This is a genomic window from Rhodoferax sp. RT5P35 (genome assembly GCF_056521385.1).
Genome location: NZ_JBWMAX010000002.1, coordinates 388702 through 444134 on the forward strand (window position 1 = coordinate 388702; position 55433 = coordinate 444134).

The window sequence follows — 55433 nt, forward strand, 5'->3', positions numbered from 1 at the left end:
CAGGGCGGCTTCGCTGCTGGCCAGGGCACGCTCGGCATCCAGTGAATCCAGGTAGCCGGTTTTGCCATTGCGGTAGAGCTGGCGGGCCTGTTGGGCCACGGCTGCGTTCTCCACGCGGGCGGCTTGCAGGGCGGTGTGGCGGTCGAGTTCGCGGGCGTAGGTGTCCAGCGCGGTTTCGGTCTCGCGCAGGGCGGTGAGCACGGTGCCGTCGAACTGCGCCAGCGCGCCCCGGGTGCTGGCTTCGGCCTGTGCGATGCGGGCGTGTACCGCGCCGTTGATCGGGATGCTCCAGCTGATCAGCGGACCGATACCCCAGCTCAGCGTGTCGCGGTGGCCCCGGTCGGCCCACTCGCCCGCCGATGCGGCGCTCAGGCCCAGGCTGATCTTGGGGTACAGGTCGGCGGTGGCTACGCCGATGCGGGCGGTGGCTTCGGCCAGGCGGCGCTCGGCCTGGCGGATGTCGGGGCGGCGGCGCAACAGCGCGGCACCGTCGCCCACCGGCAGCACACCGGCCACCTGGGGCGGCGTGGTGCAACTAGCCACTTCGCGCGGGAAATCCTGCGGCAGCGCGCCGGTCAGCGTGGCCAGCCGGTACAACGCGCCCTGGCGCTCGGCCTGCAGGGGCGGCAGGGTGGCGTTGAGCTGCTGCAACTGGCCGCGGGCGCGGGCCGCGTCGATCAGGCCCGCCCGCCCCGCCTGCTGCAAGCGCTCAGATACATCCACCGCCTCGCGTTGCAGGTCTTGTGACTTTTGCGCGGCGGCAATGCGCAGGCCGCTGGAGCAGACCTGGGCATAGGCCCGTGCGGTGCTGGCGGCTACGTTGACGCGCACCAGGTCTACCGCGGCCTGGGCGGCCTGGCTGCTGGCATCGGCGGCTTCGATGGCCCTGTGGATCTGGCCGAACAGGTCCAGCTGGTACGACAGCCCGGCACCGGCGCTGTACAGCACGCTGTTGGGCGGCGTGTAGCCTTCTTGCAGCAGCGAGATGCCGGATACATGGCCGTACTGCGGCCCACCTTCGATAGCCAGGGTGGGCTTTTGCGCCCCCGATACTTCGGTTTGCAGGGCCTGCACCCGTTCCAGATTGGCCACGGCCTGGCGCAGGTCGGTGTTGTGCGCCAGCGCCTGCTCGACCAGTGCGTCCAGCCGTGCATCGTGGTACAGCCGCCACCAGTGGTCGGGCAGCGGCTGGGCCGAGAACGGTGCGTGGCCGTCTACCTGGGCAAACGGTTGGCCTGCGGTGGGTTGGCTGGCCAGGGCCTCGGGTGGCTGCTGGTAGTTGGGGCCGACGGGGGCGGTGTTGCAGGCGGCCAGCGCGCTTACCAGGGGCAGCAGATAAAAAAGGGACGTGCGCATGTTCAACCCTTCAGTGCGGCGGCTTCCCGTACCTGCACCGTCACGGTTTGGCCGGCCACCAGGCGGGCGCTGGCGGGCAGGGTATCGAGCTTGACGCGCACCGGGATGCGTTGCGGCAGCCGCACCCAGTTGAAGGTGGGGTTCACATTGGGCAGCAGGCTGGCGCTGGCGCTGGGGCTGCGGTCGTGGTCGGCAATGCCTACGGCCAGGCTTTCCACCACGCCGGGCAGCACCGTACCGTCGCCCATGGGGGTCACGTCCACCCGGTCGCCGATGTGGATGCGGGCCAGCTTGGTTTCTTCGAAGTAGCCCTCGACGTAGAAAGAGCTGGCATCCACCAGCGCCAGCACCGCGTGGCCCGTCGCGGCGTAGTTGCCGGTGTGCAGGTCCAGGTTGGTGATCCAGCCGTCGCTGGGGGCGCGCACCTGGGCGCGGTCGAGGTTGAGTTTGGCAGTGTCCAGCGCCACCTCGCCCTGGGCTACCAGGGCCCGGGCCTGGTCGGCGCGCACCCCGGCCTGTTCACGCAGTTCTTGCGACACCAGTGCACCCAGCCCGGCATCGCGGGCGCTCTCGCGCTGCGCCTGGGCCAAAGCAATGCGCTGGGCCCCCAAAGCCGCCTGGGCCTGGCGCAGGGCCAGGGCGTAGCGGGCGCGGTCTACCTCAAACAACAACTCAACCGCTTTGACCTGCTGGTTGTCGTGCACCGCCACGGTGGTGACCAGGCCGGACACGTCGGCGCTGATTTGCACCACGTTAGCCCGCACCCGGCCGTCGCGCGTCCAGGGGGCGAGTTCGTAGTGGTCCCACAGGCGCAGGGCGGCCCACACGGCGGCAGCCACCACCAACAGGGTGACGAGGATGCGGGCGATGCGCATCGTCCAGGTGTTTGAAGAAGTGGTCATGGGGCGGTCAATGCAAAGAAGGGGTATGGAGGAGGCTGAGCCCGTAGAGCAGCAGCACGTACAGCGCCAGGTCGAATAAGGCCGGGTGCCAGACCCAGCGGTATGCGCCGGTAGCAGCCAGCAGGCGGCGCACAGCCCACAGGGTGATGAGTGCGCCAAAGGCCAGCACCATCAACCAGGGCAGGTACAGGCCGTAGACAGAGATTTGGCCAATCATGTAGTAGCTCCAGCGAGGGGTGTGGCGATGGGGCCGAGGTCGGTGGCCTCGGGGAAGATGTTGCGGCGCAGGCCGACCAGGGCGGTCACGGCGCTGTGCCAGGCCGGGCTGGCATTGGGTGTTGCCAGCACCGTCTGCAGGCTGTGGTCAATGTCGGCCAGCAGGCTGGGGGACCACACGGCGCTGCGCCCGGCCCCGCGTTGGTTGAAGAACTGGGCGACGCTGGACAGCAGACCGCCCATGGCCTGCGGTGGCAGCGCGGCGCGGCCCTGTTGCAAACCCACAATGTCTACGCCCACCCGCAGGTCGCGCAACGCGTCATTCGCCACCAGGCTGGGGTCGGCGGTGCTGGCCATGGCGATCCGCGGGGCCAGCAGGCCGATGCGGTCGAGCATGCGCACGGTGTAGGCGGGGGAGGTGGTGGGCGTGCCGCGCGATCCGGCCATCTCGCCAAGCTCGCGCCAGATGGCGTGCTGGATGCGCCGGGCGCTCCATTCGGCTCCGACCGAGCGCACCAGCCGTGTCATGCGGGCCGCCACCACGATGCCCACCACCTGGCCCAGCAGCCCATTGAAAAAGCTGGCCAGGTCGTCATTGGCCGTGTCGTGCAGGGCCAGGGTACCCGCCACGCCAAACAGCAGCGCCAGCGCTCCTGGCGTGGTGGCCGGCTGGGCCATGAAGCACCCAGCCAGCAAAAACACCGGCGCACACACCAGTACCAGCATGCCGAAGTCGTGCACCAGCGGCATCAGCAACAGCACGTAGATGCACGAGATCGGCACCGACCACAGGGTGAATTTCAGGAAGCCATGGATGGCGGGCACCGGATCGTCCATGGACGCAAAAAAGCTGCAGAACACCGCCGCCATCATGGCCGCCGCCGAGCCGCTGGACCAGCCGGTGGCAATCCAGAATGCGCTGCACACGCAGATCGCCAGGAAGGCCGCCAGGGACGACAGCAGCGCCATGCCGTAGTCGCGGTGCAGCACCTGGTTGCTGGAGGCCGTGTGCCGTGGTATGGCCGCGCCGGTCATGCCTGCGTCGATATCGCGGCGCAGGGCGGCGCAGGCGCGCCAGCCTTCCACCAGCTCTTGCAGTCCGGTGGCCAGGCCGACGCGCAGTCCCTGCTCCCACGGCGTGCTGGCATCGGTAGGGTGGCCCACGGCGCGGATGGCTTCCTGCAACGCGGGCAGGTCGGCGGTTTGCTGGACGGTGGGGGCTTGCAGCCACTGGCCGATGCGGTCCAGCAGAGCGGTCACGTCGGGGGCCAACGTGCTCTGGGCCTGCTCCAGTGCGGCTAGCCGGTCCTCTACCGACGACAGGGTGGGGGTCAGCGCGGCCACGCGGTCTTGCATGGCGCGGATGGCCCCGGCGGTCCAGCGCAGGTGGGTGGTGTCAAACGGCACGTGGGTGGACAGCAGGCGCAGCTGCGTGATGTCGGCGGCCAGCTTGCGGCGGTCGGTTTGCAGGGCGTGCGGGTCGTCTGTGCCTTGGCGTGGGCCGGGCTGCAGCAGCTTGGATAGCCACTGGTTGGCATCGCTCAGCGTGCGGTCCAGCAGGCCCAGCACGGTGGGGGCCAACCCCACGGGCAGCACGATGCTGTGGACCAGGGTGGCGCACAAAATTGCCAGGCCGATTTCTTCCACCCGTGCCACGGCGGTGTCAAAAATCAACACCGGGGCCTGCACCGACGGAAAGCCGATCAGCGCTGCCGTGTACCCGGCCAGCAGAAAAATATAGGCGCGCGGCGTGCGGTCCAGCAGCGAGACAAACAGGCACAGCCCGACCCACAGCGCCAGCGCCAGGGTCAGCAACTCGGGTGCGTTGGACAGCGAGGGCACCAACAGCACCGCGGCGGTGCTGCCCACCAGCGTGCCCAAAAACCGGAACAGCGCCTTGGAGCGCACGGCCCCCGCCAGCGGGTTGGCCACTACGTAAGCCGTCAGCAGTGACCAGAACGGGCGCGGCAGCCCGGCCCGGTTGGCCAGGTACATGGCCAGCATGCCCGCGGCAAAGCTCTTGGCCGAGAACAGCAGGTCGGCCCGGCTGAAGTGCGGGAGTTTCATGGTGCCGACGGAGCTGAACGCAGCTCCACACTGGGTTTGCGGCCCAGGCGCTGCTCCAGCGTGGCGAACACGCGCAGGCAGGCGGCTACATCGGCATCGCTCACGCCCTCGTACAGCGTGGTGCGCAGGTCGGTGAGGGCCGCCTCGATGTGGGCGCGGGCCTCGGCACCCGGGGGGGTGAGGTGCAGGGTTTTGGCACGGCGGTCCAGTGGGTCTTCCATGCAGGCGATCAGTCCGAGCTTTTCCAGCTGGGCGATGGAACGCACCAGCGACGGCCCTTCGATCCCCAGCAGATTGGCCAGCACACCGGGGCGCAGCCCATCGCCGTGGCGGCCAATCATCACCAGCGGCAGGGCCAGCGCCTGCGACAGACCGGCGTGGGCCACGGTGCTGTCCACCGCCGCACGGTAGCCGCGCTGCAGGCTGGCCAGAGAGACCGACAAGGCCATCAGCGAGGCGGCCCGTTCGGCCGGAGTGGGGTGGGAGGGCATATGTACATTTAAATTAGTTAGCTTGCTAACTATTTTAGGGGAGAACGCATTTTCTGTCATGGACAATGGACGCATGACGTTTTTTAAAGACATAAACCTTTCCGCCACCACCGCCGGTTTCGTGGCGGTACTGGTCGGCTTCACCAGCTCGGTGGCCATCGTTTTCCAGGCCGCGCAGGCCCTGCACGCCACGCCGGAGCAGCTCACCTCGTGGATGTGGGCGCTGGGCCTGGGCATGGGGCTGTGCACGCTGCTGCCCTCGCTGTGGCTGCGCCAGCCGGTGATGATTGCCTGGTCCACGCCCGGCGCGGCAGTGGTGGCCACGGCGGCACTGGCGGGTGGCTTTGGCATGTCCGAGGCGATTGGTGCCTTCATGGCCAGCGGCGCGCTGATTGCGCTGTGCGGCATCACCGGCCTGTTCGAGCGGGTGATGGGCCGTATTCCGGTGGCAATTGCCGCTGCCCTGCTGGCCGGGGTGCTGGCGCGTTTCGGGCTGAATGGCTTTGCCGCCGCCCAGTCGGCCTTGCCGCTGGTGCTGCTGATGCTGGCTACCTATTTGCTGGCCCGGCGCTGGTTGCCGCGTTTTGCAGTGGTGCTGACTCTGCTGGTTGCTATTACCTTTGTAGCTGCCCGCGGAGATTTTTTAAGCGCTGGCATCGTATTTTCCTTCGCAAAACCGGTGCTGGTGGTGCCCACTTTTACCTGGAGCGCGATGGTCAGCATGGCGCTGCCGCTGTTCGTGGTGACCATGGCCTCGCAAAACCTGCCCGGCGTGGCGGCCATCCGGGCGGCAGGCTATGCCATGCCGATCTCCAAACTCATCACTATCACCGGCCTGGCCACGCTGGTGCTGGCCCCGTTCGGCGCGTTTGCATTGTGCCTAAGCTCCATCACCGCCGCCATCTGCATGGGCCCCGAGGCGCACACCGACAAGGCCAAGCGCTACACCGCAGCGGCGGCCTGCGGCATCTTTTACGTGCTGATCGGTATCTTTGGCGCGGCCATCACCGGCGTGCTGACCGCCTTTCCGCGCGAGCTGATCGCCGCCATCGCCGGGCTGGCGCTGCTGGGCACCATCGGCGGTGCGCTGTCTACCGCCTTGCACGAACCACAGCACCGCGAGGCCGCTACCATCACTTTCCTGGTCACGCTCAGCGGCGTGGTGATAGCCGGTGTGGGCTCGGCGTTTTGGGGTGTGGTGGCCGGGGCGCTGGCGCTGGGGGTGCAGCGGTTGGGGCGCAACTCACAGGCCTCACAGGTCTGAGGGCAGCATCGCCCACAGTGGCACGGCCTCGATGCGGTCGGCCATTTTGAAGCGGTGCAGGCCGGGGTAGACCACGTAGAGTGCATCCAGTTGCAGGTCGGCCATGGCGATGCGCATGCTGGGGGTGACGCGCGGAGCGTCTGCGCGTTTGAACTCCACGCCGATGCGCTGGCCGCCTTTGAACATCAGCAGGTCGAGTTCGGCACCCTGGTGGGTGGCCCAGAAGTAGGCCTGGTCGGGCTGGGCGATGCGCAGCACCTGCTCCAGCGCAAAGCCCTCCCAGCTGGCGCCGGATTGCGGGTGGCTGCGCAGCTGCTCCAGCGTCTGGATGCCCATCAGCGCGTGCAGCAAGCCGGTGTTGCGGAAGTAAATTTTGGGGGCTTTCACCTGGCGCTTGCCCAGGTTTTCGTGCCAGGGCTGGAGCTGGCGGACCATCAGGGTTTGGGTCAGGGTGTCGAGGTAGCGGCGGATGGTGGGCTCGGACACGCCCATGGACTGCGCGGGCGGGGCCGCCGACCAGATTTGGCCGTGGTAATGCGCCAGCATGGTCCAGAAGCGCAGCATGGCGGGCGCGGCGATATTGATGCCGAACTGCGGCATATCCACCCGCACATGGTCGGCCACGGCATGGGCCCGCCAGGCAAAGCTGTCTTCGTCGGTGGCGGCTAGGTAGGCGCGCGGAAAGCCACCGCGCAGCCACAGGCGCTGGGCTATGGCATCGTTGAAACCCGCTTCGGCCGCGCTGCACTCCTGCAGGTTAAAGCCGCCCACGTCGATGGTTTCCACCCGCCCCAGCAGGGATTCGCCGGCCTGGCGCAGCAGCGCGGGGGAGGCGCTGCCGAGCAGCAGGAACTGCCCCGGCGTGTTGGTGCGGTCCATCAGCACCCGCAGTAGCGGGAACAGGCCGGGGTGGAGCTGCACTTCGTCAATCACCACCAGCCCTTGCAGCGGCTCCAGGGTCCAGGCGGCCTGCTCCAGCCGCTGGGCGTGGGGCGGGTATTCCAGGTCGAAGTAATTGGGTGACTGGCGGCTGAGGAACTGCTGCGCCAGCGTGCTTTTGCCCGACTGGCGCGGCCCGCTCAGCACCACGCCGCGAGAGCGCCCCAGCGCTTTGCGGACGGCCTGCTCCAGGGATGTGCGGGGGATCATGGGGAAATACTAGCATTTATCCATGAAATTGAAAATATTGATGTTCCTTTTTCATGGATAAATTCTGAATAAAACCCTTGGCTGTGAGCTTGCAGGAGCCATAGGTTAAGCTTTCTCGCCATTGACTTGCCCACTGCGTGTCGCGTCAAGCGTGAACTGTCAGTTTGCACTTGCTCTCGACGCGCGTTGCGTCGCTGTGCCCCTTGCCCAGGCTTTAGCCTGCGCTGCGGACCACGCCTAGCACTTCACGCCGATAGCCTTGCGAAAACACGACACATCAGAAAACACGACACATCACACTTAACGCGACACTAGCCCCATGAACATCCTCTTCGTTGCCGACCCCCTTGAGTCTTTCAAAATCCACAAGGACACCACCTTTGTGATGATGCGCGAGGCGCAGCGGCGCGGGCACACCATTTCAGCCTGCGAGCCGCAGGATTTGCAGTGGCAGACCGGCGGAGTGGTGACGGCGCAGGTGCGGGATATTCATCTCACCGGTAAATCCGGTGAGTCCCATGCCACCTGTGACAAGGCCGCCTGGTTCAGCGTGGCACAGCCGCTGTTTGCGGGCAGCCCGCGCGCTTTGAGAGACTTTGGCGCGATCATCATGCGCAAAGACCCGCCGTTCGATTCGGAATTTTTCTACGCCACCCACCTACTGGAGCAGGCCGAGCGCGAGGGCGCCAAGGTGTTCAACAAGCCGCGGGCACTGCGCGACCACCCGGAAAAACTGGCCATCATGGAGTTCCCGCAGTTCAGCGGCCCCACACTGGTGACACGCAGCGCCGAGGCCATCCGCGCCTTCCACGCCACGCACCGCGACATCATCTTGAAGCCGCTGGACGGCATGGGCGGCATGGGCATCTTCCGGGTGAAAGACGACGGCCTGAACCTGGGCGGCATCATCGAGACGCTGAACAAAGACGGTGCCCAAAGTGTGATGGTGCAAAAGTTTCTGCCCGAAATCGCCCTGGGCGACAAGCGCGTGCTGGTGATCGGCGGCAAGCCCGTGCCGTTTTGCCTGGCGCGGATTCCGCAAGGTGGCGAGGTGCGTGGCAACCTGGCGGTGGGCGGCAAGGGCGTGGCCCAGCCGCTGTCAGCGCGCGACCGCGAGATCGGTGAAACCCTGGGTCCCATTCTGGCGGCGCGCGGCCTGCTGCTGGTGGGCGTGGACGTGATCGGCGATTGCGTGACCGAGATCAACGTGACCAGCCCCACCTGCTTCCAGGAAATCTTTGACCAGACCGGCTGCGACGTGTCGGCGCTGTTTATCGACGCGCTGGAAGCTGCGCTGAAAATTTAAAGAAAATAGACCTCTAGCCTAGGTAGTACCTGCGCTAGTAGCTATCTATTTTGTAGTGAGGCTACGCCGTCTCGTCGGCGGTTTCGCTTTTCGGCACAAACACCATCCGCGTTTTGGCGTTGCAGTCCATCAGCCCGGCATAGCGGCCCCAGGCAATCATGGTCTGGAAGATGCGCTCGGGGTTGTCGTAGGGCAGGGCGCTGCCGATGTCCTTGATGACGCGGTCGGCTTCTACTTCCTCGTACTCGTGCAGCAGCGCGATGATGATGTGGAACAGCCGCAGCTTGAACACCTGCTCGGCAAAAATGGCGCGGCGGGTGGTGGGGTCGGCGGCCACAAAGCGGCGGCCCAGTTCGGTGAACACCACTTTGTCTTTGGGCGTGTCGATCAGCTCCAGGATTTCTGCGGCCTTCACCAGCGCAATCGTCTCGCCAAACTCCTTGCCGATCTCGTCCGAGATGTCGTAGATGTTGGACAGCTCAGGCGAGTCGTTCAAGATGCTCAACAGGCCCAGAATCTGCCCCACTGGCACCAGCGGAATCGACTCCATGCGGGTGCGGGCGCGCGAGATGGGCTGGCCCGCAACGTGCACCTCGGCGGGCGTATCCGGCAAGGTGGTGGTGGTGATGCATTCGTGGATCAGGCTGACCAGCCGCTGGAATTCCGGGCTTTTGGTGTCGCGCGGATACGGCAAGGGGTTCTCCAGCACCAGGCCCAGGCGGCCGGGGCGCGGGAACAGCACCACGATGCGGGTCGCCATCTCTACCGCTTCCTCGATGTTGTGCGTCACCATGAAGATCGAGCTCAGCCCCGTGCCCGGCGTGCGCCACAGGTTGATCAGCTCCTGGCGCAGGTTCTCGGCGGTCAACACGTCCAGGGCGCTGAAGGCTTCGTCCAGGCACAGCAGCCGGGGCTGGGACACCAGGGCCCGGGCAATGCCGACGCGCTGGCGCATGCCGCCCGACAGTTCGCGCGGATAGGCCCCGTGGTAGTTGCCCAGGCCAATCAGCTCGATGGCGCGGTCTACGGCGATGTCGCGGTCGGCGCGGCTGATGGGGCGTGCCATCAGACCTACGGCTACGTTTTGCTCCACCGTCAGCCAGGGGTACAGCGCGAAGGTCTGGAACACCACCGAGGCTTCGTCGTTGATGCCGCGCAGGGTTTCACCCTTGTGCAAGACCCGGCCCGAGGTGGGCTCGATCAGCCCGGTCAGGCAGCGCAGAATAGTGGACTTGCCCGAGCCCGACTGGCCCAGCAAGGCCAGCAGCTCGCCCTCGTGCACGGCCACGTCGATCTGGTCCAGCACCTTGAGTTCGTGCCCGCCGCTGGTGGTAAACAGCTTGGTGACGGCGCGCAGCTCGGCAATCGGTGCTTGGGCGCTGGTGGAAGAAGTGGCGTTATTCATATGAGTTTTTCCATTGCGCGCTGCGTAACCCGCGACGCATTAAACGTGAGCGGCCCATTCCAGGAACACCGCGGAACTGGCTTTGCCAGGCCGCTGGTGTTGCCCCCTGCAAGGGGGTGGGCGAAAGAAGCGAAGCGCTGTAGCCTGGGGGTGTGCATATCAATCCAGCCGGAAGCGGCGTTCTGCAAAACCATACAAACGCCGCCAGACCAGCTTGTTCATGGCGACGACGAAAAGTGACATCACGCCAATGCTGGCGATGATGAGGGCGGTATCACCGCTTTTGGTGACTTCGGCAATATAGGCACCCAGGCCATCGGCCTTGAGGGTGGTGTCACCCCAGGTTGCCAGCTCGGCCACGATGCTGGCATTCCAGGCGCCCCCGGCAGCGGTGCAGGCCCCGGTCACCCAGAACGGAAAGATGGCGGGCAGGATCAGCGTGCGCCACAGCTTCCACTGGCGCAGGCCGTAGATCTTGGCGACTTCTTTCATCTCGTTCGGAATCGCCATGGCCCCGGCGATCACGTTGAACAGGATGTACCACTGCGTGCCCATGGCGATCAGCAGGATGCTGCCCCAGTTCATCGGCGTGCGGGTGGCCACAAAGAAGCCAACCATGATGGGGAAGGTCATGTTGACCGGGAACGAGGCCCCGATCTGCGCCAGCGGCTGGGCGTAGCGCGCCACCTTGGGGTGGAAGCCGATCCACACGCCAATCGGTGTCCAGACCAGCGTGGCCAGCACTGTCATGGCCAGCACCCGCAGCAGGGTCAGAAAACCCAGCCAGAGGATGTGCCCAAACAGGCTCCAGTTGAGCGCACCGTGCAAGGCGGCAACGGCTGCAAACACCCCCACGATGGCCTGGTAGCCCAGCCAGGCCGCCAGTGCCCAGCCCGCTACGCGCAGCGGCCAGCCCACCGCCTCGGGCCGCGTCCGTTTGGCGGCTGGCAGGCTGCGTCGCAGGAACCGGCCCAGCCCATCTTCCAGCGGCTGCCATACGTGCAGCGACAGCCAGGTAAAAACATAGCTGCCGCGCAGCAGGTTGTAGACCCACGAGGTGGGCATCAGGCCGGATTCGGTGAGTTCGATCTTGAACTTGTCGGCCCACACCAGCAGGGGCCGCCAGACCAGCTGGTCGCTGGCCAAAATCAGCACCAGCATGGCCACCACGGCCCACAAGGCGGCCTGGTTGTCGCCTTTTTCAATGGCTGTGGCCATGTAGGAGCCCAGGCCGGGCAGCTTGATGTCTTTGTTCATCACGCTGATGGCCTCGCTTTGCGCCACAAAGAACCAGCCGCCGCCAAACGACATCATCGAGTTCCAGATCAGGCTGTGTGCCGAGGCGGGCAGTTCCACCGTGCGAAAGCGCTGCCAGCGGCTCAGACCGTAGGTGGACGCGGCCTCTTGCATGTCGGCTGGGATGGTGACCATGGAATGGTAAAAACCAAATGCCATGTTCCACACCTGGCCGGTGAAGATGGCGAAGATGGCCGCGCATTCCACGCCCAGCAGGCTGCCCGGAAACAGGGCCATGAACCCTGCCACCGTGGCCGATAGAAAACCCAGCACCGGCACCGACTGCAGCACATCCAGCGCGGGCAAGATCACCGCGCGCGCCGTGCGGTTCTTGGCGGCCAGGTAGCCCAGTGAAATCGCAAAAAACAGCGAGAAGCAAAACGCAATCCACATGCGCAGCAGGGTGCGCCCGGCGTAGTAGGGAATCTGGCTGGTAGAGAACTCTGGCTCGGGCACGTGGCTGGGGTCGAACGCGACCAGCATGCCGTGGCCGAAGTGCATCACGCTCCACAGCAGCCCAAACAGGGTCAGTAGCACCAGGCCATCCACCCAGGTAAAGCCGGTCCGGTTATTGTTTACAAGCTGGGGGGAGGTGCTTTTCATGGTCGGTGCGGGCAGCAAAAAGAGTTCAGAAACCGACCGGCAGGGGCCAGAGGAAACAAGGTGGAAAACGCAGCGTATTCTGGTATCTAAATGTGTATTTCGTGTTAATCGCGCTGTTTGTTGCGTGCATGCCACGCGCACCGCGTCCGAGCCCGGGGCGGAGGGATACATTTTTTAAATGAAATAGGCTGTTGCGCTTATGAAACCTGCGCAAGCAGCTATTTAAACTGTAGCGGTTCGGGTTCAGCCGACCCGTGCGCCGCCCACAAAGACTGCGAGCTCGCCGGGGGCAAACGCGGTCCAGGCCTCGTTGGTGGTCAGTGGCGTGGTGGCGACCATGGCCACGCGGTCTTGCGCGCTGGCGTGTTCGGCAAAGTTGATGCTCAGGTCGTCGTCTTTGAGCGTGGCCTGGGCAAACGGGTGCTGGCGCTCGATGTAGTGCAGGCTGGTGGAGGCATGCGCCCACAGCGCCTCGCCGTTGCTGAGCAAGAAGTTGAAGGTGCCGTGGCGGGCGATGCGTTCGGCCAGCTCGCGCAGGGTCAGCGTCAGTTCGGCCACGCTGGGTACCCCGGCGTGGGATTTGGCCAGCTCTTGCATGACCCAGCAAAACGCCCGTTCGCTGTCGGTGCTGCCCACCGGCCGAAAGCTGCTGTGCAGGCGCGGGTGGAAGTCTTTCAGGTCGCCGTTGTGGGCAAACACCCAGTAGCGGCCCCACAGCTCGCGCACAAACGGGTGGCAGTTTTCTAGCGCTACCACGCCCTGGGTGGCTTTGCGGATGTGGGCAATGACGTTGCGGCTTTTGATGGGGTAGTTGCGGATCAGCGCGGCCACCGGTGACTCGCAGGCGGGCTGGTGGTCGACAAAATGGCGCAGGCCTAGGCCTTCAAAGAATGCAATCCCCCAGCCGTCGCTGTGGTGGTCGGTGCGGCCACCGCGCTCGGCAAAGCCGCTAAAGCTGAACACCACGTCGGTGGGGGTGTTGCAGTTCATTCCTAATAGTTGGCACATAAAGGTACTGTACCCGGACTGGGTTGGAGATTGGCTGGGCAGCCGCGGCGCAGAACGTCTGCCCATCAGAAACACCGCAGAACTGGCTTCGCCAGGCTGCAGGTGTTGCCCCCTGCGTGTCGCATCGGTTTTTCAAACCTACGCGAGGGGGGGCGAAAAGCGCTTGCGCTGTAGCCTGGGGGTGTTCCTACTTCACTGCAAAAAATGTCAGCATCCGCGCCAACAGGTCTTTGCTGCGCACAGGGGCGCTGGGGGCGGCCGACTGTTGCAGCCGGGCGGTGAATTCGGCGCGGCGCTGGGCCAGCAGGGTGGCGATGTCTTCGGCCAGTGCGGGGCGGGCGGCCAGCACCAGGCCAAAGCCTTCCTTGTCCAGCCGGTAGCACTCCACATCGGTCACGGCCTGCACGGTGGCGCTGCGTGGCTCGCCAGTCAGCAGGCCCATTTCGCCAAAGAATTCACCGCCGTGCAGTTGGGCCACGGTGGTCCGGCCCGCGCTGCTGTCCACCACCACCTCGGCCTCACCGTGCAAGATCAGGTACAGCCAATGCGCCACCGCGCCCTGGCGGGTGATGGCGCTGCCCGCCACAAATGGCGCGTATACCAGGTGCGCGGCCAGGGTTTGCTGTTCGGCATCGGGCAGGTTGGCAAACAGGGCAATGCTGCGGATGGCGCGGATGCGGCGGGCCTGTTCTCGTTGGGCGTGGAGGTTGCGCGACTGCTCGTCTTTGCTGGCCACCAGCCGTTCGGCCTGCGGCAGGCCCATGCGGATGCCTTCGCGGGCCAGGGCGGTGAGGGCGTGGACCCGTACGGCCGAGTCGGTGGGGTCGTCAAACTGTGGGTCGGTGAGCCAGTAGCGCAGGGTGTAGTGGTTGTAGCCCGCACACACCTCCATCAGCACCGCGCTGGGCGGGGGCTGCGGGGCCACGTGGGCGATGCTGGCATCGGATACCGCCAGTTCCAGCGTGCGCAGCACTGTGCCGGGCAGGGCGCTGTGGTCGATATTGAAGTGCAGCATGCGCCGCCAGAGCAGGGGTTCGCCGGGCTGTTTGCGCAGCACCTTGAAGCGGTTTTTCATCAACCAGCTATTGGGCACCACCACCGTCTCGCGGTTGCGGGTGACGATCTCGGTATAGCGCCAACGCACATCCACCACCCGCCCGCTCAGCTCGTCGATCTGCACCCATTCGCCCACCCGCAGCGAGTTGTCCAGCTGCAGCGCCACGCCACCCATCACATTGCCCAGCGTGTCCTGCATGGCGAAGGCCACCACCGCCGTCATGATGGCCGAGGTGGCAAACAGCTGGGTCGGGTCCACGCCCGCCAGCCGCAGCCATACCAGTCCCCAGGCCAGCGACAGGGCGGTCAGGGTCAGGTCATGGGCGATTTGCGGCAGAGATATCCGCAGGGCGGGCAGCAGCACCTTAAATACCAGCAGCGAGCCAATCTGGATGCAGGCCCAGACAGTGAGCACATGGGCGCTGTCGCGAAACATGCCCATCAGCAGCGCGTGGTCCTGGTTGGCGGCCAGCAATGCCACCAGTTGGGCGCACCAGGCCAGGCTGAGCAGAGCCCAGGTAGACCGCAGTGCGCGTTGGTGGTCGGGGCGCAGCAGGCGTAGCGCCCCGGCCAGCGCGGTGGTCAGCAGCGCCAGTAGCAGCAATTCGGGGCGGAGCAGACCGGTGGTCCAGGAAGTCATGTGCGTTTGCTGGGTTGGAGCGTCAGGCCGTGGGCGTTTTGGTAGCACAGACGGCGCAGATGCAGGCCAGGCCCCGTGCCTGCGGCGCAATGCCTGCCAGCGTGGCCGCCGGGATGGCCACCGCCACGCACCAGCAGGGGGGCTGTGGCAAGCCGGTGCTGCGCACCAGCGCCATGGCACAAACGTTGCCCTGGCCACACAGCGGGCAGGTGCGAGGGTCTGGTAGGGCAGCGATGGTGGGCATAAGTCATGGTACTGGCGTTTTTTACGCGATGAAACAGTTTTGCGGCCTAAAAATATAAAAAAAGCTGCTTAGCGCAGGCTGTATTTGCACTAGTAGCTATAAAATATATAGCATTTGATGTGCAATTGGTTGCGGCACGCGGCACGGCTTGGGATGCGTTGGTACCACCCCGTGGAAAAGCCGATTGCAAATAAAATCAATTAATTCAAACTGTTACGCGTGCATCAAGCGCGGGCAAGATTTTTGGAGCAGGAGACAGGCTATGGAATTGTGGGGAGCCAAGACGCAGCGGTGGGTCATCCGCGTGCTGTGCGGGGTGGCTGGTATCGGCTGGGGGCTGTCTGTATGGGCTGCGCCATCAGCGAATCTGTCGTCTGCATCCGGACGCGATGCCGAGGATGCGGCTGATCTGGCCGATGCCAGTGCCGATTCCCCCGTGCTGCGGGCTTTATCTGCCGCCCCAATCAAAGTGTCTGCGGACAAAGCGGCCACGACCGATGCCCGCAGCGATGCCGCCCAGAATCCCGCCTTTGCCAGCAAACCCGATCCCCGCAACCTGGGCGAAACCTTGCACGTAGCCGCCAAAGATTTGGCCGTCAGTACCGGCGCTGTCGATACCAAGCAATATCTGAGTGCCGAGCTCGGCTTGGACAAGTCAGGGGACACTTCGGCCGGTGCCGACAGCCCCAATGTGTTGCGTCGCCGCGCCAACAGCGACGCAGCGAACACCAATACTGCGCAGCCCCGTTCAGAGGAGCAACTCAAATTGGACGAAGAGCAGGCCTCCTTCCTGGCATCGGCCCTGGTCCAGGATGTGATGCCGTGGGCCATCGGGGCGGCGGTGCTGCTGGGCTGCGCGAAAGGTTTGCGCATGATGCTGGCCTTCAGCCACCGCCAGGCAGAGCGCAAACGCAAGCGGCGCAAATCCAGCAGTGGCGGTGCATCGCGCAGCGCCCGACTTTGACCGCTGATTTCGTAAAGATCTGCAAATAGCCCCCTTGTCCCAAGGGGCTGTCCTGGCTGGCGCTAGAGCGGGGTTAGAATTCAGATGCAATTAATTCTTATTTGCACTGTTCGCAACGCGGAGCCGGTAGGACCATCCCCCGGCGCTTCCTCCTTTATCCAAACTGTTCTCATGAAAATGTCCATCCCTTTCTTGGTTCGCGCTGTGGCGCTGGCGTCTGGTGTGTTGGCTGCGTCGCTGGGTGTCCAGGCGCAAGACTCCGAACCGCTGGTGGTTTACAACGCGCAGCACGTCAGCCTGACCCAGGCCTGGGCCAATGGCTTTACCAAGGAAACCGGTGTCAAGGTAATTTTGCGCAACGGTGGCGACAGCGAGCTGGGCAACCAGCTGGTGCAAGAAGGCAAGGCCTCGCCTGCTGACGTGTTTTTGACCGAAAACTCGCCCGCCATGGCCTTGGTGGACGCAGCAGGCCTGTTTGCCCCGCTGGAGCCGACCACGCTGGCCCAGGTACCGGCCAACTTCCGCCCCGCGCATGGCCGCTGGATTGGTGTTGCTGCACGTAGCACGGTGTTTGTCTACAACAAGAAGAAGTTCACCGCTGAACAGCTACCCAAGTCGATGATGGATCTGTCGGGTCCTGGCTGGAAGGGCCGTTGGGCGGCATCTCCGTCTGGTGCAGATTTCCAGGCCATCGTCAGTGCCATGTTGGAAATGAAGGGCGAACCTGCCACCGCGACCTGGCTCAAGGGCATGAAGGACAACTTCACCGCTTACAAAGGCAACAGCACGGTGATGAAGGCCGTCAATGCGGGCCAAATCGACGGCGGCATCATCTACCACTACTACTACTTTGGTGACCAGGCCAAGACCGCTGAAAACAGCAACAACAGCGCATTGCATTACTTCCGCAACGAAGATCCAGGCGCTTTTGTCAGCATCTCTGGCGGCGGTGTGCTGGCCACCAGCAAGCATGCCAAAGAAGCCCAGGCTTTCGTGAAGTGGGTCACAGGCAAGGCGGGCCAGGAAATTTTGAAGACCGGCGATTCGTACGAATACGCCGTTGGCGCAGGTGCGCAGTCCAACCCTAAACTGGTGCCGCTGGCCGATTTGCAGTCGCCCAAGGTCGAACCCGCCAACCTGAACAGCAAAAAAGTCTCGGATCTGATGACCCAGGCGGGCCTGCTGTAAACACCTTCCGTGTCTGCCGTTCCGTCTGATCTGCACCGCGTGCCTGCACTGGTGGGCGCACCCGCGCATGGCATGCGCCGCATGGCTGGCGCGCGCCTGTCATGGGTCGGCGCGGCAGCGGTGTTGGTGTCTTTGTTTGCGCTGCTGCCGCTGGGCTTTGTGGTCTGGGTGGCCTGGCAAACCGGCTGGGAAACTGCCGCACCGCTAATTTTTCGCGCCCGTGTGGGCGAGTTGCTGGTCAATACCGCTCTGCTGGAGCTGCTCACCGTGCCGGTCTGCGGCGTGTTGGCCTTGGCGCTGGCCTGGCTGACCGAACGCAGCGACCTGCCAGGCGCCCGCACCTGGGCGGCGCTGGCGGTGGCCCCGCTGGCCGTACCCGCGTTTGTGCACAGCTATGCGTGGATGACGGTCACCCCCAGCCTGCACGGCCTGGGCGGCGCGGTGCTGGTGTCTACTATTGCCTATTTTCCGTTCATGTATTTGCCCTTGTCGGCGGCCCTGCGGCGGCTGGACCCGGGTATGGAAGACGCGGCTGCGTCGCTCGGTCTGGGGCCCTGGGCGGTGTTTTACCGCGTGGTATTGCCCCAGTTGCGTCTGGCCCTGTGCGGTGGCGGGCTGCTGGTGGGCCTGCACCTGCTGGCCGAATACGGCCTGTACGTGATGATCCGCTATGACACATTCACCACCGCTATCGTGGACCAGTTCCAGTCCACCTACAACGGCCCGGCGGCGAACATGCTGGCGGGTGTGCTGGTGGTGTGCTGCTTTGGCTTGCTGGCGCTGGAAGCCCGCCTGCGCGGCCACGAGCGCTACGCCCGCGTCGGCACCGGAGCCGCCCGCATGCCGGTGCGCAGCCGCCTGGGCCGCTGGACGGTACTGGCCTGGCTGCTACCATTTTTGACAAGCCTGCTGGCGCTGGGCGTGCCTCTGTTTACGCTGGTGCGCTGGCTGATTGCTGGCGGTGCCTCCGTCTGGCACCTGGACGTGATCGGTGCGGCGTTGGGCCAAACCCTGGTGTGGGCGGTGTTGGGCGGCGTATTGACCACGGTGGTGTCGATCCCCATGGCCTGGCTGTCCATCCGCAAACCCGGCAAGCTGCAACGCGTGGTGGAGGCCTGCAACTACATGGTCGGCTCGCTGCCTGGCGTGGTGGTGGCGCTGGCCCTGGTCACCATCACCGTGCGGGTGGCGCTGCCGCTGTACCAAACCGTGGCCACGATTTTGCTGGCCTACATGCTGATGTTCTTGCCGCGTGCGCTGGTCAGCCTGCGTGCCGGTATCTCCCAGGCCCCGGTAGAGCTGGAATACGCGGCCCGCAGCCTGGGCCGCACACCCACGCAGGCGCTGTGGTCCATCACCCTGCGGTTGGCCGCACCGGGCGCTGCCGCTGGCATGGCGATGGTGGCGCTGGGCATCACCAACGAGCTCACCGCCACCCTGCTGCTGGCCCCCACTGGCACGCAAACCCTGGCCACCGCGTTCTGGGCCTTCAGCAGCGAGATCGACTACGCCGCCGCCGCCCCCTACGCGCTGATGATGGTGCTGCTGTCCATGCCCATGACCTGGCTTTTATATGTGCAATCCAAACGAACGGCTGGACGTTAATCTGACATGGGCTTTCTAGAATTACACGCCGTACGCAAAAGCTATGGCCTCCAAGTGGCGCTGGCCGGTGTCGATCTGCAGGTAACAGCAGGCAGCCGCACCGCCATCGTCGGCCCATCTGGCTCGGGCAAAACCACGCTGTTGCGCATCATTGCGGGCTTTGAAGCCCCGGACGTGGGCCGCGTTACCCTCGGCGGCCAGCCGCTGGCCGACGGTCCTAACGCCGTTCCTGCCCACCGCCGCGGCATCGGCTTTGTGCCGCAAGAAGGCGCGCTATTCCCACATTTGAGCGTGGCCGACAACGTCGGCTTCGGCCTGGCCAGCAACGCGCCCGACCGCGCCCAGCGCATCACCGAGCTGATGCAGATGGTGGCGCTCGACCCCGCCATGCTCACCCGCCGCCCGCATGAGCTCTCCGGCGGCCAGCAGCAGCGCGTTGCGCTGGCCCGCGCGCTGGCCCAAAGGCCTCGCCTAATGCTGCTGGACGAACCTTTTTCTGCTCTCGATACTGGCCTGCGCGCCAGTACCCGCAAAGCCGTGGCCCAGTTGCTGGGTACCGCCGGTATCACCACCATTCTGGTGACCCACGACCAGGCCGAGGCTCTGTCGTTTGCCGACCAGGTGGCCGTGATGCGCGCAGGCTGTCTGGTCCAGGTCGGCCCGCCGCACACCTTGTACCTGCGTCCCACAGATGCCGCCACCGCCCAGTTTTTGGGCGAAACCATCGTTTTGCCCGCCCAACTGTCCCAAGGCTGGGCTACCTGCGCCCTGGGCGTGGTCGCCACCAACGACAGCCAGCGCAACGGCCCGGCACAGATCATGCTCCGACCCGAGCAGTTGCAACTGACCCCGGTGCCCGCCGATGCCATGGATGGCAAGACCGACAATGACACCGAGGCCTGTCTGGGGGTGGTGGAAGACATCGACTTCGGCGGTGCACTGTGCGGCTTGACCGTCCGCCTGCTGGGGGGGGCGCCAAGCCAAACTGCGCCTTTGTTGGTGCGCAGCCCGGCCATCCACATTCCAGCGCTAGGCTCCACTGTGCGAATTACCGTCATGGGCCAAGCCCATGTGTTTGCATAAGAGCCAACGCTCACTGAGCCAAAACGTAAGCAACCGCACAACACCGTAGAACTGGCTATGCCAGGCTGCTGGTGTTGCCCCCTGCAAGGGGTTGGCGAAAACACGCAGTGTGTAGTCTGGAGGGGCGCTGGTACTTGAAAAAAGTTGTCAACCGAATCGCCGGGTGCCTCGTTGTAGGTGCACAAGGAGATTCCCGATGACCACACTGCACGTTACCACCGAATACAACTGGCCCTCTGACGACCGCGATCGCCGCCGCATGCCAGCGCGCTGAACGACCTGTTTTTTAAAAAACTCGGAGGCTTTTCCCGAAGCGCGGTATATCCGGCGCGGTGAGACCCCAGTACAACGGCAGCCTAGGCTGCCGTTTTGCGTTGGCAATAGGCACAACTCCCGGCGCGTATTGGCGTTAAATCCACCTGTTTCCCCCTCCTTTAGTGGTTTGCACTTTGTGGCTGGATCGGTCATGCTCAAAATTTTATGAGCCGCTTTTACATCCAGCCAACCCCGCTCACCGGTCTTTTGGTGGTGAAGCGCCAGCCATTGGGCGATGCACGCGGTTTTTTGTCCCGCCTGTTTTGTGCCGATGATCTGGCCCCCGCAGGCTGGATGGGCGCTATTGCCCAAATCAACCACACCTTCACGGCCCAACCGGGTACGGTGCGCGGCCTGCATTACCAGCGGGCCCCACACGCGGAGATGAAGCTGGTCAGTTGCCTTCAGGGTTCAGTGTGGGACGTAGCAGTCGATCTGCGGCCTGACTCGCCCACCTATTTGCAGTGGCATGCTGAAATTTTGTCGGCCAACAACCACTGCGCGCTGCTGATCCCCCCTGGCTTTGCCCACGGCTTCCAAACCCAGACCCCCGACGTGCAGATGCTGTACTGCCACTCCCAGGCCTACGCCCCGCAGAGTGAGGCAGGTTTGCATCCGCAAGACCCGCGCCTTGCTATTCGCTGGCCGCTGCCGGTACACGGCCTGTCGCCCCGCGATGCCAGCCATCCATGCATTCAAGGAGAGTCAGTGTGAAATGCCGCCACTGCGCTATGGAACTGAGTTTGCCGTTCCTCGATTTGGGCAGCGCCCCGCCCAGCAATGCCTACCTCACGGCGGCCACCGTCAACGCCCCCGAGCTCTGGTACCCGTTGCGCCTGCTGGTATGCGAGAACTGCTGGCTGGTGCAAACCGAAGACCACGCCGGGCGCGAAGCCCTGTTTACCGACGACTACGCTTACTTCAGCAGTTTCAGTAGCTCCTGGCTGGTCCATGCCAAAGCCTATGTGGATGCCATGCAGGCGCGTTTTGCTCTGGGTGCAGACAGCCGGGTGGTCGAAGTTGCCTCCAATGACGGCTATCTGCTGCAATATGTGCAGGCCGCAGGCGTGCCCTGCTATGGCATCGAGCCCACGGCCAGCACCGCAGCCGCCGCCAAGGCCAAGGGCATCACCGTGGTGGAGCGCTTCTTTGGCGTGGCATTGGCGCAGGAACTGGCCGCCCAGGACTTGCAGGCCGACCTCACCGCCGCCAACAACGTGCTGGCCCACGTGCCCGATATCAACGACTTTGTGGGCGGGTTTGCCGTGCTGCTAAAACCCCAGGGCGTGGCCACCTTCGAGTTTCCGCATCTACAGCAGATGGTGCAGCAGTGCCAGTTCGACACCGCCTACCACGAGCACTATTCCTACCTGTCGCTCACCGCCGTGCAACGTATCTTTGCGGCCAACGGCCTGCGGGTGTTCGACGTGCAAGAGGTGCCTACCCATGGCGGCAGCCTGCGGGTGTTCGCACAGCGCGCCGATACGGGGCAGCGGCCCGCCACCCCCGCCGTGCAGCAGGTACTGGTGGCCGAGACGGCAGCGGGCATGCAAACGGCAGATTTTTATAGTCAATTTTATCTCCAGCCCATGCGGATCATGCGTGAGTTGCTCTCATTTTTAGTAAGTGCCGCGCACAGCGGCCACAGCGTCGCCGCCTATGGTGCCGCAGCAAAAGGCAATACCCTGCTGAACTTTGCGGGTGTGCGGCCGCATTTGTTGCCCTACGTGGTGGATAAAAACCCGGCCAAGCAAGGCAAGTTCTTGCCCGGCAGCCGCATCCCCATCCTGGACGAGGCCTTTTTGCGCGCCCAGCAGCCGCGCTATGTGCTCATCCTGCCGTGGAACTTGCAGGCCGAGGTGATGGACCAGCTCAGCTACATCCGCGAATGGGGCGGACGCTTTGTCACCGCCGTGCCGGGCCTGGCCATCCACCCATGAGGATTCTGCTCACCGGTGCCAGCGGCTACCTGGGCCGCCACGTGCTCGCCCATCTGCGCCAGCAGAGGCTAGACGTGGTGGTGCTGGGCCGCAGTCTGCCCCTGGGGTATGAAGATGTGCCCCTGGTGCACTGCGACCTGCTGGATGGCGTGAACCTGGAACAAGCCGTTAAACAAGCTGTGCAGCACGCCGGGGCTACCCATCTGCTGCACCTGGCCTGGACCACCGAATACGGTGTCTACTGGACCTCGCCCCTCAACTTCCGCTGGGCCGATGCCACGCTGCGCCTGCTGCAAGCCTTTGCCGATGCGGGTGGCCGGCACGCGACCATCGCGGGCACCTGCGCCGAATACGACTGGGCGCAAGGGACTTTGGTGGAAGATGTCAGCCCCTATGCCCCCGCCACCTTGTACGGCGTGGCCAAGGATGCAACCCGCCGCATGGCCACCGCTCTGTGTGCGGCCCGTGGCGTGTCGCTGGCCTGGGGCCACATCTTTTTTCCATTCGGTCCAGGCGAAGCACCGCAGCGCATGCTGCCCTCGCTGGTGCGGGTGTTCCAGGGCCAGGCGCCACCGTTTGGCGTGAACATTGCTGCTTATCGGGGCATGCTGCCGGTGGCCGATGCCGCCAGTGCCCTGGCCACGCTGCTGGTGCAGGGCTGCAATGGTAATTTCAACATCTGCTCCGGCCAGCCCGCCTTGGTAGGCGATGTGGTCAAAACCCTCGCCCGCCTGTGCGGTGCCGACCCGGCCCACGTGCTGGCGCTGGCATCAAGCCGTGCCGGTGACCCGCCGGTGCTGGTGGGCGACACCTCCCGGCTGCGCGCCACTGGCTGGCGGTCACAATTCACGCTGGAGCAGGGCCTGGCGGCCATGGTCCAGCTTTCCTAGGTTTAACGAGGACTTTCACCATGACCCCCGAAAAGCAATTTGCCGCCGAGCGCGCCGAGCGCCTGGCCGACTACACCCAGGACACCGCCTTCCAGGATTTGTCGCGCCAATGGCTGCAAACTTCGATGGACAAGAAGTACGTCTACAACTACGACTGGCTGGGCCGCCCCATCATCCAGTACCCGCAGGACATGGTGGCCATCCAGGAATTGGTGTGGACGGTACGGCCCGACCTGGTCATCGAGACCGGCATTGCCCATGGCGGCTCGCTGATCCTCAGTGCCTCCATGCTGGCGATGCTGGACATGTGCGATGCGATAGAGAGCGGCAGCACCATCGACCCGCGCCAGTCCCAGCGCAAGGTGATTGGCATCGACATCGACATCCGCGAACACAACCGCGCTGCCATCCAGGCCCACCCCATGGCCAGCCGCATCCAGATGGTGCAGGGCTCGTCCATCGCCCCGGACGTGGTGGCCCAGGTCCGCGAGGCGGCCCAGGGTTATAAAAAAGTGATGGTGTTCCTGGATTCCATGCATACCCACGACCACGTGCTGGGCGAGCTGGATGCCTACGCGCCGCTGGTCAGCCCCGGCAGCTACTGCGTGGTGTTCGACACCTTTGTGGAAGACATGCCGCCCCATTTCTTCGCCGACCGCCCCTGGGACGTGGGCAACAACCCTAAAACCGCCACCCGCCAGTGGCTGGCCAGCCACCCCGACTTCGCCGTAGACCACAGCATGGAGTCGCGCCTAATGGTGACCGTGGCCCCAGAAGGCTTTCTGAAGCGCCATGGCTGACCTGAAGGCCGGCCTGGACCCGATCGATGCGGTGCAACTGGCTCTGCTGGAGGGCGAGGCCTGCGAGGCGCGGCAGGACCACCCGCGCGCCATCTTGTATTACATGGAGGCGCTGGCGGTCAACCCTCAGTTGGTGGATGCCTGGTGCCGCCTGGGCCGCATCTTCATGCTCGGTCCTGACTGGAACCGCGCCATCGAGGTGCTGGAAACCGCCTTGCACCTCAGCCCGGGCCTGCCGTATGCGCAAAAGTTTCTGGCTCTGGCCCATTTCAACCTAGGCCACCGGGAGCAGGCGCTGGCGCTGATCGAAGAGGCTGCCCGGCACAGCCATGAGTCCAACATCTGGGTGCTGCGCGCCTGGATCCGCAGTAATACTGACAAAGACCCGGCCCGCACCCTGGCCGTGTTCCAGGACTGGGGCCGCCGTTTTGCCGACCCGTTGACCCGCAAGGCCGTACCGTTTCACAAGCAAGACCGCCGCCCCGGTAAAAAGCTGCGCGTGGGCTATGTGACGGCCGATTTTCGGGTGCATTCCATTGCCTTCTTCATGCAGCCGGTACTGCGTCACCACGATCCGGCGAAGGTGGATATTTATGTGTATTCGGGTGGCAAGCCTGACCACATGACCGAGGCCATGCAGCAAGATGTACCGCATTGGCACGACACTCTGGGCATGCCGGATGGTGCGCTGTACCAGCTCATCCGCGCGCACCAGATCGATGTGCTGGTGGATTTGTCGGGCCACACCGCCGAAAACCGCCTGCTGGTGTTCGCCCGCCGGGCGGCACCGGTGCAGGTCACCTGGCTGGGTTTCATGAACACCCTGGGCATGAAAGCCATGGACTACCGACTCACCGATGGCGGCACCGACCCGGTGGGCCACGAGGCGTTTTATTCCGAAAAGCTGTTTCGCCTGGAGTGCATGGCCAGCTATGTACCGCCCGCACATGCGCCGTTGCGGGAGCAGTTGCCGATGGTGGCCAACGGCTACCCGACCCTGATTTCTTTGAACAACTCATTCAAGGTGACCGATGCCATGCTGCGGGTCTGGGCCCGTATCCTGGCTCAGCACACCGATGCCCGGCTGATCCTGATGGTGAAAGAGTCCACTTCCGATGCGGCCCAGGCCGCCATGCAGCAGCGGGTGGCGGATGCGGGTCTGCCGCTAGAGCGGGTGTCGGTGGTGCCCGAGCTGCCGTTGGAGCAGTTTATGGAGCTGGGTTTCATGGCCGACCTGGCACTGGACACCTCACCTGTATCCGGCGGCACCACCACCTTGCACGCGCTGTGGATGGGCTTGCCGGTGGTAGCGCTGGATGCGCAGCGGGCCATTGATTCTTCCAGCGCCCGGATTCTGGGCGGCATTGGTCTGGGTGAGCTGGTGGCCTGCGGCGGCGACGAGTCGTACATCCGGCTTACGCTGGAACTGCTGCAAAGTCCCCAGCGCCTAGCGCACTACCGCGCGACCAACCGGGCGGCCTTGCAGGCCAGCGCGCTGATGGACTACGCCGCCCGCACCGCCGAGGTAGAGGCCGCTTACCGCCTGATGTGGCTGAACTACCTGTGCAAAGCTCCCCGCTACCTGGACAGTGCCTGCGATGTGGCTGCGGCAGTGCTTGCAACAGAGCGTTTTCAAGCGGGTAAGTAGGGACCTATTCCGGCTATTTCACCTCGCAGCTGCGTGTAGACTGATCAGATGCATTTAGAAACCTCCGTTCCCCTGCTGGTGCCGGATCTGCCCAGCCCGCAAGAGCTGATGCCCTACTTGCAACGCATGCATGCCGCCCGGCTGTACTCCAATTTTGGGCCCTTGGTGTGTGAGCTGGAGCAGCAACTGGCGGCACGCTTTCAGGTGGCCACGCCCGCGGCGGTGGTCACCACTGCCAGCAGTGCCACGCTGGCGCTGGAACTGGCCTTGAGTGCCTTGGAATTGCCCCCAGGCTCCCGGGTGCTGGTGCCCGCCCTGACTTTTGTGGCCACCGCCACGGCCGTGGTGCGCGCAGGCCATGTGCCGGTGTTGGGCGATGTAGACCTCGACAGTTGGCTGATGACCCCTGGCGTGGCGTGGCAGATGCGCCAGCATGTGGCGTTTGACGCGGTGGTTCCTGTGGCCACTTTTGGCGCGCCGCAAGACATGGCTGCCTGGAGCCTATTTGAGCAGTCCACCGGTTTACCTGTGATTGTGGACGCAGCGGGGGCTTTTGGCAGCCAATGGTTGCACGGCAGCCCCGGCACGCTGGTGTTCAGCCTGCACGCCACCAAGTCTTTGCCCGCCGGCGAGGGTGGCTTGGTAGTGTCCACGAATGCCGCACTGGTGGCCAAGGTGCGCCAAATGTCCAATTTCGGTATTAATTTGCAAGCTGGTATATCGGTGCCAATCGGCCATCTTGCCAGCATTGGCACCAATGCCAAGATGAGTGAATACCACGCGGCGGTTGCATTAGCTTCTTTGGCCAGATGGGAGTTGGGCGCTCAACGGCGGCGAGAGCTGTACCGGAACTTGCGTGCCTCGCTGGACTTGGTGTCAGGGGGGGCATTGCGCTGGCAGAACTTAGGCTCGGTTGATATTGCCGCTCCGGTGCTTTTGTGTGTACGGGTGCCTAGCGCCGCGCAGCGTTTGCAGTTGGAGCGTGCGTGTGCCAAGGTGGGTGTTGTGACACGCCGGTGGTACCAGCCTTTGTTGGGCGAAATACAGGGTACGGCAATGTGTTGGGAGCATGCTCACATTCCACGGGCACGTGCTATCGCCCGAGATTTGATAGGTTTGCCATTCTTCCCATCCATGACTCTTGATCAACAGCATGTGTTGATAGCGGTAGTAGAAGAGCAGGCGCTTTCTATGGATCGCGCCAAAGTGTTAGTTTAATTTTTCGGTATTTTTTGGAGATATATCCGTGACTACAGTGAATGCATTTATTGAGAAGTTTCTTGAAGCGGTAGATTTCCAGGAGGCCGTCGAAGTTGATGCCGATACGCCATTGGCTAGCTTGCCGGAGTGGGATTCGCTGGCCGCATTGGGCATCATCGTTATGGCCGACATGGAGTACAGCAAAACCATCACTGGCGACGACCTCAAAAAATGCGTCACTTTGGGTGACCTCTATAGCGTCGTTGTCGGCTGAAGTTGAAACTAAAAAGGACTCACCGTGGCATACGTCCAAATCAACAATGTGCGCATCGCCGGAGTTGCCAGTTGCGTTCCCAAAAAAGTAGTGTCTAACCTGGACTGCCCTCCAGACAAGCTGTCTGAACGCCAGCGTTTGGTGCGTAATATTGGTATTGAAAATCGGCGTATTGCAGCTGTCGATGTTTGTTTTTCCGATTTAGCATTTGCTGCTGCGGAAAAATTGATTGCTGATTTGGGCTGGGCCCGTGATGAGATTGAGGCGCTGGTAGTCGTGACGCAGTCGCCCGATTACGCCTACCCCGGTAATGGTGTGTTGCTACAAGACCGACTTGGACTGCCGCAAACCTGCATGGCGTTTGACATCAATTTGGGTTGCTCCGGCTATCCCTACGGTCTGTTTGTGTTGAGCAGCATGATGGCCGCGGGCAAACTCAAGAAGGCGCTCTTGTTGGTAGGCGACAAGTCGACCAATCCCAATTCGGAAGACCAGGGGTTTGTCGTTTTGTTCAGCGATGCTGGGACTGCTACAGCACTGGAATATGACGAAAGTGCCCCGCCAGTTCATTTTGATTTAAACAGTGATGGCTCTGGTTATCAGGCTATTTACTGCCCTTCAGGGGGTAACCGCGATCCGATTACTCCAGAGCACTTGGTGCCCCGCGCCAACGCCGATGGGGTGGTGCGGCGGGCTGTCGATATTGTTCTGGATGGGCCAGCTATTTTGAATTTTTCCATTAGCCGCATTCCCCCTGCAATTCAAGGCTTGCTCGAGCGTGCTTGTCTTGGCGTGGACCAGGTCGATTATTTTTTCTTCCACCAGGCCAACCGGATGATTAACGAAACTATCCGTAAAAAACTGCGTTTAACGCCTGAGCAGGCGCCGTCCACCTTGCACGATTTGGGTAATACGAGTTCTGCCTCCATTCCGGTCACCATGACGGTTTGTGCCGCAGTTGAACTGGCCAATGGCGGTAACCGGGTGGTGATGAGTGGCTTTGGTGTGGGTTTGTCTTGGGCTAGTTGTATTTACGAAATGGGCCCCACCACAATGTCTGCCTTGGTGGAAGTTTGACCTATGGCGGAGTTCAATCCATTTACTTTGCTCGGTAAGCGCATTCTTGTGACTGGCGCCACTTCGGGGCTTGGCTATACGAGTGCTATGTCGATGGCTCGGATGGGGGCTGAGATTATTGGCGTAGGTCGCGATGAAATTCGATTAGCCAAGCTGGAAAATGATCTCTCAGCGGCCTCTGCAGCACCGCACCGGGTCTTACGTGCAGACCTGACCAATAGCACGCAGCGCGATGCGGTGGTGAATGGGCTGGGTGGTTCTGTGCATGGGGTATTGCACTGCGCTGGTATTTCCCGACTTTGCCCAGCGCGCATGGTTACTGCGGCGCATTTGAGCGAAGTGCAGTCCATCAATTTTGATGCGCCGGTGTTGCTGACCCAGGGCCTGCTCAAGCGCAACTCGGTGGCACCTGGGGGGGCGTTCGTGTTTGTTTCGTCAATCGCCTCGCATATTGGTGTGCCGGGGGTCGGCGTTTACTCCGCATCCAAGGCGGGTCTGATCGCTTTTGCGCGTTGCTTGGCTATAGAGGTGGTCAAACGTAAGATTCGGGTCAATTGCCTGTCGCCTGCATTGGTTGAGTCTCCGTTGCTTGACGCAACAGCCGAGATTACTGGGACCATCGAGGAAGAGCGCAAGAACTACCCACTCGGTTTCGGCAAACCCGAGGATGTAGCTAACGCCGTCATATTCTTGTTGTCAGATGCCAGCCGATGGATCACTGGAACCACCATGGTGATGGATGGCGGCTTGACTATCTCCTGACGATGAAAAGCCTCTTAATCGTGGGTGCAGGTGGCTTTGGGCGCGAAGTGCTCACCTATATCGAGGACGACAATCCGATCTTCCGCCCCAAGGGGTTCCTCGACTCGCGGGCCTCTGTGCTGGATGCCACGCCGCGCTCAATCGGCATCATTGGCGACCCGCTGACTTACGAACCAAGCGACGGTGATGTCTTCATGGCGGCGCTGGGCGATCCTGAGGCGCGTTTCAAATACACAGAAACGCTGCGCGTGAAACACGGTGCTGAATTCGTCACAGTCTTGCATGCGCGCGCTAAAGTGTCGCGTTATGCCGTCTTTGGTCGCGGTTGCATCACGGGCCCCCATGTCGGCGTGTCGGTCGATGTTCTGATCGGCGACTTCACCTGCATACAGGAGTACACCGTTATCGGCCACGATGCACGCATAGGTGATTGGTGTCAGATCAACAGCCACTGCACTATCAGTGGCGGCGCCCGTATAGGGAACTTCGTGACGATCCATCCCAATTGCGTCATCACCAGCAGCGCGGTCATCGGCGACGGTGTGAAGGTTTGCGCCGGTAGTGTGGTCTATGGGCGCATTCCTGCCGGCAACACTGTGATAGGTAACCCCGCCCGGCGTTTCATCTGGAACTAGCTTTTCAGAATCAACATGATCGCTCTGATCCCTCCTTCCCGTTATTGCGAGGCTACTTGGTATGCCGCCGAACAGGCTGGACTTTTTCACGCGGCCTGGGTGTTTGTGGGCATGAAGTTCGAGCTGGCCGACCTGACACACCGCGGCGTGCGGGTTGGCGATACCGAGTTGCTGATTCAGTGTGATGCAACCGGTCGGCCGCGCGCTTTTCTCAACGTCTGTTCGCACCGCCATGCGCAGCTGTGCGACCGCGGGCTGCACACCGGGGCCGTGCGCTGCCCGTACCACGGCTGGGTGTACGACCGGGAGGGCGTGCCGGTAGGGATCCCGGGCAAGGCGGCGTTTCCGGCCGTTGTTGCATCGCCGCAATCACATCGGCTCATCGAATTCGCCTGTGAATGCGCGGGCGAATTCGTTTTCGTACGGCTGGCCGATGTCGGGCCAGGGCTCTCGGAGTATCTAGGCGACTCCTGGGTATTCTTGCAGCAGATCAGCCACGGCATGACCGGCCTGATCGATGAGTTTCGCGGCGATGTACAGGCCAACTGGAAGGTCGTTGTCGAGAACTCGCTCGAGGGTTACCACGTGCCTGCGGTGCACAACAATACTTTCATGAACGTGCAGGGCATGGATTTGGCCGGCTTCTCGCCCGTTAGTCACCTTGACGATCCGCGCCATAGCTACATGATCCACCGCGCTAATCCGGACTGGGTAGCGCGGTTCTCGCGTATGGAAAAGAAGTTTGGCCGCTGGCCGAACCGCTTCGAGCACTATTTCCACCGCCTGATTTTCCCCAATCTGACAGTGACTTCTTTCATGGGTTACAGCTTCCATGTGCAGGTCTTCGAGCCATCGGAGGTGGAGCGCACTACCGTACATTCGCGCACGATTGGCGTGTCCTTCGAGGGGCAGAGCCCGACCGGGATGGCCATGATGGAGCGCATGCATGCCGATGGCCATGCCTTCACGCGGCAGGTTTTTGATGAGGATGGGGGCATCTGTGCCAAGGTGCAGGCCGGCGTCCGACAAGCGCGTCGGGTTGCCCAGATTGGTTTGGGAGTGGAGGACCGTGTGATGCATTTCCAGCGCGCCTACATGGTGCTGACGCCATGATGGGGCCCGTTTCAGTATGGCGGCAGCTCGTGAAAAGCGCTACGTGTGCCTCCGAGGCAAGCTGACTCCTCCCGGCAGACACCATAACAACTGCGCACGCAGATCGCCGCCCTCGTCGGGGAATATGCCCGCCACGCTTACCGCCCGCAACCCCTCCTTCCCGGCGCCACCGTCCTCCCGCCTTCCGGTAAGGTGATCGGCGAGGCCGAACTGCAGAACGCGGCAATGCAGGACTATCCAGCTAGAACTTCCAATCCTGCTGTTCGCTCCCAGTTCGCTGCCTTGCATGATCCAGGCATTCACACCGATGTTGGCGCCGGGCAGCACACGTACCGCGTGGTCGATGAATACGTTTTCGCGCAGCCGGGTGCCTTCCGCGACAGAGGCGCTGCCTGCCTGCAAACCGACAATCGGCCAGAGCTGGCGCGTGATGTACATATTGGCGGCAAGGCGGCGCTGGTTGAGGAAACTGGTGTCGTCGCAAATGGAGAATACACAACCTTTCCGCGCGGATCGGGAATGGCCGACGGGTCGGCAACATGCGAAATGTCCGCAGGGCCACCGACCCCGCTGGCCTCCGAGCCCATCTTCACGTGATCCGACATCAAACTCTTCACTGAAAATGAAGAGTTGACCTTCGCCTGTCAAACCCAGCGTCGCAATGACGGGGGGTGCTCGGACACTCACGTCAATTTGGGGAATGTGCTGCATTCACGCGGCCCAAGACGGCGCATCGACTCCATAGACTGGCGAACCGTACAGGACCAGGTCGTAATACCAGCCGCAATAATGCTGGCGCAGCTTGTAGTGATAGTTCTCGACGTTCTTGTCCAGCACACTCAACACATCCAGCAGATCATGTGCGAGGTGGTACACGCAAACAGCTACGCGCGGTCGCTGCGCCAGCAGTCGCGTAGACCCTTGCAATGCCTTGCTTTCGAAGCCCTCGATATCCATCTTTAGGAAGGTGGCCTGTTCGACTTCATCGTCCAACGTGGTCGTCTGGACGATGGTGTTGCCGTTGGTGGAAACGTAACTCGACATCGTGCCAGTTTCCACGAATCGCAGCTCTTCGTGCTTATTGGAAAGCGCCTTGTTGATCGGTTTGTAATTGGGCAAAGACACTGGCGTCAGATTCTGGAGCTTTTCAAAATTGATGCGGTCAGGCTCGAAAGCGGTGATGCTCTTGTAGCGCCCCCCCGTGGCCCCCAGTAGTCTGTGGATGATCGTGCCTTGGTGTGCTCCGCAATCCACGAAATGCTCGTTCAACCCCGGCTCGAAAGTGGCCGTCTGACCGTGGTCGCGTCTCGCAAAATATTCATCGTAGGGGCTCCACACCGGCAGCAGATGATCACGGTCGTAAGTCAGCCGAAACAATAGATTTGAATATAACGTTGCCCGGCTAAGTTCATCGGTGAACCGATCCGCGACGGCGAGAAACTCGTCCATGCGCCCCAAGGTGCGATCACGGTACACATCGCAGGTCTCAAAGACGGCGGCCAGCTTCATTTGCCCCGCTACCAAGGCAAAATCCCTCCGTTCCACTCCGCCGGCGTCCTCGCAAAGGCGTGTGACCAGCCAGCGCACGTAAGGGCCACCGGAAAAATCGATGGCGATGGCATTGGGGTATTTCCGGGCCCGCTCTAGAAATTCCGTGCTCGTCCAGCGGGGCACGCCATGAATCGACGCGTCTTTTGAAATGTCGTCGATCGCGGCGACCACTCGCGTCGCGGCTGCCACCTGTTTCCCGAACAAGCTGCCAATGATCGAGGTTGGGCCCATCAGGAAAACTGGGCGCTCGGCAAGACCTTCAATTTGCGGCGGGGAATAGCCCGCTGCTGCGGCCTGTACCACTTTCTTTCTGATCTCATCAATATCGGTTTTCATAGTTCGTTTCTTTCAGTTGAATATGGGTTCGGTAACGACAGTCGACAGCAAAACTTAACGTCGGTGCTCAGGACTTCGTGCGGAAGAAGGGGGATGGTTTTTCGCCGATCTCGTGCTCCGAAAAATGAGTGGCGTGAATGGAAGCGAAGGATGCCGGCGCTTCAAATCGAACAAGGACTCATCTGCGCCAATCGAAATGCCGCACTCCATCTGTCCAACACGATAATTGACCATGATGCCAATCAGGTTTGAATTACGACAAGCTTCTGCGATGAGATGCTGGGCGTGGTCATTGGACGCGCTCAACAAGACGATGGGGTGCGTCTTTCCGGGACTGATGTCGCAGAGAAAGGGTTGCTCCAGATCCTAGAGTGCGGGAGTGCCCTGCTTTTCCTAGCATTGATAAATATCTTCCAGCATCCTGCGGGTTTCTCCAAAGGCGTGGAGCGTGTTTCTCTTCCGTCATGAATGCAGAGAAATTGACTGGATACATGGATGAACCTTTATCAATTGAAGATATGAACCGGCGCGCGAAAGCGCGGGTCGATGAACAGCGTGGTACTTGGGGATTGCGTGATGGTGACGTTGCTGCCGATGGTGCTCCAGTCGGGCAGCAGGACATCCGGGCCGATGACGGTGCCATGCCCCAGCGTGCAATTCTTGCCTAGTGTCGCGCCCCCGGATATTTGGCAATTCGGGCCTATCCAGCAGGAACTGCCGACCTTACAACTGGTGCCCAATTCGCTGTTTTGCATGACCCAGGTATTGGCGCCAATGCTGACGCCGGGCAGCACCCGTGCGGCATGGTCGATCCACACGTTTTCGCGAAGTTTGACGCCATCCGCGACAGAGCTACTCGGCGCTTTCAGTGGGATGACGCGTCCCCCGCCCGCTTTTATCGCTATGTAGGCCGCAAGGCGGAATTGGTTGAGCAGCCGCGCATCGCCGATGATGAAACAGGCAGCGCCATCCTGGCGCGCTTGCGCCAGGATGGCTTTATCCGGAGGCTGGGGTGTGCCATAACCTGCCTCTTCCAATGCAAGCACACCGACTATTTCATATTGCCCGTCCCGCAGGATTTCGTGCCGTATGTGTTCCAGATCGCCGCCCGCATGGAAAAGCCACAATTTTTTCATGGCCGCTTCTCCGCAACCTGCATCTGCGCGAGATAGGCAGCCTGAAAATCCAAGATGCCGGTTTCATAGGCACCGTGGATGAACCCGTAGTCCTGCGCGGATGCCAGCCCGATCTGCAAGGCTTCCAGACAGTCGATGTCTTGCTGCAACACCGTCATGTCGCTTACCAGGTGCTCCCACAGCACGACCGGCTTGTAGGAGAAATCGTCCACAGGCCTGGTCAATGCCACCATCATCTGCATTTCGGTACGCCCTGCGGCCAGCGGGTTGTAAATTTGGATGGCAAACGAACTGCCATCCACGATCATCAAATTGACATTGGGAAAAAGATGGAACGTCAGGTAGTTGCCCTGGCAGTCCAGGCGATGCACCAGTCGTTTCCATTCGTACGTTGGGGCAACCCCATCCTGGGCGAAACGGAGGCCACCGCTGGAGGTGGCTTGCCGCAGGCTGGTGTCGCGCGGCAGGTAGGCGCTGTCGCGGCCATGGCACGCTTCATCCCCCATGACGTCCACGCGAAAATACGTGGGGAAGGTCGACTTGTGCAGGCAGGGGACATGCAGCGCGTCCTTGATGTTTTCCATGCCGGTCTTCCAGTTGAAAGCGCCCTCGTAGCGGGTGTAGATGTAGCTGCTGTCCATCTGCCCCGTATAGCGTTCCAGCAGTTCCCGTGTGTGGTTGTCGAATTGCTCCTCGATCGGCAGCGGGTCGTCGCTCAAATTGACAAACACCAAACTGCCGATGGTTGCCACGGCGTATTGCGGCAGGCGGATGTCGGCGGTTTCCTCGGGCGTGAAGCCGAATACCGATGGGTCGCGGTGGGTGTGGGTCAACTTGCCGCACTCATCGTAGGCCCAGTTGTGGTACGGACACACCAGCGCGCGGTTACCGAACTCCTCGTTCTGGATGCGGGCCATGCGATGGCGACAGACGTTGCTGAACGCACGGATGACACCATCATGGTTCTGCAGCACGACCTGCTTGCCGGCCAGTGTCAGCGCGCGGTAATCGCGGTGTTTGGCCAGCATCGGTTTGACCGCCGCAAGCATCCACAGACGACCGAAGATGCTGGCCTGTTCCTGCGCGAACCAGTCGCTATCGGTGTAGTGAAAGGGCTTGAGCAGGGGCAGCATGGCAATGTTTCCTCAAACTGCGTAAATGCAGAGTACGCCGGGCTCCAGCGATTGATGGCGCAGGGCTAATTGGTAGCCCAGGCCGGTCTCTTCGATGAAACGGGGAAGTTCCAGGAAATCGGAGGCTTTGTGGTAGACAGACACCGTCATGGTGGGGCGGTGCTTGAGGATGAGCTGGCGTGCACCATGCAGAGCGGCAAGTTCCGCGCCCTCGATTTCCAGGCGCAGGTGTCCAAGTTCGTCGAGCATGTTGTCCAGCTTGCAAACATGCAGGCCCGAGCCAGCCGTTTCCGTTTGTTCCGTGATGACGACCTGCGTGCCATGGCCCTCGGCATGCAGGTAGCCATCGCGATCAAACACGCCCAATTCATGGCAATAGATCTGCAATGCGCCATGCTGTGCGATGTGCTGGCTAACGGTGTTGGATAGTAGGACAAAGTTGCGGCGATCCGGTTCAAACGCATGGACGGCTTTGAATTGGTGCTTAACCCTGTCGGAAAAAATAAGGATTTCCCGTCCGTCATGCGAGCCGCAGTCGGCATAGACGGTATCAGGTCCCAGTTTCAGATCAATATCCGGAGAAAAATAGCTTTGCAGGTGATCACCGCAATGGACGGCGAAGTATTGGTAGTTCATGCTGATGAACGATGCCAATGCGTAATAGTAGGTCTGGCGCGAGAAGGCGTCGCCCCAAAGCCGCTCCAAAGGGAGGAATTCCTCGAACCGCGCCAGCATGACGTCGGCATGTTCGCGATAGAAACCGCCACTGGCCTCCAAGCCCGGCGCATTTAGGAACTGTTCTTGCCGCAGCACGTTGAAACCAGCCTGCTTGAGCTTGGTCTTGTAGCGGATGGCTGGATACCAGGTGCTGGTGCGGTCAACGATCAAGCAGCCAGCAAAAGCAGCCGTGTCGGCAAAGAACTCCTCTACCGTGATTTGTTTGTAGGCCGACAAGGCTGGATTATTGCGGTTCTCGATATCGCTGGGGTCATGCACCAGCGCCTCGATCCAGCCCCCCTTGAGCTGGGCTGCAGCTGAAATCTGTGCGACGTGATGACCGCAATCGGGGCCTCGGGTGCTGAATACAACCACGCGAGGCGCCTGCGGACCAGCCACCATCTCCATGACGTTCTCCGGAAAGAATGCATAGCGATCATCTCGGCAACGATTAACCACTTCAATCAGCTTTTTTCGTGCTTTTTGCGTGGCAGCATCGCTTAAATCATACTTGCTGAGGTCAAAAGACATAAAAAGCCCTTATTTCCAATTGAATGTCCGTGCTGGGTTGCGAGGGTATACAGGATTTTGTGTAAACGGACAATCCAACGCAGGCGCAGGCCTGCATGTCCGTAAACACAATGACACCCAAGAAAAAAAGGCCCCGGAGGGCCTTTTTTGTTGCCACCGCGGCTTACGCCTGCAGCAGCGACAGCACGCCCTGCGGCAGCTTGTTCGCCTGCGCCACCATCGCGGTACCTGCTTGCTGCAGGATCTGGGTGCGTGACAGGTTGGCGGTTTCTTGCGCAAAGTCAGCATCTACGATACGGCCCTTGGCGGCGGCGAGGTTTTCGACCTGGATGCTGATGTTGCTCACGGCACTCTCAAACCGGCTTTGCAGTGCGCCCAGATTGGCACGGGCCGAGTTCACCTGGTCAATGGCGGCATCAATCTTCTTCAGTGCGACCCAGGCGTTGCGCTGGGTGTCAATGCTCAAGGTGTCGATACCCAGCGCATCGGTCGTTGTGTTGGTGGCGCTGATGCCGGACTGCATGCTGGTTGTGGCCTCGCCGGTGGTCGCCAGCGAGAATCCGGCCATGGTCACCGCCGCCGGGTCGCCATTCGCATCCAGCTTTTGCGACATTAAATCGATACGGTAGGTCTGGTCGTCGTTTTGCGACAGGTAGGCGGTAATGCCGGTGTCGGTCGATTTACGGTTGATGGCTTCCACCACTTGGCCCATGCGTTCTGCGCCAGAACTGGCGGCTTTGATGGAGCCCAGGTCTACTACTGTGCCAGAACCCGCGACCGAAATAGTCAAAACATTGGAGGTGATGGATGTCAACGTACTGACCGAGCTGGCCGCCACGGAGCTGGCGGACTGGTCATAGGCATACGCCACGTGAGACAAGCCTTTGGCCGTAGAGTTGGTCAAAGCGCCCAATGATGCGACATCGCCCGAGTTGGCTCCTACCTGGAACACTGCCCCGGCAAACGACCCATCCAGTATTTTTTTGCCGTTGAACGAGGTTTGTTTTGCAACTCGGTCGATCTCATCCGTTAACTGGCCTACTTCGGCCTGTAGTGCGGCTCGGTCGGCCTTGCTGTTGGTGGCGTTGCCTGCCTGTACAGCCAGCTCACGCATACGCTGCAGCATGTCGCCGACCTTGCCCAACGCGCCTTCAGCCGTTTGCGACAGTGAAATACCGTCGTTGGCGTTGCGTGCGCCCACCGTCAATCCGCGGATCTGGGTGGACATACGCTCTGAAATGGCCAGGCCGGCGGCATCGTCCTTGGCGCTGTTCACCCGCAATCCGGAGGACAGACGTTGCATGGAAGTGGCCAGCCCCATCGCGTTGGTAGCCAGATTTCGCTGGGCATTAAGCGAATTGATATTTGTATTGATCGTGGCAGCCATTGCGAAGCTCCTTTAAGGATAAATGTTGGCCAAAGCCGGTTGAGGTCAGCTCAGCTGGCCAACGACCATGAGCGGTAACTAAATTGTGGTCATTCGGGCCCACGCTGTAGCCGGGATAAGCGGCAAGAAAACCCCGGTTATTTGCGCGCTAGTCCTAAAGTTTTCGCGCGGACACCCGAAAACCTACTCAACGGGCCTTTTCATTGGTTCGTCATTGGACCCAACCTTAGGAGCTTTGAAATGACCACCACCATCAATACCAATGTCAACTCGCTTAACGCCCAACGCAATTTGATGGCGTCGAGCGGTTCGTTGGCAACTTCCATGCAGCGCCTGTCCTCTGGCTTGCGCGTCAACAGCGCCAAAGACGATGCAGCAGGCTTGGCAATTTCTGAGCGCTTTCAGAGCCAGATCAAGGGCTTGACCGTCGGCTCGCGTAACGCCAACGACGGTATTTCGCTGGCGCAAACGGCTGAAGGCGCGTTGGGCAAGGTCGGCGACATGCTGCAACGTATGCGTGAGCTGGCTGTGCAGTCCAGCAATGCCACCAACAGCAAGGCCGACCGCGCTGCGCTGCAGTCGGAAGTGAGCCAACTCACTGACGAAGTAGACCGTATTGCCAAACAAACCTCGTTCAACGGACGCAAAGTTCTGGACGGTTCGTTTGCCGGTGCTGCATTCCAGGTGGGGGCCAATGCCGGTGACAACATCACCGTCGGCGCGCTGACCAACTCAAGTGCCAAGGGTTTGGCCAGTGTTGCGTATTCGTTTGACCAGACCGCCAGCGCAGTGGATGCCAGCTCTGTATCTACCCTGTCTACTATTGCCACAGGCGTGTTGAGTATTTCGGTGACCGGGGGTACGAGCATTTCTCTGGGGGCCCTTGCCGCAGCAAGCTCAGGTGCAGAGCGTATGGGCCAGGTGGTGGAAGCCATCAACCGTAAATCGTCCGACACGGGTGTCACCGCCTTCTTGTCGGTGAATGACACCGGTACTTACCGTATCGATTTGATGTCTTCAAAGCTGGATTCGGCTGGCGACGCCACTGTGGTGACAACGGTCGGCTTCACGACCGCCACCACCGGCCTTACTGCGGGTGCCATTGCCTCCACAATCAACTCTACCAACACCACGACCGATGCACTGGGTATCGACACCCTGACCATTGACACGCAGCGCAATTCTTGGGTTGCCATCAAGAAGCTGGATGCCGCCATCAACCAGGTCAACTCGGCCCGTGCGCAATTGGGCGCTTTGCAAAGCCGTTTTGAAGGTGCTACCGCCAATATTGCCATCAGCGTAGAAAATCTGTCTGCGTCCCGTGGCCGGATTGTGGATGCCGACTTTGCCCAAGAAACCGCCAACTTGACACGTAATCAGATCCTGCAGCAGGCCGGTACCGCCATGGTGGCGCAGGCTAACAAGCTGCCACAAAGCGTCTTGTCACTGCTGCAATAAGCCGAAATCGGGCGCTATGAAATGACTACGACCATCAATACCAACGTCAACTCGCTCAATGCCCAGCGCAATTTGATGGCATCTGGTGGTTCGTTAGCAACTTCTATGCAGCGCCTGTCTTCGGGTTTGCGCGTCAACAGCGCAAAGGACGATGCAGCAGGCTTGGCTATTTCTGAGCGCTTTCAGAGCCAGATCAAGGGTTTGACGGTCGGCTCGCGTAACGCCAACGACGGTATTTCGTTGGCGCAAACGGCTGAAGGCGCGTTGGGCAAGGTCGGCGACATGCTGCAGCGTATGCGTGAGTTGGCCGTGCAGTCCAGTAACGCCACTAACAGCAAGGCTGACCGTGACGCACTGCAGTCGGAAGTGAGCCAGCTCACCGATGAAGTCGACCGTATTGCCAAACAAACTTCGTTCAATGGCAAAAAAGTGTTGGACGGATCATTTGCCGGCGCTGCGTTCCAAGTAGGTGCCAATGCGGGTGACAACATTACCGTGGGTGCGCTGACCAATTCGACCGCTGCAGGTTTGTCCAGGGTGGCTTATTCGTACGATAACTCCGCCTCTGCTGTGGTCGCATCAAGTGTGACGAGCTTGATGAGCTTCGCATCGGGCATATTTAGTATTTCGATTACGGGTGGCTCGAATGTCGACTTGGGCGCTATCAAGGCGGCCAGCTCAGGCGAAGAGCGTATGGGGCAGATAGTTGAGGCCATTAACCGCAAAACCTCGGACACCGGCGTAACAGCCTATTTGACGAAAAACGACAACGGTACGTACCGCTATGACCTGATGTCTGAAAAGTTGGATTCGGCAGGCGATGCAGTGACCGTGACCACGGTGGGCTTTAATGCCAATACCAACGGCTTTGCTGCTGGTGCATTGGGAACCAAAATCAATGCAACCAACACCACTACAGATGCGTTGGGTATTGACACGCTGCGGATTGATACGCAGCGCAATTCCTGGGTTGCCATCAAGAAGCTGGATGCAGCCATCAACCAGGTTAATTCGGCCCGTGCGCAACTGGGTGCTTTGCAAAGCCGTTTTGAAGGTGCTACTGCCAATATCGCCATCAGCGTAGAAAATCTGTCGGCGTCCCGTGGCCGGATTGTGGATGCCGACTTTGCCCAAGAAACCGCCAACTTGACACGCAACCAGATTCTGCAGCAGGCCGGTACCGCCATGGTGGCGCAGGCTAACAAGCTGCCTCAAAGCGTCTTGTCTCTGCTGCAATAGGCTGCAAAGGCGTGTTTGCATACAAGTCAAGCGTGCTGTGTGCCGCTTGTAGACAAGTAAAGAGGGTGCTAAAACTGAAAGGCGAATAAAGGAACCCCCTTTATCCGCCGTTTTGCTTTTGGGAATACGGATACAAATACGCCTATTCGCATTCTTAGCAAGTGCAGCAGGCGCGGCAATTTATCGATCTGGAGGTCACCATGGGTATTACATCAACCGGCATCGGCAGTGGTTTAGATGTCGAAGGCATCATTACCAAGCTGGTCGCGCTGGAAAAGCAGCCTTTGACATCTCTCCAGCTCAAAGCGACCATCATCCAGACCAAGATTTCCGACTACTCGCAGGTCAAGTCGCTGGTGTCCACCCTGACGGACAACGCGGCCAAGCTTTCGCTGGACAGTGGCTGGAATACAGTGGCGGTGTCCTCTTCTAATAGTACGGCGGTGACGGCCACTGTCAGCGGCATTGCCAGTGCTACTAGTTTCAGTGTGGGTGTGTCGCAATTGGCCAAGGCCCAGTCCAGCGTGTCGGATGCCGTCACGGCCAGCACGGCGGTGGGCTCGGCGGGCACATTGACCCTGCAGCTCGGCACCTGGGGCCTGGCCCGGGCCAATGCCACTGGCAGCCTGTTCACCCCGGGCAGCGCCGCCAGCGTGAACGTCACCGTGGTGGCCACCGATACCATGGCGCAGATTGCCGCCAAGATCAACGATGCGGGTTCTGGTGTGGTGGCAACCGTGCTGACCGATGCCTCTGGCGATCGTCTTATGCTGCGCTCTGCGAGCACGGGCGAGGCGCAGGGCTTCCGGGTGCAGGCCACCGACACCGGGGACGGTAATAACACCAATGACAGCGGCCTGTCAGCCTTGGCCTTCGACCTGAACTTAGACCCCGGTAACACTTCCGCCCCCACCGTTGCCGCCTACGGCATGGGCGCAAATACCTACCAGACCGGGCAAAACGCCAAGGCCACTATCAATGGCATCGCCGTCACCTCGGCCACCAACAGTTTCAAGGACGTAGTGGCAGGCCTGACCATCACCGCAAGCACGGTGACCACTAGCGACGTGGAGCTCACCACCACCAATGACAAAGCCGCGCTGACCAAAAACATCCAGGCTTTTGTCGATGCCTACAACGCGGTCAACAAGTATTTGGCCGATGCGACCGCCTACGACGACACCACCAAGAAATCAGGCGACTTGCAAGGTGACTCCACCGCGATTGGCTTGCGTAACTCCCTGCGCTCTCTGTTGGGTACCGGCGTGGTAGGCGGAAGTTACACGCGCTTATCGGACATTGGTATGAGCATTGCCCGCGACGGCAGCATGACCGTGGATGCCACCAAACTGGGCGCAGCCCTGGACAACCCCGCCAGCGTCAAGACATTGTTCGCCCAGAAGAACACCGATGCGTCGACCAACGGCATTGCCCGCAAGGTCAAGACCTTTGCCGACGGTTTGCTGGCTTTCAGCGGTGGCTTGAACAATAAGGCCGATGCCCTTACTGCAGAGACCAAGCGCAACAGTGCCGACCAGGACAAGGTCACCGCACGGGCTGCAGCGGTGGAAAAACGCCTGCGCACCACCTACACCGCGCTGGACACCAAGATGGCCGGTCTGACGGCTCTCAGTACCTACATCACACAGCAGGTGGCGGCATGGAGCAGCAAGTAGCCGATGGTATTGGCTACAAAACTTTGCGGTATTTCAACCAAACGGGACTTGAGTTTTTGACCGTACTGCCGATAACTAATACATCAAGTTTAAATGGATGCTTCCACCATGTTTACACCCGTAAGTGCCCGCGCAGCCTCCGCTTACAAACGTGTGGGCGCCCAAACCAGCATCGAAGGCGCAAGCCCCCACCAGGTGATTTGCCTGCTGTTTGAAGCTCTGTTGCAATCCCTGCATTCCGCCCGTGGCTCCCTGGCCCGTGGTGACATCGATGGCAAGGGCCAGTCGATTGGCAAGGCGGTGCGTATTTTGGAAGAAGGCCTGAAGGCCGCACTGGACGTGGAGTCTGGCGGTGATTTGGCCGTGAACTTGCGCGGTGTGTACAACTACAGCATTCTGCGGTTGACCACAGCGAATTTGAAGAACGACATTACTTTGATTGAAGAGGTGACGCAGTTGATCGTGCCCGTATTCGATGCCTGGAAAAGCATCCCTGTGCCCCCCGTCGGCAATGCCTAAGCCACCTCATTCACACGTACACCTTGCCGGACCCAGACCATGTCGCAAATTTTGATTGACTACTACAAAGCCATCGAGGACAGCAGCCACAAAATGTTGAAGGCTGCCCAGATGGAAGACTGGGACGAAGTCGTACGCTTTGAGGGTGCCTGCGCCGTGCTGATCGAGCAACTGCGCCACCAGTCCATGGCCGACCAACTGACTCCCGAGAACAAGACCGAGAAAGCCCGCATCATGCAACGCATCCTGCGCAACGATGCCCAGATCCGCTGCCTGACCGAGCCTTGGATCCATCAGTTTGAGCAAATTTTAGAGCGCAAGCCCCAGTTGCTACATTGATATCAAATTGATAGCTTCTAGCGTATGTAGCATATGCGCTAGAGGCCAATTTGATACATAAAAAGCCCCGCTAGGGGCTTTTTTGCATTGGGATGCCATCGCCCACGGCACCCAAAAATTTGCTATGTATTAAATAGCGGCTTGCGTAGGTTATACATGCGCGAACGACCTAAAAGCCATATCACTAGTCAACTAGACAAGCCTTCGTGAACAGTGCGGATCTGGCTCCGCCAGTCCGCTGCTGTTGCCCCCTGTAAGGGGGTTGGCGAAAAGCGCTTGCGCTGTAGCCTGGGGGTGTACCTACACTTGCATATTCATGATGTCGCTATACGCCTGCACCATGCGGTTGCGCACATGCAGCGTGGCCTGAAAGCCGATCTGGGCTTTCTGGATGGCCACCATGGTTTCTTCCAGACTCACGTTCGGGTTCTCCATCTGCACTTCATTTTGCAGCTGGGTGGCGTTGTTTTGTGCCGCACTCACCTCGGCCAGAGCGCCTTTGAGTGCGCTGGAGAAACCGGCGCTTTTTGCCTCCGAAGTGGGGGCGGTAGGCGTGCGCTGCACCATGCCCGTGCGGGTGGGCACGCTGGTCGATACGGGGGCTAAGCGGAGATCCATGACAGTTCCCTCCAGGGGATGGATACGAATGCGCCAATCGTAGTGGGGTGCAGTCGGTGTATGGTGCTGAAAAGGCAGTCAAAACCCCGGCTTATCAGGCCGATGGTTTAGCGGCTTGCCCGAATAATCAAGCCCATAAACGTGAATCAACTTTCATGGCTCGGGGTGCTCTGCACGCAAGTCCATGCAAGTTAGTGGAGCAAGCTCGCGCCATACCGATCCGGAAAGCATGATGTCTGCAGTCGCCGAAATACCCGCACCGACCCTCTCGCCATTGACGCAAAGACTGGCCAATCTGAACCGTCCGCAGCGTATGCGTTTGGGCGCGGGTGTCGCTTTGTTGGTGGTTGGGGCCTTGGTGGCCGTGCTGCTGGGGCGGCAGCCTGACTACAAGGTGCTCTACACCAACCTGGCCGACAAAGACGGTGGTGCCATCGTGGCCCAGCTGTCCCAGATGAATGTGCCCTACAAGTACACCGAGGGCGGGGGTGCCATCATGGTGCCCGCCGAGAAAGTACACGATACCCGCTTGCGTCTGGCCTCCCTGGGTCTGCCCAAGGGCTCGGTGGTCGGCTTCGAGCTGATGGAGGCCAACCGCTTCGGCATGACGCAGTTTCAGGAGCGGCTCGCTTTCCAGCGCGGCTTGGAGGGCGAATTGACCCGCTCGATCCAGGCCTTGTCGTCGGTGTCCAGCGCCCGGGTGCACCTGGCCCTGCCCAGCCAGAATGGATTTTTCAGAGAACAGCAAAAGCCCTCGGCGTCGATCCTGGTGAGCCTGCAGCCCGGCCAGTCGCTGGACCGCACGCAACTGGCGGGCATCGTGCACCTGGTCGCATCCAGCGTGCCCGAGCTGCTGCCCAGCGCCGTCAGCGTGCTGGACGATACCGGTAAGCTGCTGTCCCAGTCACCCGACGGCACGGGCGGGGCCGATGCCGAGCAACTCCAGTACGTGCAACGCATCGAGCAGCAGTACAGCCGCCGTATCCTGGACATGCTGGAGCCCATCGTGGGCCGCCAGAACGTCAAGGCCCAAGTCACGGCCGAGGTTGATTTCTCGCAAACCGAATCTACTGCCGAATCGCACCGGCCCAATCTGGCCTCTGATGCCAGCGCCGTACGCAGCCAGCAAGTGGTAGAAACTGGCGGCGGTGCCCAGGGAACGCCTTTGCCCAGCGGCATCCCTGGTGCTACCACCAACCAGCCACCGGCTTCGGCCACCGCGCCCGTCAATGGCCCTGCCGTGGCCTTGACAGCCGCCGGATCGGCCAACGCCGCGGCGGCTGCCGCTGGCCCGGCAGCCGGTGCCAAACGTGAATCGGTGACCAATTACGAAGTGGACAAGACTGTGCGGGTGGTGCGTGGCGGTTCGGGTTCCATCAAACGGCTGAGCGCCGCCGTGGTGGTAAACCACGCCGTGTCTGCCGACGAAAAAGGCCAGCCCACCACCAAAGCGCTGAGCGAGCAGCAAATCGAGCAAATGACCGCCCTGGTGCGCGAGTCCATCGGCTTTAACAAAGACCGGGGCGACTCGGTCAACCTGATGAACGCACCGTTTCTGGTGGACGTGCCGGTGGTGGACAACACCCCGCTGTGGAAGCAGCCCGCAACCCTGGAGATGGCGCGCAGCCTGGCTTGGCCGGTGGGGACCTTGCTGCTGGCCGCGATTGTGATCCTGGGCCTGGTGCGCCCCGGCCTGAAGGCCATGGCCGAACCGAAATCGGGTATTGCGGGTACCGTAGCGCTGGGTCCGGACGGCAAGCCGCTGCTGGGTCCGGATGGGCGGCCTCTGATAGTGGGTCCTGACGGGAAGCCGATGGCGATGGGTATGGACGGACAGCCGTTGGCACTGGGTATGGGGCCACTGGGCGGGCCGCTGGATGCCTTGGTGGCAGGCGATACGCCGCGCGGCACCATCATTGGCGCCGATGGCATCCAAATTCTGGCTCCCACCGACCACCAATTACGGCTGGAAGATGCGCGCCAACTGGCCCGCACCAACTCCACCGCTGTGGCCAATATCGTGAAAAACTGGATCAACGGAGAAGACTGAGGCAACCCCATGGACGAACAAGGTCTTACCGACGCCGCTATTTTTCTGATGTCTCTGGGGGAAGAAGAGGCCGCCGAGGTCTTTAAACACCTTTCACCCAAGGAAGTTCAAAAGCTGGGCGAAACCATCGCCAAAACCAAGGTGGTGACCCGTGAAAAGGTGGACCAGGTGCTGGTGCGCTTCACCACTGCTGCTGCGGCCCAGAGCTTGCTGGTCAACGACACGGCCGACTATGTCAAGGCGGTGCTGCGCCGGGCGTTGGGCGACGACAAGGCCTCGCTGCTGATCGACCGCATTTTGCTCGGCGGCGACGTGTCGGGTATCGAAAGCCTGAAGTGGATGGACCCGCTGTCGGTGGCCGAGTTGCTGCGCAACGAGCATCCGCAAATCGTGGCGGCCATTCTGGTCCACCTGGACTACGAGCAGTCGGCTGCGGTGCTCAAGCAACTGACCGAACGCCAGCGCAACGAGGTGCTGCTGCGGGTCGCCACACTAGAGGGTATCCAGCCCACGGCCTTGAAGGACTTGAATGAAGTGCTGTTCAAGGTGCTGGCCGGTGGCGACAAGATCCGTAAGTCTTCGCTGGGCGGGGTCAAGGCGGCTGCCGAGATCATCAACTTGCTGGGGGCCAACATCGAGGGCACGGTCATCGAATCCATCAAGGGCTTTGACTCCGACCTGGCGCAGAAGATTGTGGACAAAATGTTCGTCTTCGACGACGTGGCCAAGCTGGACAACAAATCCATCCAGATGGTGCTCAAAGAGGTGGCCTCCGAGACCCTGGTGGTGGCCCTGAAAGGCGCTTCGCCCGAGCTCAAGGAGAAAATCCTGGCCAATATGTCCAGCCGTGCAGCCGAATCCATGCGCGAGGACCTGGAGTCGCGCGGCCCGATGCGCCTGTCCGAAGTCGAAGCGCAGCAAAAAGAAGTGCTCAAAATTGTGCGCCGCCTGGTAGACGAAGGCCAGGTGGTGCTGGGCGGTGGAGGTGACGATGGTTTTGTCTAATACCCGCAGTTCCTCCCGCGCCCATTCGCGCTTCATCCGCAGTGAAGAGTTGGGCGAGGTGTCGGAGTGGCGGTTTGGCGCGGTCGGCCCAGTGGTGCCGGTGGTGCTGGAGCTGTTGCCAGAACCCGAGCTGGAGCCCGAAGAGCCCGAGCAGGTGCGGCTGGACCGCGCCTGGGCAGATGGCCACGCCGCTGGTTTGACCCAGGGACTGGCCGAAGCCACCCTGGAAGGCAACCAAAAACTCGATGCATTTGTGCAGGGGCAGGGCGTAGAGACAGCGCACAACCTGGCTGAACTGCTCAGCGCCATGCAAGCGCGCCTGGCCCAGGTAGAGCAAGACATGGCCCAGCAGGTACTGGCCCTGGCCTGCGGGCTGGCGCGCCAAATCGTGCGCCGCGAACTGATGGTGGACACCGCCGCTGTGGAGCCGGTTATCCGCGAAGCGCTGGGCATGCTGGTAATGGACGGCAAAGCCGCTGTCATCAAACTGCACCCGGACGATTGGGAGGTGCTGCAGGCCCCACTGAAAGAGGCCTTCCCATCGCCGGCCCTGACCTGGATGCCCGATGCCGCTGTAGAGCGCGGCGGCTGCATGGTGGAATCGGGCGGCACGGTGATTGATGGCACGCTGTCCAAGCGCTGGGAGCGGGCCGTGGCCAATCTGGGACTGGTCTCGGCCTGGACGGATGCGGACGATGGCAACTGAACGTCCCCAGGACGCACAGGTTTGGTCGCAATTCATAGCCGATGCGCAGCAGCGCGTCGATAGCGGCAGCACCCTGGAAGCGCGGGGCACATTGACCCGCTTGGCGGGGTTGGTGCTGGAGGCCGTGGGTATCCGCACGCCGGTGGGCTCGCAATGCCATGTGAGCATGCCTGGGCGGCCGTCGGTGCTGGTCGAGGTGGTAGGTTTTTCGAACGACCGCGCTTATCTGATGCCCGCGGGCGATGTGCACGGCCTGAGCAGCGGTGCCAGTGTGGTGCCTGCTGCGCCTTTTATTTCGGTTCCCCGGCTCGGCGATGTACCGCGCGACCCTGCGGCTTTTGCCGTGGGCGTGCTGCGCCTGCCCTTGGGCGACGGCTTGCTGGGCCGGGTGGTGGACGCGCAGGGCGCGCCGCTGGACCACGGCGGCCCGATCCGTGATGTGGTGGCTGCCCCGTTGGACCGCAGCCCCATCAACGCGATGGACCGTGACCCGGTACGCGAGCCACTGGACACCGGCGTGCGCGCCATCAATGGCATGCTCACCGTCGGGCGTGGTCAGCGTATTGGCCTGTTTGCGGGCTCGGGTGTGGGCAAAAGCGTGCTGTTGGGCATGATGGCCCGCTACACCCAGGCCGACGTGATCGTGGTCGGCTTGATCGGCGAGCGGGGCCGTGAAGTCAAAGAATTTGTCGAAGATATTTTGGGGGCCGATGGCCGTGCCCGCTCGGTGGTGGTGGCCGCCCCGGCCGATGCGCCCCCGTTGCTGCGCCTGCAAGGTGCCGCGTATGCCACTGCGGTGGCCGAGTACTTTCGGGACAAAGGCCAGCATGTGCTGCTGCTGATGGATTCGCTGACCCGCTTTGCCATGGCCCAGCGTGAAATCGCCCTGGCGATTGGCGAGCCCCCGGCCACCAAGGGCTACCCGCCATCGTGCTTTGCCAAGCTGCCCCAACTGGTGGAACGCAGCGGCAATGGCCTTAACGGTGTGGGTTCGATCACCGCGTTCTACACGGTGCTGACCGAAGGCGACGACCAGCAAGACCCGATTGCCGATGCCGCCCGGGCGATTCTGGACGGCCACATCGTGCTGTCGCGCTCCCTGGCCGAGGCGGGCCACTTCCCGGCCATCGACATCGAGCAATCGGCCTCGCGGGTGATGCACAACGTAGTCAGTCCGGCGCATTTCGAAGCGGCCCGGCGTTTTCGCATGGTTAACTCGCGCTACCAGAAGGGCCGCGACCTGGTGCAGATCGGTGCCTATGCCGCAGGCTCCGACCCCGGGTTGGACGAAGCCATCCGCCTCAGTGGTGGTATGGCTGCGTTTTTGCAGCAGGGCATGTATGAGGCATCTCCGTTGACACGCAGCCTGGCCGAGATGGAGCAGAGTATTTCCAAAGCAGCAGGTGCACGATGACTAACTGGCTGACTGACTGGACACGGCCATGTCTCTGCTGAAAACCCTGGCGGTGGCCGTGGATGTGGCCAGCCTGAAGCGCGACGCAGCCAGCCGAGCAGTGGGCCAGGCGCAGCAAAAATACATTGCCGCCCACGACCAACTCACCCAGCTGGAAACCTACGCGTCGGAGACCGAGACGCGCTGGATGACGCAGGCCCAAACCTGCGCCGTGCCCGAGTTGATGCGCCACCACTACCAGTTCATGGAGCGCCTGGCGCAGGCCATCCAGATGCAACTGGGCATCTTGGGGGACAACGCCCGCTGGGTAGAGGCTGCAAAAAAGCAGCTCACCGAGGCAGAAATCCGGGTGGCCACCCTGAAGCAGGTGTGCCGCAACAAACAAGTGGAAGCCGACCGGCTGCAAAACCGCCGTGAACAGAAGCAAATCGACGAATTTGCCGCGCAGCGGTTTGGAAAATCGATAGACCAACAATTTGGTGAGGACTCCCATGGCCATTGAATCCGTTCCAGTCGCACTGGTGCCCACCAAAGCAGCCCCGCCGGTGTCGTCCGCCTCACAAGGCAATAGCAAACCCACGGCCGATGGCAAAGCCGTCGACAAAGATAGCCAGGAATTCCGCAACCTGCTGGAGGGCCTGGATACCGACGAGGATGTGCCCGCCGATGGTGCCGTGCCATCGAAGGATGCAGACCCGATAGACGGCGGGGTGGGTCGCAAGAAGCTGCTCAATACCGGCAAGCTCCAGGCGGGCAGTACCAATCCCGGTGCCACCGATGCCGCGAGCTGGATGGCGGCTTACCTGCCACCCGTGCCGGTTCCCTTGGCGGCGCCTGTTGTGGCGGTATCGGTGTCCGGTACGTCAGATGCCATGAATGTGCTGCAAGGTCCCGGCTCTTTAGCGGCATTGAAGGCCGATGCTGCCGGTGTGGCGGGCTCCGCTGCGGTGGCGACCAATGCAGCTCTGCCGACCGTGCTGCCCGATGCGCGAACCCAGTCGGTCAATCTGGCCAACTATGCCTCGGTTTTTGAGCAAATCCAGAGCCGGTTGGCGGCTGGTGGCACCGGTGGGCAAGATGCGACGGGATCGGGCTCCAAAGGCTCGGCCAAACCCGTGTTGGGCACGGCGACCGCGGATACACGTGCCGACCACATGGCCACGATGGCCAGTGGAGGTCTGTGGGTTATGCCCGTCACGGAAGCGGCGGCCTTGCAGGCGGCCACCGATGCAGCCGCAGCCTTGAAGCTGGCCGTTCGCGAGACAGGGGACAAGCGCGAGGGCTTGGTGGCCGACAAAGTGCCCGAGGGCGGCGTGGGCCACAACCACTTCACCCCCACCGTACATTTCGAGAGCGCTGCTGCCAGCGTGGACACCAGCCAGCCCGCTCCCGAGGCGGCCGTGGCCGACCAGGTCAGCTACTGGATATCGCAGGGTATCCAGAACGCCGAGTTGACCTTTGACGGGGCTGATGCCCAGCCGGTGCAGGTCAGTATCAGTTTGTCGGGCAACGAGGCGCATGTGGAGTTTCGGACTGACCAACCCGAAGCCCGCGACCTGCTGACCGGTGCTGCATCGCATTTGAAGGACCTGTTGCACAGCGAGGGCATGGTGCTGTCGGGCCTGTCGGTAGGCTCTTCGGGGGCCGGGGGTACGAATGCGCGGGAGCGGCGGGCACCCTCGGAGGGGCGGCAAAACACGGCCAGGTCGGCGCCAGAAGTTGCCGCTGTGCGCCCCACGGCACCCCAGCGGTCTACAGGCCGGGCGGTCGATCTATTCGTGTAGGCCACCGAGGCACGCGAATGCGGCGGTTTTGCACCGCTTATCTGGCTATTATCCGAAGCGTCTGGATGAATAATCCACGCACAAGCTTTGAGTTGATGGCGAATGTGGGCTGCATCAGGCCCCACCCCGGAAGGAATTATTGTGTCTGCACCTGCTGCCGCTGAAGCGTCTGCCCCCCCCAAGGCCAAGGGTAAAAAAATGCTCGTCATCATCATGGCAGTTGTTTTGCTGCTGGTGCTGGGTGGTGCGGGCTGGTTCTTTTTCCTGCGACATCCGGCCACCGAAGACGGCGAAGAGGCGGCACCCGCAGCCCACTCATCGGCCAAGCCCACCACGCCTCCCGTATTTCTGCCTATGGATAATATGGTGGTCAATCTGGCGGATGCCGGAGGCGAAAAATTTGCCCAGGTGGGTATCACCATTGGTGTCGTGGACCAACACACCTCGGATGCCGTCAAAGCCCACTTGCCTACTATTCGCAGCGCGGTGCTGCTATTGATTTCGCAGCGCACCTCGGAAGAACTGCTGACCAAGGAAGGCAAAGAGAAGCTGGCCCATGAAATTTTGCGAGATGTTTCTGCGCCTTTAGGCTACGAGGTGGAGGATGCCGATGTGGAAGAGGATCCTGCACCCAAAAAGAAGGCCAAAAAGAAGCCCGCGGCGGCTGCCAGTCCGATCGTGAGCGTGCTGTTTTCCAGCTTCATCATCCAATGACACACCACCATGGAGTAACTTCATGAGTGAATCATTCCTATCCCAAGAGGAAGTGGATGCCCTGCTCGAAGGCGTCACGGGCGAAAGCCAAAAAACGGTGGAAACCGTTTTCGAGACCGGGGAAATCCGTAACTACGATATCTCCAGCCAGGAAAAGATTGTCCGAGGCCGCATGCCGACCATGGAGATCGTTAACGAGCGCTTCGCCCGTAACTTCCGAATCGGCTTGTTCAACTTCATCCGACGTAGCCCCGAAATCTCGGTGGGGACGGTGCAGGTACAGCGCTACAGCGCCTTTTTGCGCGAGCTGGCGGTGCCCACCAATTTCAACATCATGGCCATCCGCCCGTTGCGCGGCAGTGGGCTGATCGTTTGTGAGCCCTCGTTGGTGTTTGGGGTGATCGACACCTTGTACGGCGGCGTAGGCAAGTTCCAGACCCGCATCGAAGGGCGCGAGTTTTCCATGACCGAGCAGCGGGTGATCAACCGCATGGTCGATGTAATTTGCACCGAATACAAAAAGGCCTGGCACGGCATTTACCCGCTGGAACTGGACTACCAGCGTTCCGAGATGCAGCCCCAGTTTGCAAACATCGCCACGCCCAGCGAAATCGTGGTGTCCACGGTGTTCCAGCTGGAGATTGGCGACATCACCGGCGCTATCCACATATGCATGCCGTACGCCACCCTGGAGCCGATCCGGGATGTGCTGTATTCCAGCACCCAGGGCGATTCGGTCGAGGTGGACCGCCGCTGGATCACCTTGCTGAGCCGCGAAATACAGTCTGCCGAGGTCACACTGGTGGCCGAACTGGCCCGGGCCGATGCCACGGTAGAGCAGCTTTTGAGTATGAAACCAGGCGACTTCATTGAGCTGGAGCGCGAGCCGCGCATCCGGGCCTCGATTGGAGGCGTGCCGATATTTGATTGCCAGTACGGAACCCACAATTCCAAGTATGCGATCCGCATTGAAGAATGCCTGCGCAAAGAAGACGGCAATTTCCAGGGAGAAATGAATGGCAACGGATAAAAAGACAGAAGACGAAGAAGACCCGATGGCCGCCTGGGCCGAGGCCCTGGAAGAGCAAAAAGTAGCCGAAGCCAAACCCGAGGACACCAGCCAGGGCGGTCCCCTGTTTGGCAGTGGCCCCATGTCCAAGGACAAAGACGGTGGCTCGCAAGACATCAACATGGTGCTGGACATCCCGGTCACCCTGTCGGTGGAGCTGGGCCGTACCAAAGTGCCGATCAAATACATCCTGCAACTGGCGCAGGGCTCGGTGGTGGAGCTGGATGCGCTGGCGGGCGAGCCGATGGACGTGCTGATCAACGGCTATCTGATCGCCCAGGGCGAGGTGGTGGTGGTGAATGACAAGTTCGGTATCCGCCTGACCGATGTGGTCACGCCGTCCGAACGGCTGAAACGCCTCAGCAAAGGCTGATCCGCCATGATGGGGCAGACCTTGCTGGTGGTGGTGCTGTTTGTGGCCGTGATGGCCATGCTGCCGTTGGCCATTAAATGGATACAGCGCCGCGCCCAGGGAGGTGGGGCGGCTACGTCTGGCAACGCCCGCGTGGTGTCTGCCGTGGGCGTGGGGCCGCACCAGCGCGTGGTGACGGTCGAGGTTGGCCCTGAAGGCGCGCGGACCTGGCTGGTGCTGGGCGTGACCGGGCAGTCGATTACCTGTCTGCACACTGCACCCATTCCTGCTGTGTCTGCTACCCCTTCTTATGCCGCTGTGGCGGCCAAGCTGCAAGATGGGACTTCGCATGTTTAAACGGTTTCGCTGGTGGCTGCCTGCTGTGGTGGGCGTGGTGCATGCCCCGGTGTTTGCGCAGGCGGCGGGAACTTTGCCGCTGCTGATTGGCGCGGGCGGGCAAGGCGTGAGCTACTCGGTGCCGATCCAGACGCTGCTGTTCTTTACCGCGTTGTCGTTTTTACCGGCGATTTTGCTGATGATGACGGGCTTTACCCGCATCGTCATTGTGTTGTCTTTGCTACGCCAGGCGCTGGGCACGCAGTCGGCACCGCCGAACCAGATCGTGATCGGCCTGTCGCTATTCTTGACCTTTTTTGTCATGGGCCCCACCTTTGACCGGGTTTATAAAGAAGCCTACGCCCCTTACACCGCCAACACCATCAGTTTTGAGCAGGCGCTGGAGAAGGGCGAGGCCCCGGTACGCCAGTTCATGCTCAAACAAACCCGCCAATCCGACTTTGCGCTGTTTGCCAAGCTGGCCCGGTTGGAGCCCAGCGTGACGGCTGAGACCGCTCCGCTGCGGGTGCTGGTGCCTGCATTTGTGACCAGCGAGCTGAAGTCGGCGTTTCAGATCGGCTTCATGATCTTCATCCCCTTTCTGGTGATCGACATTGTGGTGGCCAGCGTGCTGATGTCGCTGGGCATGATGATGCTGTCGCCGGTGCTGGTGGCGCTGCCGTTCAAGTTGATGCTGTTTGTGCTGGCCGACGGCTGGAACCTGCTCATTGGTTCGCTGGCCGCCAGCTTCGTCCAGTAGCAGGGGGGCAACATGAACTCGCAAATGGTATTGACCGTGGGGCAAGAGGCCATGTGGCTGCTGCTGCTGGTGTCGGCTCCTATTCTGGTTAGCGTGCTGGTGGTGGGCTTGCTGGTGAGCATCTTCCAGGCCATTACCCAGATCCACGAGGCGACCCTGTCCTTTGTGCCCAAACTGATTGCCTGCATGCTGGTGTTTGCGCTGGCCGGGCCGTGGATGCTGGCGACGCTGGTGGACTACATCCGTCGCACCATCGAATCCATTCCCACCCTGGTTCTTTAGCGACAGCCTGCCTCGGTGTTTACCTTTACCGAAGCCCAACTGGCCGGGTGGCTATCGCCCATCCTCTGGCCGTTCTTGCGGGTGCTGGCCATGTTCAGTGTGGCGCCGGTGTTCTCGCTCAAATCCATCCCCCAGCGGGCCAAGATCGGCCTGGCCTTTTTTGTGGCCCTGGCCGCCCAGGCCAGTTTGGTTAACCAGCCCCAGATCAGCATGAATAGCCCGCAGGCGCTGGGCGCGGTCATCCAGCAGGTGGGGGTGGGCATGTCCATCGGCTTTGCGGTACGGCTGGTGTTTGCCTCGGTGGAGCTGGCGGGCGAGCTGGTGGGCCTGCAGATGGGGCTGAACTTCGCCTCTTTTTTCGACCCCGGTAGCAACACCCAGGTCAGCGCGGTGGCGCGCTTTCTGGGTCACATGTCGATGCTGTTGTTTGTGGTGATGAACGGGCATCTGATCGTGCTGATGGCCGTGGTCAAAAGCTTTGACAGCTTTCCGGTGGATGGCAACTTTCTGGAGGTGCTGGCCCAGGTCAAGCTGTACACGCTGGGGGCCCAACTATTTGCCAGCGCACTGTGGATGGCCCTGCCCATGGTGGCCATGCTGCTGTTTGTCAACTTGACGATGGGTGTGATTTCCCGCGTGGCACCGCAGATGAATATCTACGCGATTGGCTTCCCCGTCACCTTGACCATGGGCCTGGTCGGGATGACCGTGACCCTGCCGATGCTGGACCAGCCGGTGATGGCGCTGATGGCGCGGGCGATAGATTTGTTCGCAGCCCAGCGCTAGCATTTTTACGATAATTTTCAAGTATAAAATCAAGCTCTGGCGCATATTTAGTATGCGCTAGAAGCTATTGTTTTTATACTAAATTATTACGAATGGCGTACACCGTGAGTTCTGCGTTGTTGGCCAGTTTGAGCTTTTCCAGTACCCGGGTGCGGTAGACGCTGACGGTTTTGGGGCTGAGCAGCAGCTCTTCGGCAATGTCAGACAGGCGTTTGCCGGAGGCAATTTTCAGCAGAGTCTGCATTTCGCGCTCCGACAAGGCGGCGTGTGGCACTTCTAGCACCGGCTTGGACAGGCTTTCCACCAACATTTGCGCCACCTCAGGGGTCACGTATTTGCGCCCCTGCATCACGGTGCGCACGGCCAGCACCAGTTCTTCAGGGTCGCCCGCCTTATTCAAATAACCCTGCGCCCCGGCGCGCAGACAGCGGATGGCGTACTGGTCCTCGGGGAACATCGACACCACCAGAACCTTGATGGGCGAATCCGCTTCGCGCAGGCTGGACAGCACTTCCATGCCACCCCGCCCGGGCATGCTCAGGTCCAGCACCAGCACGTCGCAGGCAGCGCTGCGCAGCAGTTCGCGCACTTCGGCATAGCCCGAGGCCTCGCCGGTGACCTGGATGTCCACCGCTTCCGTCAGCATGTCGCGGATGCCGCGCCGCACCATGGCGTGGTCGTCGCATAAAACTACATGGATCATGGGGCGCTTTCGGTCATGGTGGCCTCTGTGGAGGTGTCGGGCAACAGCGGCACCGACAAAATGATAGAGGTGCCCACCCCACCCCGGTTGCTGATGTCCAGCCAACCATCGACGGTTTTGGCCCGTTCGTGCAGGCCACGCAGCCCAAAGGCCTTGGGTTTGTCCAGCATGGTTTTGTGTAAACCACGCCCATTGTCGGTAACTTCCAGCGTCAATACGCCTTCGCCGTCGGTCAGCTCGATGCTTACCGCGCTGCATTCTGCGTGTTTGGAGATATTGGTCAAAGCCTCTTGTGCCGTGCGGTAGGCCACAAGCTGGATGGCTTTGTTGACGCT

Annotated in this window: 55 protein-coding genes (2 of these 55 only partly in view); 35 read left to right on the forward strand and 20 right to left on the reverse strand. The window is 61.5% G+C overall.

Going from position 1 to position 55433, the window contains the following annotated elements; genetic code table 11:
* The 5 genes in view from AC097L_RS04035 to AC097L_RS04055 are tightly spaced (at most 7 nt apart) and all read right to left on the reverse strand, a layout consistent with a single transcriptional unit that may run on beyond the window.
* Positions 1–1356, reverse strand: the 5' portion of a protein-coding gene (locus tag AC097L_RS04035) for an efflux transporter outer membrane subunit (protein ID WP_479584881.1). Its footprint begins 99 nt before the window's first position; only the first 1356 of its 1455 coding nucleotides appear in the window; the start codon lies at positions 1354–1356; its stop codon lies off the left edge, out of view.
* Between the two features lie 2 nt (positions 1357–1358).
* Positions 1359–2258 carry an HlyD family secretion protein gene (locus AC097L_RS04040; RefSeq protein WP_479584882.1) on the reverse strand — a complete coding sequence of 300 codons (900 nt, stop codon included), beginning with the start codon at positions 2256–2258 and terminating at the stop codon, positions 1359–1361.
* Positions 2259–2265: 7 nt separating this feature from the next.
* A complete protein-coding gene (locus tag AC097L_RS04045; RefSeq protein ID WP_479584883.1) occupies positions 2266–2475 on the reverse strand; it encodes a DUF1656 domain-containing protein in 210 nt (69 codons plus the stop codon).
* Positions 2472–4541 (reverse strand): FUSC family protein, encoded by a 2070-nt coding sequence (locus tag AC097L_RS04050; protein ID WP_479584884.1) that lies wholly within the window; start codon positions 4539–4541, stop codon positions 2472–2474. The genes AC097L_RS04045 and AC097L_RS04050 overlap by 4 nt, the downstream gene beginning before the upstream one ends.
* On the reverse strand, positions 4538–5032 hold the full coding sequence (locus AC097L_RS04055; RefSeq protein WP_479584885.1) for a MarR family winged helix-turn-helix transcriptional regulator: 495 nt from the start codon (positions 5030–5032) through the stop codon (positions 4538–4540). Before AC097L_RS04055 ends, AC097L_RS04050 begins: the two co-directional genes overlap by 4 nt.
* Before the next feature lie 73 nt (positions 5033–5105).
* Between AC097L_RS04055 and AC097L_RS04060 the strand changes: the two genes are divergently transcribed.
* Entirely contained in the window at positions 5106–6296 is a 1191-nt protein-coding gene (locus AC097L_RS04060; protein ID WP_479584886.1) for a benzoate/H(+) symporter BenE family transporter, read from the forward strand.
* Here AC097L_RS04060 and AC097L_RS04065 read toward each other — a convergent pair.
* A complete protein-coding gene (locus AC097L_RS04065; RefSeq protein ID WP_479584887.1) occupies positions 6285–7445 on the reverse strand; it encodes an ATP-binding protein in 1161 nt (386 codons plus the stop codon). The two genes, AC097L_RS04060 and AC097L_RS04065, sit on opposite strands and share 12 nt — an antisense overlap.
* Positions 7446–7764: 319 nt before the next feature.
* Here AC097L_RS04065 and gshB point away from each other — a divergent pair, with 319 nt between their 5' ends.
* Positions 7765–8751, forward strand: coding sequence for a glutathione synthase (gene gshB, locus AC097L_RS04070; protein WP_479584888.1), 987 nt, complete (start codon positions 7765–7767; stop codon positions 8749–8751).
* 61 nt (positions 8752–8812) lie between these two features.
* On the opposite strand, the gene AC097L_RS04075 is transcribed toward gshB, so the two are convergent.
* The 5 genes from AC097L_RS04075 to AC097L_RS04095 all read right to left on the reverse strand — a co-directional run bounded on the left by AC097L_RS04075 (position 8813) and on the right by AC097L_RS04095 (position 15003).
* Complete coding sequence (locus tag AC097L_RS04075) at positions 8813–10156, reverse strand: ABC transporter ATP-binding protein (protein ID WP_479584889.1); 1344 nt, start codon at positions 10154–10156, stop codon at positions 8813–8815.
* Between the two features lie 159 nt (positions 10157–10315).
* Complete coding sequence (locus tag AC097L_RS04080) at positions 10316–12055, reverse strand: ABC transporter permease (protein ID WP_479584890.1); 1740 nt, start codon at positions 12053–12055, stop codon at positions 10316–10318.
* A gap of 243 nt (positions 12056–12298) precedes the next feature.
* Positions 12299–13063, reverse strand: coding sequence for a class II glutamine amidotransferase (locus tag AC097L_RS04085; RefSeq protein ID WP_479584891.1), 765 nt, complete (start codon positions 13061–13063; stop codon positions 12299–12301).
* Positions 13064–13250: 187 nt separating this feature from the next.
* On the reverse strand, positions 13251–14759 hold the full coding sequence (locus AC097L_RS04090; protein WP_479584892.1) for a cyclic nucleotide-binding domain-containing protein: 1509 nt from the start codon (positions 14757–14759) through the stop codon (positions 13251–13253).
* A 22-nt stretch (positions 14760–14781) separates the two neighbouring features.
* Positions 14782–15003 carry a cysteine-rich CWC family protein gene (locus AC097L_RS04095; RefSeq protein ID WP_479584893.1) on the reverse strand — a complete coding sequence of 74 codons (222 nt, stop codon included), beginning with the start codon at positions 15001–15003 and terminating at the stop codon, positions 14782–14784.
* Between the two features lie 262 nt (positions 15004–15265).
* On the opposite strand from AC097L_RS04095, the gene AC097L_RS04100 reads away from it, so the two are divergent.
* The 15 genes from AC097L_RS04100 to AC097L_RS04170 all read left to right on the forward strand — a co-directional run bounded on the left by AC097L_RS04100 (position 15266) and on the right by AC097L_RS04170 (position 30497).
* A complete protein-coding gene (locus AC097L_RS04100; protein WP_479584894.1) occupies positions 15266–15967 on the forward strand; it encodes a hypothetical protein in 702 nt (233 codons plus the stop codon).
* A 177-nt stretch (positions 15968–16144) separates the two neighbouring features.
* On the forward strand, positions 16145–17155 hold the full coding sequence (locus AC097L_RS04105; protein ID WP_479584895.1) for an iron ABC transporter substrate-binding protein: 1011 nt from the start codon (positions 16145–16147) through the stop codon (positions 17153–17155).
* A 9-nt stretch (positions 17156–17164) separates the two neighbouring features.
* Positions 17165–18760: an ABC transporter permease gene (locus AC097L_RS04110; protein ID WP_479584896.1), complete on the forward strand. Its 1596-nt coding sequence runs from the start codon at positions 17165–17167 to the stop codon at positions 18758–18760.
* A 6-nt stretch (positions 18761–18766) separates the two neighbouring features.
* Positions 18767–19843, forward strand: coding sequence for an ABC transporter ATP-binding protein (locus tag AC097L_RS04115; RefSeq protein WP_479584897.1), 1077 nt, complete (start codon positions 18767–18769; stop codon positions 19841–19843).
* Positions 19844–20323: 480 nt separating this feature from the next.
* Positions 20324–20872, forward strand: coding sequence for a dTDP-4-dehydrorhamnose 3,5-epimerase family protein (locus AC097L_RS04120; protein WP_479584898.1), 549 nt, complete (start codon positions 20324–20326; stop codon positions 20870–20872).
* Entirely contained in the window at positions 20869–22098 is a 1230-nt protein-coding gene (locus tag AC097L_RS04125) for a class I SAM-dependent methyltransferase (RefSeq protein WP_479584899.1), read from the forward strand. The genes AC097L_RS04120 and AC097L_RS04125 overlap by 4 nt, the downstream gene beginning before the upstream one ends.
* Positions 22095–22988: an NAD-dependent epimerase/dehydratase family protein gene (locus AC097L_RS04130; RefSeq protein ID WP_479584900.1), complete on the forward strand. Its 894-nt coding sequence runs from the start codon at positions 22095–22097 to the stop codon at positions 22986–22988. Before AC097L_RS04125 ends, AC097L_RS04130 begins: the two co-directional genes overlap by 4 nt.
* Before the next feature lie 20 nt (positions 22989–23008).
* Positions 23009–23788: a cephalosporin hydroxylase family protein gene (locus tag AC097L_RS04135; protein WP_479584901.1), complete on the forward strand. Its 780-nt coding sequence runs from the start codon at positions 23009–23011 to the stop codon at positions 23786–23788.
* Positions 23781–25436, forward strand: coding sequence for an O-linked N-acetylglucosamine transferase, SPINDLY family protein (locus AC097L_RS04140; protein ID WP_479584902.1), 1656 nt, complete (start codon positions 23781–23783; stop codon positions 25434–25436). The genes AC097L_RS04135 and AC097L_RS04140 overlap by 8 nt, the downstream gene beginning before the upstream one ends.
* Positions 25437–25484: 48 nt before the next feature.
* Positions 25485–26654: a DegT/DnrJ/EryC1/StrS family aminotransferase gene (locus tag AC097L_RS04145; RefSeq protein WP_479584903.1), complete on the forward strand. Its 1170-nt coding sequence runs from the start codon at positions 25485–25487 to the stop codon at positions 26652–26654.
* Between the two features lie 28 nt (positions 26655–26682).
* Positions 26683–26910 carry an acyl carrier protein gene (locus AC097L_RS04150; RefSeq protein WP_479584904.1) on the forward strand — a complete coding sequence of 76 codons (228 nt, stop codon included), beginning with the start codon at positions 26683–26685 and terminating at the stop codon, positions 26908–26910.
* A 24-nt stretch (positions 26911–26934) separates the two neighbouring features.
* Positions 26935–27987: a 3-oxoacyl-ACP synthase III family protein gene (locus tag AC097L_RS04155; protein WP_479584905.1), complete on the forward strand. Its 1053-nt coding sequence runs from the start codon at positions 26935–26937 to the stop codon at positions 27985–27987.
* Between the two features lie 3 nt (positions 27988–27990).
* Positions 27991–28749 (forward strand): SDR family NAD(P)-dependent oxidoreductase, encoded by a 759-nt coding sequence (locus tag AC097L_RS04160; RefSeq protein ID WP_479584906.1) that lies wholly within the window; start codon positions 27991–27993, stop codon positions 28747–28749.
* Between the two features lie 2 nt (positions 28750–28751).
* Complete coding sequence (locus AC097L_RS04165) at positions 28752–29384, forward strand: PglD-related sugar-binding protein (protein WP_479584907.1); 633 nt, start codon at positions 28752–28754, stop codon at positions 29382–29384.
* Between the two features lie 15 nt (positions 29385–29399).
* Positions 29400–30497, forward strand: a complete 1098-nt coding sequence (locus AC097L_RS04170) for an aromatic ring-hydroxylating oxygenase subunit alpha (RefSeq protein ID WP_479584908.1) — start codon at positions 29400–29402, stop codon at positions 30495–30497.
* A gap of 39 nt (positions 30498–30536) precedes the next feature.
* Here the strand turns inward: AC097L_RS04170 and AC097L_RS04175 are convergent, their stop codons facing one another.
* From AC097L_RS04175 to AC097L_RS04200, 6 genes are all read right to left on the reverse strand, one after another.
* Entirely contained in the window at positions 30537–31208 is a 672-nt protein-coding gene (locus AC097L_RS04175) for a hypothetical protein (RefSeq protein WP_479584909.1), read from the reverse strand.
* Positions 31209–32384 (reverse strand): FkbM family methyltransferase, encoded by a 1176-nt coding sequence (locus AC097L_RS04180; RefSeq protein ID WP_479584910.1) that lies wholly within the window; start codon positions 32382–32384, stop codon positions 31209–31211.
* A 506-nt stretch (positions 32385–32890) separates the two neighbouring features.
* Positions 32891–33520, reverse strand: coding sequence for a DapH/DapD/GlmU-related protein (locus AC097L_RS04185; protein ID WP_479584911.1), 630 nt, complete (start codon positions 33518–33520; stop codon positions 32891–32893).
* On the reverse strand, positions 33517–34653 hold the full coding sequence (locus tag AC097L_RS04190; RefSeq protein ID WP_479584912.1) for an aromatic ring-hydroxylating oxygenase subunit alpha: 1137 nt from the start codon (positions 34651–34653) through the stop codon (positions 33517–33519). The genes AC097L_RS04185 and AC097L_RS04190 overlap by 4 nt, the downstream gene beginning before the upstream one ends.
* Before the next feature lie 12 nt (positions 34654–34665).
* A complete protein-coding gene (locus AC097L_RS04195) occupies positions 34666–35901 on the reverse strand; it encodes an FkbM family methyltransferase (protein WP_479584913.1) in 1236 nt (411 codons plus the stop codon).
* Between the two features lie 163 nt (positions 35902–36064).
* On the reverse strand, positions 36065–37288 hold the full coding sequence (locus tag AC097L_RS04200) for a flagellin N-terminal helical domain-containing protein (RefSeq protein ID WP_479584914.1): 1224 nt from the start codon (positions 37286–37288) through the stop codon (positions 36065–36067).
* A gap of 240 nt (positions 37289–37528) precedes the next feature.
* On the opposite strand from AC097L_RS04200, the gene AC097L_RS04205 reads away from it, so the two are divergent.
* The 5 genes from AC097L_RS04205 (at position 37529) to AC097L_RS04225 (ending at position 42519) form a co-directional block, all read left to right on the forward strand.
* On the forward strand, positions 37529–38746 hold the full coding sequence (locus AC097L_RS04205) for a flagellin N-terminal helical domain-containing protein (protein WP_479584915.1): 1218 nt from the start codon (positions 37529–37531) through the stop codon (positions 38744–38746).
* Positions 38747–38767: 21 nt separating this feature from the next.
* On the forward strand, positions 38768–39985 hold the full coding sequence (locus tag AC097L_RS04210) for a flagellin (protein ID WP_479584916.1): 1218 nt from the start codon (positions 38768–38770) through the stop codon (positions 39983–39985).
* 200 nt (positions 39986–40185) lie between these two features.
* A complete protein-coding gene (gene fliD, locus AC097L_RS04215; RefSeq protein ID WP_479584917.1) occupies positions 40186–41661 on the forward strand; it encodes a flagellar filament capping protein FliD in 1476 nt (491 codons plus the stop codon).
* A 108-nt stretch (positions 41662–41769) separates the two neighbouring features.
* A complete protein-coding gene (fliS, locus tag AC097L_RS04220) occupies positions 41770–42180 on the forward strand; it encodes a flagellar export chaperone FliS (protein WP_479584918.1) in 411 nt (136 codons plus the stop codon).
* 39 nt (positions 42181–42219) lie between these two features.
* On the forward strand, positions 42220–42519 hold the full coding sequence (locus AC097L_RS04225; RefSeq protein ID WP_479584919.1) for a flagellar protein FliT: 300 nt from the start codon (positions 42220–42222) through the stop codon (positions 42517–42519).
* A gap of 300 nt (positions 42520–42819) precedes the next feature.
* Here the strand turns inward: AC097L_RS04225 and fliE are convergent, their stop codons facing one another.
* Positions 42820–43086, reverse strand: coding sequence for a flagellar hook-basal body complex protein FliE (gene fliE / locus AC097L_RS04230; RefSeq protein ID WP_479584952.1), 267 nt, complete (start codon positions 43084–43086; stop codon positions 42820–42822).
* Between the two features lie 283 nt (positions 43087–43369).
* Here fliE and fliF point away from each other — a divergent pair, with 283 nt between their 5' ends.
* The 13 genes from fliF (at position 43370) to fliR (ending at position 54395) form a co-directional block, all read left to right on the forward strand.
* Entirely contained in the window at positions 43370–45187 is a 1818-nt protein-coding gene (fliF, locus tag AC097L_RS04235; protein ID WP_479584920.1) for a flagellar basal-body MS-ring/collar protein FliF, read from the forward strand.
* Between the two features lie 9 nt (positions 45188–45196).
* Positions 45197–46192, forward strand: a complete 996-nt coding sequence (gene fliG, locus AC097L_RS04240; protein WP_479584921.1) for a flagellar motor switch protein FliG — start codon at positions 45197–45199, stop codon at positions 46190–46192.
* Positions 46179–46898: a FliH/SctL family protein gene (locus AC097L_RS04245; protein ID WP_479584922.1), complete on the forward strand. Its 720-nt coding sequence runs from the start codon at positions 46179–46181 to the stop codon at positions 46896–46898. The genes fliG and AC097L_RS04245 overlap by 14 nt, the downstream gene beginning before the upstream one ends.
* Positions 46888–48312, forward strand: a complete 1425-nt coding sequence (gene fliI / locus AC097L_RS04250) for a flagellar protein export ATPase FliI (RefSeq protein WP_479584923.1) — start codon at positions 46888–46890, stop codon at positions 48310–48312. The genes AC097L_RS04245 and fliI overlap by 11 nt, the downstream gene beginning before the upstream one ends.
* Positions 48313–48340: 28 nt before the next feature.
* Complete coding sequence (fliJ, locus tag AC097L_RS04255; RefSeq protein ID WP_479584924.1) at positions 48341–48814, forward strand: flagellar export protein FliJ; 474 nt, start codon at positions 48341–48343, stop codon at positions 48812–48814.
* On the forward strand, positions 48804–50096 hold the full coding sequence (locus AC097L_RS04260; RefSeq protein ID WP_479584925.1) for a flagellar hook-length control protein FliK: 1293 nt from the start codon (positions 48804–48806) through the stop codon (positions 50094–50096). Before fliJ ends, AC097L_RS04260 begins: the two co-directional genes overlap by 11 nt.
* Positions 50097–50237: 141 nt before the next feature.
* Entirely contained in the window at positions 50238–50810 is a 573-nt protein-coding gene (locus tag AC097L_RS04265) for a flagellar basal body-associated FliL family protein (protein WP_479584926.1), read from the forward strand.
* Positions 50811–50832: 22 nt separating this feature from the next.
* Positions 50833–51840, forward strand: a complete 1008-nt coding sequence (fliM, locus tag AC097L_RS04270) for a flagellar motor switch protein FliM (protein WP_479584927.1) — start codon at positions 50833–50835, stop codon at positions 51838–51840.
* A complete protein-coding gene (fliN, locus tag AC097L_RS04275; RefSeq protein WP_479584928.1) occupies positions 51827–52252 on the forward strand; it encodes a flagellar motor switch protein FliN in 426 nt (141 codons plus the stop codon). Before fliM ends, fliN begins: the two co-directional genes overlap by 14 nt.
* A gap of 6 nt (positions 52253–52258) precedes the next feature.
* Positions 52259–52588: a FliO/MopB family protein gene (locus AC097L_RS04280; RefSeq protein ID WP_479584929.1), complete on the forward strand. Its 330-nt coding sequence runs from the start codon at positions 52259–52261 to the stop codon at positions 52586–52588.
* A complete protein-coding gene (fliP, locus tag AC097L_RS04285) occupies positions 52581–53327 on the forward strand; it encodes a flagellar type III secretion system pore protein FliP (RefSeq protein WP_479584930.1) in 747 nt (248 codons plus the stop codon). The genes AC097L_RS04280 and fliP overlap by 8 nt, the downstream gene beginning before the upstream one ends.
* Positions 53328–53339: 12 nt before the next feature.
* A complete protein-coding gene (fliQ, locus tag AC097L_RS04290; RefSeq protein WP_295954421.1) occupies positions 53340–53609 on the forward strand; it encodes a flagellar biosynthesis protein FliQ in 270 nt (89 codons plus the stop codon).
* 15 nt (positions 53610–53624) lie between these two features.
* On the forward strand, positions 53625–54395 hold the full coding sequence (fliR, locus tag AC097L_RS04295; protein WP_479584931.1) for a flagellar biosynthetic protein FliR: 771 nt from the start codon (positions 53625–53627) through the stop codon (positions 54393–54395).
* A gap of 73 nt (positions 54396–54468) precedes the next feature.
* Here fliR and AC097L_RS04300 read toward each other — a convergent pair whose 3' ends face one another.
* Together AC097L_RS04300 and AC097L_RS04305 are read right to left on the reverse strand one after the other, a co-directional pair.
* Positions 54469–55098 carry a response regulator gene (locus AC097L_RS04300; RefSeq protein ID WP_479584932.1) on the reverse strand — a complete coding sequence of 210 codons (630 nt, stop codon included), beginning with the start codon at positions 55096–55098 and terminating at the stop codon, positions 54469–54471.
* Positions 55095–55433, reverse strand: the final stretch of a protein-coding gene (locus AC097L_RS04305) for a sensor histidine kinase (RefSeq protein WP_479584933.1). The gene runs 786 nt beyond the window's last position; only the last 339 of its 1125 coding nucleotides appear in the window; the start codon falls outside the window, past its right edge; it ends in the stop codon at positions 55095–55097. Before AC097L_RS04305 ends, AC097L_RS04300 begins: the two co-directional genes overlap by 4 nt.

What these genes read in the sequence shown, in the direction of transcription:
- AC097L_RS04210 (WP_479584916.1), top strand. Translation starts at nt 38,768, where the DNA reads ATGACTACGACCATCAATACCAACGTCAACTCGCTCAATGCCCAGCGC.
- AC097L_RS04130 (WP_479584900.1), top strand. Translation starts at nt 22,095, where the DNA reads ATGAGGATTCTGCTCACCGGTGCCAGCGGCTACCTGGGCCGCCACGTG.
- AC097L_RS04085 (WP_479584891.1), bottom strand. Translation starts at nt 13,063, where the DNA reads ATGTGCCAACTATTAGGAATGAACTGCAACACCCCCACCGACGTGGTG.
- AC097L_RS04175 (WP_479584909.1), bottom strand. Translation starts at nt 31,208, where the DNA reads ATGCAGCACATTCCCCAAATTGACGTGAGTGTCCGAGCACCCCCCGTC.
- AC097L_RS04075 (WP_479584889.1), bottom strand. Translation starts at nt 10,156, where the DNA reads ATGAATAACGCCACTTCTTCCACCAGCGCCCAAGCACCGATTGCCGAG.
- fliE (WP_479584952.1), bottom strand. Translation starts at nt 43,086, where the DNA reads ATGGTGCAGCGCACGCCTACCGCCCCCACTTCGGAGGCAAAAAGCGCC.
- AC097L_RS04080 (WP_479584890.1), bottom strand. Translation starts at nt 12,055, where the DNA reads ATGAAAAGCACCTCCCCCCAGCTTGTAAACAATAACCGGACCGGCTTT.
- fliD (WP_479584917.1), top strand. Translation starts at nt 40,186, where the DNA reads ATGGGTATTACATCAACCGGCATCGGCAGTGGTTTAGATGTCGAAGGC.
- AC097L_RS04205 (WP_479584915.1), top strand. Translation starts at nt 37,529, where the DNA reads ATGACCACCACCATCAATACCAATGTCAACTCGCTTAACGCCCAACGC.
- AC097L_RS04145 (WP_479584903.1), top strand. Translation starts at nt 25,485, where the DNA reads ATGCATTTAGAAACCTCCGTTCCCCTGCTGGTGCCGGATCTGCCCAGC.
- fliQ (WP_295954421.1), top strand. Translation starts at nt 53,340, where the DNA reads ATGAACTCGCAAATGGTATTGACCGTGGGGCAAGAGGCCATGTGGCTG.
- AC097L_RS04055 (WP_479584885.1), bottom strand. Translation starts at nt 5,032, where the DNA reads ATGCCCTCCCACCCCACTCCGGCCGAACGGGCCGCCTCGCTGATGGCC.
- fliF (WP_479584920.1), top strand. Translation starts at nt 43,370, where the DNA reads ATGTCTGCAGTCGCCGAAATACCCGCACCGACCCTCTCGCCATTGACG.
- AC097L_RS04100 (WP_479584894.1), top strand. Translation starts at nt 15,266, where the DNA reads ATGGAATTGTGGGGAGCCAAGACGCAGCGGTGGGTCATCCGCGTGCTG.
- fliS (WP_479584918.1), top strand. Translation starts at nt 41,770, where the DNA reads ATGTTTACACCCGTAAGTGCCCGCGCAGCCTCCGCTTACAAACGTGTG.
- AC097L_RS04300 (WP_479584932.1), bottom strand. Translation starts at nt 55,098, where the DNA reads ATGATCCATGTAGTTTTATGCGACGACCACGCCATGGTGCGGCGCGGC.
- AC097L_RS04195 (WP_479584913.1), bottom strand. Translation starts at nt 35,901, where the DNA reads ATGTCTTTTGACCTCAGCAAGTATGATTTAAGCGATGCTGCCACGCAA.
- AC097L_RS04260 (WP_479584925.1), top strand. Translation starts at nt 48,804, where the DNA reads ATGGCCATTGAATCCGTTCCAGTCGCACTGGTGCCCACCAAAGCAGCC.
- AC097L_RS04135 (WP_479584901.1), top strand. Translation starts at nt 23,009, where the DNA reads ATGACCCCCGAAAAGCAATTTGCCGCCGAGCGCGCCGAGCGCCTGGCC.
- AC097L_RS04120 (WP_479584898.1), top strand. Translation starts at nt 20,324, where the DNA reads ATGAGCCGCTTTTACATCCAGCCAACCCCGCTCACCGGTCTTTTGGTG.
- fliN (WP_479584928.1), top strand. Translation starts at nt 51,827, where the DNA reads ATGGCAACGGATAAAAAGACAGAAGACGAAGAAGACCCGATGGCCGCC.
- AC097L_RS04170 (WP_479584908.1), top strand. Translation starts at nt 29,400, where the DNA reads ATGATCGCTCTGATCCCTCCTTCCCGTTATTGCGAGGCTACTTGGTAT.
- fliM (WP_479584927.1), top strand. Translation starts at nt 50,833, where the DNA reads ATGAGTGAATCATTCCTATCCCAAGAGGAAGTGGATGCCCTGCTCGAA.
- AC097L_RS04095 (WP_479584893.1), bottom strand. Translation starts at nt 15,003, where the DNA reads ATGCCCACCATCGCTGCCCTACCAGACCCTCGCACCTGCCCGCTGTGT.
- AC097L_RS04185 (WP_479584911.1), bottom strand. Translation starts at nt 33,520, where the DNA reads ATGAAAAAATTGTGGCTTTTCCATGCGGGCGGCGATCTGGAACACATA.
- AC097L_RS04190 (WP_479584912.1), bottom strand. Translation starts at nt 34,653, where the DNA reads ATGCTGCCCCTGCTCAAGCCCTTTCACTACACCGATAGCGACTGGTTC.
- AC097L_RS04090 (WP_479584892.1), bottom strand. Translation starts at nt 14,759, where the DNA reads ATGACTTCCTGGACCACCGGTCTGCTCCGCCCCGAATTGCTGCTACTG.
- AC097L_RS04225 (WP_479584919.1), top strand. Translation starts at nt 42,220, where the DNA reads ATGTCGCAAATTTTGATTGACTACTACAAAGCCATCGAGGACAGCAGC.
- fliP (WP_479584930.1), top strand. Translation starts at nt 52,581, where the DNA reads ATGTTTAAACGGTTTCGCTGGTGGCTGCCTGCTGTGGTGGGCGTGGTG.
- AC097L_RS04065 (WP_479584887.1), bottom strand. Translation starts at nt 7,445, where the DNA reads ATGATCCCCCGCACATCCCTGGAGCAGGCCGTCCGCAAAGCGCTGGGG.
- AC097L_RS04045 (WP_479584883.1), bottom strand. Translation starts at nt 2,475, where the DNA reads ATGATTGGCCAAATCTCTGTCTACGGCCTGTACCTGCCCTGGTTGATG.
- AC097L_RS04200 (WP_479584914.1), bottom strand. Translation starts at nt 37,288, where the DNA reads ATGGCTGCCACGATCAATACAAATATCAATTCGCTTAATGCCCAGCGA.
- AC097L_RS04160 (WP_479584906.1), top strand. Translation starts at nt 27,991, where the DNA reads ATGGCGGAGTTCAATCCATTTACTTTGCTCGGTAAGCGCATTCTTGTG.
- AC097L_RS04180 (WP_479584910.1), bottom strand. Translation starts at nt 32,384, where the DNA reads ATGAAAACCGATATTGATGAGATCAGAAAGAAAGTGGTACAGGCCGCA.
- fliI (WP_479584923.1), top strand. Translation starts at nt 46,888, where the DNA reads ATGGCAACTGAACGTCCCCAGGACGCACAGGTTTGGTCGCAATTCATA.
- AC097L_RS04115 (WP_479584897.1), top strand. Translation starts at nt 18,767, where the DNA reads ATGGGCTTTCTAGAATTACACGCCGTACGCAAAAGCTATGGCCTCCAA.
- AC097L_RS04040 (WP_479584882.1), bottom strand. Translation starts at nt 2,258, where the DNA reads ATGACCACTTCTTCAAACACCTGGACGATGCGCATCGCCCGCATCCTC.
- fliJ (WP_479584924.1), top strand. Translation starts at nt 48,341, where the DNA reads ATGTCTCTGCTGAAAACCCTGGCGGTGGCCGTGGATGTGGCCAGCCTG.
- AC097L_RS04165 (WP_479584907.1), top strand. Translation starts at nt 28,752, where the DNA reads ATGAAAAGCCTCTTAATCGTGGGTGCAGGTGGCTTTGGGCGCGAAGTG.
- gshB (WP_479584888.1), top strand. Translation starts at nt 7,765, where the DNA reads ATGAACATCCTCTTCGTTGCCGACCCCCTTGAGTCTTTCAAAATCCAC.
- AC097L_RS04105 (WP_479584895.1), top strand. Translation starts at nt 16,145, where the DNA reads ATGTCCATCCCTTTCTTGGTTCGCGCTGTGGCGCTGGCGTCTGGTGTG.
- fliG (WP_479584921.1), top strand. Translation starts at nt 45,197, where the DNA reads ATGGACGAACAAGGTCTTACCGACGCCGCTATTTTTCTGATGTCTCTG.
- AC097L_RS04245 (WP_479584922.1), top strand. Translation starts at nt 46,179, where the DNA reads ATGGTTTTGTCTAATACCCGCAGTTCCTCCCGCGCCCATTCGCGCTTC.
- AC097L_RS04060 (WP_479584886.1), top strand. Translation starts at nt 5,106, where the DNA reads ATGACGTTTTTTAAAGACATAAACCTTTCCGCCACCACCGCCGGTTTC.
- AC097L_RS04280 (WP_479584929.1), top strand. Translation starts at nt 52,259, where the DNA reads ATGATGGGGCAGACCTTGCTGGTGGTGGTGCTGTTTGTGGCCGTGATG.
- AC097L_RS04140 (WP_479584902.1), top strand. Translation starts at nt 23,781, where the DNA reads ATGGCTGACCTGAAGGCCGGCCTGGACCCGATCGATGCGGTGCAACTG.
- AC097L_RS04050 (WP_479584884.1), bottom strand. Translation starts at nt 4,541, where the DNA reads ATGAAACTCCCGCACTTCAGCCGGGCCGACCTGCTGTTCTCGGCCAAG.